The following is a 48,088-nucleotide window of genomic DNA, read 5'->3' on the forward strand; positions in this document are numbered from 1 at the left end:
TCGCCGGTGTTTTCGGACCGCTCCTCCTCGGCTGACCGAGTCGGGTGCCGGGTAGGCCGAGGTTCCTCAGGTCCGGGTCAGGGACAGCAGTTCGCGGGCCGGGCCGGTCGGGCGGTGGCCGGTCGGCCAGACCGCTCTCAGATCGCGCCGTAGTGCGATGCCCTCCACCGGGATGCTCACCAGGCGCCGCGTGGCCAGTTCCTCGCCCACGGCCAGTTCGCTCAGGACCGCCGGACCCGCGCCGCTGACCGCCGACGCCTTCACCGCCGTCGTCGACGACAGCTCGATCAGCGGGCGGGCCAGGCCGCCCAGCGCCGCGTCGAGGACCTGGCGGGTGCCGGAGCCGCGTTCACGGAGGATCAGGGGGGTCGCCGCCAGTTCCTCGGCCGCCAGCGGGCGCCGGCGGCGGGCCCACGGGTGCGCGGGGGCCGTCACCACGATCAGGCGGTCGTGGGCTATCACCGTCGAGTCCAGGCCCTGCGGAACCGTCAGCCCCTCCACGAAGCCCAGGTCCGCCTCGTCCGCGAGCAGCCGTTCGGCCACCGCCGCCGAGTTGCCCGCGAGCAGGGACACCGCGGTGGCGGGGCGCTGTGCGCGCAGCGCGAGCAGCCAGCCGGGCAGGAGGTACTCGGCGATGGTCATGCTCGCCGCGACCCGCAGGCGCGAGTCCCGTCGGTCCCGCAGTGCCTGCGCCCCCGCGTCGAAGGCCGCCGCCGCCTCCACCACCCGCCGCGCCCAGTCCGTCACCAGCGCCCCCGCGTCGGTGAGCCGCGAGCCGCGAGGTGAGCGGTCGACGAGGGCCACCCCCAGCTGGCGTTCCATCGACCGGATCCGGCTGCTGGCGGCCGGCTGGGTGATGCCGACCTCCCGGGCCGCGGCCCCGAGGCTGCCCAGCCGTGCCACCGCCAGGAGCAGCTCCAGCGCGCCGAGATCCGGCACACGGTGCGCCAGCGTGCCGCCGGCCGCCCGATCCCCCGTCTCGCCCATCGCGCTCATAAGACCAGCTTATGCCCCCATAGACACGGACTCCCTGGTCGCGGCCCCGGGTCGGAGGGACGGTGGGTTCATGGTTACCGCAGTCCGGCATCTCGGCCCCAACTGGTACGCCTCCGTCATGGGCACCGCAGCCCTCGCCCTCGGCGGCGCCGCGCTCGACGTCGACGGCCCGCGCGAGCTGTTCGTCGGCGTCTGGGCACTGTCCGTGCTGCAACTCGTGGTCCTGCTGGCCGCTCGGGCCCTGCACTGGGCCCACCATCCCGACCAGGCCCGTGCGCACCTCCGCGACCCCGCCGTGGCCCCCTTCTACGGCTGCCTCTCCATGGCGCTGCTCGCGGTCGGCGGTGGTGCCCTCGCCCTCGGGCGGGACTGGATCGGCGAGCCCGCGGCCGTGGCCCTCGACGCAGTGCTGTTCGTCGCCGGTACGGCCGTGGGGCTCGCGGCCGCCGTCACCGTGCCGTACCTGCTGGCCGTACGGCATCGGGTCGAGCCCGGTCAGGCCACCCCGGTGTGGCTGCTGCCGCTGGTCGCGCCCATGGTGTCGGCCGCGCTCGGGCCGCGGCTGGTCCCGTATCTGCCACCCGGGCAGCCGCGCGAGACCCTGCTCTACGGCTGCTTCGCGCTCTTCGGGCTGAGCCTGCTGGCCACGCTGCTGATGCTGACGCTCGTCTTCGCCCGGCTGGTCACCCGTGGTCCGCTGCCCCTCGCGCTCACCCCCACGATCTTCCTGCTGCTGGGCCCGCTCGGGCAGTCCACCACCGCGGTGGGTGCCTTCGCGGACGTCGCCTCTGGGGTCGTACCGGCCCCGTACGCCACCGGTTTCGGCCTCCTCGCCGTGCTCTACGGCGTGCCGGTCATGGGGTTCGCGTTGCTGTGGCTGGCGCTGGCGGTCGCGCATGTGGTGCGGGCGCGGCGGCACGGCATGCGGTTCGCCATGACGTGGTGGGCCTTCACCTTCCCGGTGGGGACATGCGTCACGGGCGCCGCCGCGCTGGGCCGGCACACCGGGCTCGCGGTGTGCGACTGGCTGGCGGTGGGGCTGTACGCCCTGCTCGTCGCCGGCTGGCTCGCGGCCGCCGCCGGCACCGTACGCGGACTGCTCAGCGGCGAGCTGCTCGCAGGGCCCCCTCCAGCAGCCGTGCCGCCTCGGCCAGTGAGGGGCCGTACCACGTCAGGTGCCGTCCGCTGACCAGTGCGCACGGCAGGCCGGGGAAGGCCTCCGGACCGTCGCCTGCGCTGAAGCGGTAGGGCTCGTCCGGGAGGACGACCAGGTCCGGCCGGGCGTCGTTCAGTTCCTCGACCGGGATGCGGGGGTACCGCTCGGGGTGGACGGCGTACAGATTCCCGACCCCGAGCCGCTTGAGCACATCCCCCGCGAAGGTGTCCCTGCCGAGGACCATCCACGGCCGCCGCCAGATCGGGACGACCGCGGTGGTACGAGGCTTGGGCACCGGCGTCGACCAGGCCTCCTCGGCCTCGTCCAGCCAGCGCGGGCGGCTGCGCGCGCCGCACGCGGTCAGCACCCGGGCCAGCTCCCGGAAGGCCTGCGGTACCTCCCGTACCTCCGTGACCAGCACCTCCACGCCGGCCGTCCGCAGGGCGTCGAGGTCGGGAGCGCGGTTCTCCTCCTCGTTGGCGATCACCAGGTCGGGGGCGAGGGTGAGGATCCGGTCCAGCTTGGGGTTCTTGGTGCCGCCGACACGGGTGACGTCGAGGCCGGCCGGATGGGTGCACCAGTCGGTGGCACCGACGAGGGCTTCGGGGAGCGTTTCCGCGACCGCCTCGGTGAGCGAGGGGACCAGGGAGACCACGCGCATCAGCGGGGGCGGTCCTGGACCGCCTCGATGTGTTCCGCCACCGCCACCACGATCACCCGGGTGTCCGGGACCGTCGCCCGCCAGCGGTGCCGCACCCCGCCGGTGAGGTAGAGGGTGTCGCCGCGGCCGAGGCGGTAGGCGCGGCCCTCGGCCTCGATCTCCACCGAGCCGTCGGCGACGTACATCAACTCGTCGTTGCGGTGCTGGAATTCACGGCCGGCGTCGTGGTCTCCGGTGAACTCCGACGCGTGCAGTTGATGATGGCCGCGCACCAGGGAGCGCACCTTGCGCGCGAAGTCCGGCTCGGTGGCGTCGGCGCGTACGACGTCCACGCTGCACGCCGGGTCGGCGGCGGCGAGGAGTTCGACGGCCGTGGTGCGCAGGGCGTCGGCGAGCTTCTCCAGGGAGGTGCGGCTGGGCCGGGCCCTGTCGTTCTCGATCTGGCTCAGGAAGGGCACCGACAGGCCACTGCGCTCGGCCACGACGGCGAGGGTGAGCTCCAGCGCACGGCGGCGCCGCCGGACTGCCGCGCCCACCCGCACGGGCTGCTGGTCTTTGTGGTCGCCCATCGCTCCGGCTCCCTCCTTCGCTCGTCGTTCACTCTTCCGGGTGCCCCGCTTCGGCCGGGCCCCTCTGTTCGGTCCTCTGCACCCTACGCATGTTCGGCAAACCGTTTCAGGCGGCCGTCACATCCCCGTCACGTCGGGTGAGCGCGACCCTCACAGTTCGCGCCAGTAGACGAGTTTGCCGGACTCGCCGGGAGCGGACTCCTCCTTCGGGATGAAGACGCTGACCAGGAGGGCCGGACGGCCGTCGGGGTCGGTGAGCCGCGTGGCCGACGATTGGCTAAGGCGCCGCTGCCGCCGGGGGTGCGCAGGTGGAGCCGGTCGGCCCGGCCGGAGGCGGGATCGTAGACGTAGGCCGACCAGCTGCCGAAATCGCGCAGGCGCTGGCCCTTGATCAGGACGAGGGGGTGCCCCATCAGTTCAATGCGTGAGCGGTCCCCGATGTTCCCGGCCGTGCCCCAGGCCGGCAGGGCCAGGTCGGGGCGCTGATCTGCGTGGGCCCGCCAGACGGTGAAGTCCAGCAGGGTGGCGCGGGGTTGGCGGTCGGTGGCGCAGTCGGCGCGGTAGTGGCCGGTGAGTTCCTCGGTGTCGCCGTGGACCGCGGTGATGTCCGGGGTGCCTTCGGCGCAGCGGGACCGGGTACGGGGTGCGTCGAACGCGCGGTCGGCCGCTCCGGTCAGCAGGGCGGTCAGGCTTGGGTGGTGCCGTAGCGCTATGTGGTTGGCCGGATCCTTTTCGTAGGCGATGGCGACCGAGGCCGGGTCCGGACTCGCCTTGGAGAGCTGCGGCACGGCCACCGCGGCCGTCAGCAACAGCAGGAGGGGCAGAAGCCTGCGGATCACGGGCTGCTCACAGGAACGGGCGGAACCGGGGCGTCAGAGAGTACGGTCCCCGGCCCCGCCCGTAGCGGGCCGAAGGAGGTGGGCTTCGGCACACGGACGGTGCGGCGTGGAGCGGCCCCCTCCCCCTCGCTCACTTCCGGATCGGCGCCCACTTGTCGACGAGTTCCGGGTGGCGCTTCAGCCAGGCCCGGACCGCGTCCTGTTCCTTGCCCTGGCCGGCCTTCTGGATCCCGGCCTCCAGGCCGGTGAGTTGTTGCTCCGTCATCGAGAAGTCCTCGAGCCATGTGCCGATCTCGGGGTTGTCCTCGGCGAAGCCCTTGCGGGACAGGGTGTGCACGCCGTCACCGGAACCCCAGGCGCCCTCGGGGTCCTTCAGCTTCTTGAGGTGGTAGTCGCTGTAGGCCCAGTGCGGGGACCACAGGGTGACCAGGATCGGCTGCCGCTTGGCGTAGGCCCGCTTGAGCTCGGCGAGCATGGCGGGCGTGGAGCCGTCGACGACCTGGTAGCCGCCGTCGAGGCCGTACGCCTTCAGAACCTTGGACTTGAGCAGGCCCATCATGCCGGCGCTGGGCTCGATGCCGACGATCTTCCCGCCGAACTCCGAGGCGTGGTTCTTCAGGTCGGCCAGGGAGTTCACGTCCTTCACGTACGACGGGACGGTCAGCTCCAGGGAGGTGGGGCCGTACCAGGAGCCGAGGTCGTCGAGCTGCTTGCCGTACTTCTTCCAGTACTCGGCGTGCGTGGTGGGCAGCCAGGAGTCGGTCTCGAAGTCCAGCTGGCCGGTGGCGAGGCCGGTGTAGAGCGGGCCGGCCGCGTACTGGCTGGTGGTGACCTGGTAGCCGCGTTCCTCCAGGAGTTCCTTCCAGAGGAAGGTGGAGGCGATGCCCTCGTCCCAGGGGATGTATCCGATCTTGATCTCCTTGCCCTGGCCGATGTTCGCGGCGGAGGCCGGGGTGCTGTCGGACGAGGAGCCGAAGATGCCCAGACCGCTCGCGACCAGGGCGAGGACGACCACACCGACGACGGCGACGGCCGGGCGGGGGCGGTAGGTCCAGGGGGTGGGACGGACGTTGGCGGCGGCGCGGCGGCCCAGCGGGGACAGCTGGGTGCCGAGCGCGCTGGTCATGCGGTCGAGGTAGATGGCGAGGACGACGATGCCGACGCCCGCCTCGAAGCCGAAGCCGATGTCGAGCTGGCCGATGGCCTCGTTGACGGCGCCGCCCAGGCCGCCGGTGCCGACCATCCCGGCGATGACGACCATCGACAGGCCCAGCATGATGACCTGGTTGACGCCGGCCATGATGGTCGGCAGCGCGAGCGGCAGCTGGACGCGCAGCAGGGTGTCGCGGGGTGTGGTGCCGAACGCCTCGGCGGCCTCGACCAGTTCGGCGTCCACCTGGCGGATGCCCAGCTCGGTCATGCGGACGCCGGGGGCGAGCGCGAAGATCAGGGTGGCGATCACGCCGGCGGCGGTGCCCAGGCCGAAGAAGAGGATCGCCGGGATGAGCAGCACCATCGACGGCATGGTCTGCAGCAGGTCCAGGACCGGTCGTACGGCCGCGCTGACCGCCCGGGAGCGGGCCGCCCAGATACCCAGCGGCACCGAGATGACCAGCGCGATCACCGTGGCGACCAGGACCAGCGCCAGGGTGGACATCGCGCGGTCCCACAGGTCGAGGGAGTCCACGAGCGCGAAGCCGGCGAAGGCCAGGACGCCCGCGGTCAGTCCGCGCAGCCACCAGGCCAGGACCGCGAGGATGCCTGCCAGCAGCAGGGGTGCGGGGGCGGTGAGGACGCCGTCGATGCCGTCGTACATGCCCTCGACGACCGCGCGGATCGCGTCGAAGAGCCAGGACATGTGCGCGACCAGCCAGTTCACACCGGAGTCGACCCAGTCGCCGAGATGCAGCCTAGGCACGGGCGGTCACCTTCTCTCCGCCGTCGCAGACCACGGGTTCGCCCATGTCCTCCGCGAGGAAACCGACCAGACGCTCCTGCGGTACGACGCCCACGACAGCGTCGTCCCGGTCCAGGACGGCGACCGGGTGGGGCAACCGGGCGCTGAGCGCGCACAGTTCGGTGAACGGGGTGTCGGCGGTCGCGGTGGCGCAGCCGCAGTTCGCCTCGTCGCCGGCCACGCCGGTGTCCATGACGGCGGCGGCGGTCAGCACCCGGGAGCGGTCTACGTCCTGGGTGAAGGAGGCGACGTAGTCGTCGGCGGGGCGCAGCAGGATGTCCTCGGCGGTGCCGGTCTGGACGATGCGCCCGTCGCGCATCACGGCGATGCGGTCGCCCAGGCGCATGGCCTCGTTGAGGTCGTGGGTGATGAAGACGATCGTCTTCTTCAGCGATTTCTGCAGTTCCAGCAGCTGGTCCTGCATGTCGCGGCGGATCAGCGGGTCCAGGGCGCTGAACGACTCGTCCATGAGGAGCAGATCGGCGTCGGTGGCCAGGGCCCGGGCCAGGCCGACACGCTGCTGCATGCCGCCGGACAGCTCGTCGGGCCAGGAGTCCTCCCAGCCGGCCAGTCCGCACAGGGCGAGCGCCTCGTCGGCGCGGTGGACGCGCTCGGCGCGGGGCACGCCCTGCACGGCCAGGCCGTAGGCGGCGTTGTCGCGGACGCTGCGGTGCGGGAAGAGCGCGAAGTGCTGGAAGACCATGCTGATCTTCTTCGAGCGCAGCTCGCGCAGTTCGCGGTCGGTGAGCGCGGTGAGGTCCTGGCCGTCGAAGCGGACCTGTCCCGCGGTCGGTTCCAGCAGGCCGTTGAGCATGCGCAGCAGGGTGGACTTGCCGGAGCCGGACAGGCCCATCACGACGAATATCTCGCCGGGATCGACCCGGAAGGAGGCGTCGATCACGGCGGCGGTGGTGCCGTCGGCGCGCAGCTCCTCCCGGTCGGCTCCCTGACGGAGCCGCTCCACGGCGGTGTCGGGTCGTCTGCCGAAGACTTTGTACAGGTGCTCGGTCTCTAGCCTGGGTGACACGCGAACCTCTCTCGGGGGCGCCAAGCCCCGGAAACGCAGGGCCCGGCACCTCGGGGGCATGAAACAGAAGCCGCCCCTGCCCTGGTCCGCGCAGGTCAAACGCAGAAGTGGGCCAGGTCACGAGCTCTCCACAAGCCCCACTCCGGCACGGGGCCCCGTGACCGTCCGTGCCGTACGGCTGCGGAGCGCCCCGTCGCCGTCAGTGCCGTACGGCATGATGCGAGGCGTGACCGCACGACTGATGCTTCTCGACACCGCCTCGCTGTACTTCCGCGCCTACTTCGGCGTCCCCGACTCGGTGAGGGCGCCGGACGGCACGCCGGTGAACGCCGTGCGCGGGCTGCTGGACTTCATCGACCGGCTGGTCAAGGACCACCGTCCGGACCGGCTGGTGGCCTGTATGGACGCCGACTGGCGGCCGCAGTGGCGGGTCGATCTCATCCCTTCCTACAAGGCCCACCGGGTCGCCGAGGAGCACGCGACGGGACCGGACGAGGAGGAGGTGCCGGACACCCTCTCCCCGCAGGTGCCGGTCATCGAGGAGGTGCTGGACGCGCTCGGCATCGCCCGGGTCGGCGTCGCGGGCTACGAGGCGGACGACGTGATCGGCACGTTCACCGCACGCGCCGACGGCCCGGTCGACATCGTCACCGGCGACCGTGACCTCTACCAGCTGGTGGACGACGAGCGCGGGGTGCGGGTGCTCTACCCGCTCAAGGGTGTCGGCACGCTGCAGATGACGGACGAGGCGTGGCTGCGCGAGAAGTACGGGGTGGACGGAAGCGGGTACGCGGATCTGGCGCTGCTGCGCGGCGACCCGAGCGACGGCCTGCCGGGGGTACCGGGTATCGGTGAGAAGACGGCGGCCAAGCTGCTCGCCGAGTTCGGCGACCTGGCCGGGATCATGGCCGCCGTCGACGACCCGAAGGCCAGGCTCACACCGTCGCAGCGCAAACGGCTGGACGAGGCCCGGCCGTATGTCGCCGTAGCCCCGACGGTGGTCCGGGTCGCCGGGGACGTCCCGCTGCCGGACGTCGACACCGCCCTGCCGAAGGCTCCGCGCGACCCGGCTCAGTTGGACATCCTGGCCGGCCGCTGGGGTCTGGGTGGCTCGCTGAACCGCCTGCTGGTGACACTGGAAGCCTGACCCGGAAGGAATTTTTCCAGCAAAACTCGCTCATGAAGTGTTCATGGAGGAGGTGTTAACGGGGAAGGAGATGCTAACTTAGGCATACCTAACCAATGGAGCAGGGAGGTCGGTCATGGCAGAGCGCCCGGGACGCAAGCCGCGCAAGCCCCATTCCGCCCAGGTGGTGCGCACCGAACGGCTGACCCCGCATATGCAGCGCGTCGTTCTCGGCGGTGACGGACTGGCCGCCTTCGCCGCGGACACCTGCACCGATCATTACGTGAAACTCCTCTTCGGGCCTGAAGGCGTCACCTATCCGGAGCCCTTCGACATGGAGCGGATCCGCGCCGAGTTCCCCCGGGAGCACTGGCCGGTGACCCGGACCTACACGGTGCGTTCCTGGGACGCCGAACACCGCGAGCTGAGCCTGGACTTCGTGGTGCACGGTGACGAGGGCCTGGCCGGCCCCTGGGCGTGCCGCGTCCAGCCCGGCGAGACCGTGCGTTTCATGGGCCCCGGTGGCGCCTACGCCCCGGCCGTGGACGCCGACTGGCATCTGCTCGCCGGCGACGAGAGCGCGCTGCCCGCGATCGCCCGCTCCTTGGAGTCCCTGCCCGCCGGGGCGCAGACCTTCGCCTTCATCGAGGTCTCCGGCCCCGAGGAGGAGCAGAAGATCGACTCCGATGTGGAGGTGGTCTGGCTGCACCGGGGCGCGCGGCCCGTCGGCGAGGCCCTGGTCACGGCCGTACGGGGGTTGGAGTTCCCGAAGGGCCGGGTGCACGCCTTCGTCCACGGCGAGGCGAGCTTCGTGAAGGACCTGCGGGCCCTGCTGCGCGTCGAGCGCCAGATCCCGCGCGAGGACCTGTCGATCTCCGGCTACTGGCGCCTCGGCCACAACGAGGACGGCTGGCAGGCCTCCAAGCGCGACTGGAACGCCCGTATCGAGGCGGAGCAGGAGGGCGGCGGGGCGGCCGCCGCCTGAGACCGCGGGGCCTCGAGACCGCAGAGCCGGTCGAGCCGCGCACCGCTGAGACCGGCGGCACCCGCAGGTGCCGCCGTTCCCGTGTCGGTCACACCGACCGCTGGTACGACCGGAACGTCCTGATCGACAGCCACACGGCCGCGACCGCCAGCGCCAGCAGCGCGCCGCCGCGGCCCAGTACCGCACCCGGGTCGGGATCCGCCGACATCGCCGAACGCCCGGCCACCATCGCCCAGTCGAGCGGATTGAAGTCGGATATGTGCCGCATCCAGCCGGGCATCTGGGACGGCGCCATGAAAGCGCTGGACAGGAAGGTCAGCGGCAGCAGCAGGAAGGTGTTGATCCCGATGATCGACTCCCGCTCCCGCACCAGCATGCCGAGCGCGTTGGACAGTGCCCCGAAGACGGTGCCGAGCAGTACCGCGGCCACCACCAGGACCGCGATGCCCCCGATCCCGCCCGGGTAGTCGGCGCCGCCCAGCAGGCCGAGCAGCACGATGATCAGCGACTGGCCGGCGGTGACCAGGCCGTTGTTCACGACGTTGCCGTTCATCAGCGCGGCCCGGCTGACCGGTGTGGTCAGGAAGCGGTTCAGGGTGCCGCGCTGGATCTCCTCCAGGGTGCCCATGCCCGCCCACATGTTGGAGCTGAGGGCACTCATCACGACCACGCCCGGCACCAGGTAGTCGAGGTAGCTGGTGGTGCCGAAGCCGCCCAGCTCGACGACCTTCTTGAAGAGGTTGCCGAACAGGAACAGCCAGATAACCGGCTGGATCAGGGTGATGACGGCGTACGCGGGCTGGCGGGCGAAGACCAGCAGCTGGCGCTGGGTCATGTACCAGGTCTGGGACAGGGCGTTGCTCATCCGGCACCTCCGGCCAGGGCGAGCGCGTCGGTGGTGTCGGCCTCCGCGTACCGGCGGCCCGCGTAGCGCAGATAGACGTCGTCGAGGGAGGGGCGGGCGACGGTCGCGGCCAGCACGGTCACCCCGGCCCGCTCCAGCGCGGCGAGCAGCGCGGGCATGGCGGCGGCCCCGTCGTCGGCGCGGGCGCTGATCCGGCGGCCGTCGAACAGCGCCTCGTGCACGCCCGTCAGCCCGGCCAGGGCGCCCGTGAGCAGGGTGCGGCCGGCCTCGCCGGGCGCCTCGCGCAGCTCCAGATGCACGGCGTCCCCGCGCAGTTCGCCCTTGAGCGAGTCGGGGGTGCCCTCGACGACGACCCGGCCGCGGTCGACGATCGCGATCCGCTCGGCGAGCCGGTCGGCCTCCTCCAGGTAATGGGTGGTGAGCAGGATGGTCAGGCCCTCCTGGCCGGCCAGCCGGCCGATCTCGTCCCACATCGCGGTGCGGGCCTCGGGGTCGAGGCCGGTGGTGGGCTCGTCGAGGAAGAGCACCTCGGGGCGGTGGACCAGCCCGAGGGCCACGTCGAGGCGGCGCCGCATTCCGCCGGAGTAGCCCTTGACCGGGCGGGCGGCGGCGTCAGTGAGGGTGAAGCGGGCCAGCAGTTCGTCGACCCGGCGGTTCAGGGCCGCTCCGCGCAGGCCGTAGAGCCTGCCCTGGAGCTGGAGGTTCTCCCGGCCGGTGGCGACCGGGTCGGCGCCGGAGTTCTGGGCGACCACGCCGATAGCCCGGCGCACCCGGTCCGGATGGCGCAGCACGTCGTGGCCGGCCACGGTGGCGGTGCCCGAGTCGGGGCGGGCCAGAGTGATGAGGATCTTGACGGTGGTGGACTTGCCGGCGCCGTTGGGTCCGAGGAGCCCGAAGACGGTGCCGGGTTCGACGGTGACGTCCATGCCGTTCAGCGCGGTGACGTCACCGGGGTAGGTCTTGGTCAGCTGGCGCGCCTGCACTGCGGGCGCACGGGTGCTCATGTCGGCTGCTCTCCTGAGGAAATCGCGAATGATCGCGGGTGATCGCGAATGATCCGCGCGATGAGCGCCGGGCTATCCTGGGTGTGCCGCACCTCGATGGCCCGGAGCCGCCGCACGGCGGGTTCGGTTCGGGGTTCGAGACCCCGGCCGGGCTGCTGCAACAGCTCTGCCGGGGTCTGTTCGTCACTGCTTCTGCTCGAACTCGGCCTCCAGCTTCAGGTACTCCTCGGGGATCTCCCCCGTCTCATGGAAGTGCCGCCAGTCCACGACACCCGGGAAGTCGCCCTCCGTCAGCTCCCCCAGGAAGCCGCGCACCCACTCGGCCTGCGCCTCGACCATGTGCAACTGGTACTCGGCCTCGATCACGAAGAGCCGGGGCAGCGTCTCGCGCAGCTTGTCCAGGCCTCCGCGCAGACTCGCGGCCTGTACGTCGAGGACATTGAGCCGCTCTTCCAGCAGCCGGGCGACCTCGTCGGGGTGGAGCGCCCCCATCAGCGACAGCGCCGCCTCGAAGATGGGGTACTCCTTCGCGGGCACGGCGATCAGGTCCGAGAGCCACTCGGCCGCCTCCTCGCGTCCGGCATCGGTGATGCCGTACAGCGTGCGCTCGGGGCGGTTGCCCTGCCGTTCCACGTCGGTGACCTCGACGAAGCCGTGCTTCTCCAGGTTCTGCACGACGGTGTAGAGCGAACCGTAGTTGATCTTCAGACTGGTGTCCTTGCCGCGTCTGCGCAGGGTCTGGGCGATCTCGTACGGGTGCATCGGCCGCTCGACGAGCAGCACCATCACGGCGAGCGCCAAGGGGTTGCCCAGCTTGCGGCGCCTGGTCGCCATCGACACCCACCCCACCCTCTCCGCCCGTCTGCTCGCTCCCGAATATCCGTGACAGAACATATCGCGAGTCGAGCGCGAGTGTCAATGCACACGATGTATCGCGTTTAGCGGTGCGCCGCAAGAGCGTGAGGACTTGGGCCCGCCCCGGACATGCCGGTGTGACGCCGTCGAAACAGCGCGTCCCTAATTTCTGTCGCCCGACAGGAAATCCGCCCGACAGGCAGGTATCGCCGTGACGACCACCGACGACCGCTCCCTGAAGGAGTCCGACGACCACTCCCTGGAGGAGTTCGGCTACCGCCAGGAGCTGCACCGCAGCCTCGGCCGGTACGCCTCGTTCGCCGCCGGGTTCTCCTTCATCTCCGTACTGACGACCGTCTTCCAGTTCTTCGCCTTCGGGTACGCGTTCGGCGGCCCGGTCTTCTTCTGGGCCTGGCCGGCCGTGCTGATCGGCCAGTTGCTGGTGGCCGCCTGCTTCGCCGAGCTCGCCGGGCGCTATCCGATCTCCGGCGCGATCTACCAGTGGTCCTCACGCCTGTCGAACCCGTCGTTCGGCTGGTTCGCGGGCTGGATCATGGTGATCGGGCAGATCGTGGTGGTCGCGGCGGCGGCGCTGGCCCTGCAGATGGTGCTGCCCGCGCTCTGGTCCGGCTTCCAGCTCATCGGCACGGACGCGGCGCCGACCTCGGCCGACGGGGCCGCCAACGCGGCCGTCCTGGGTGTCGTCCTGCTGGTCCTGACCACCCTCGTGAACATCATGGACAACCGCGTGATGTCCGTCGTCAACCGGGTCGGGGTGACCGCCGAGATCATCGGCGCGGTCCTGATCATCGTGCTGCTGCTCACCCACTCCGAGCGCTCCCCCGGCATCACGTTCCACACCGGGACGGCCGCCGAGGGTGGCCTGCTGGGCGCCCTGCTGGTCGGTTCGTTCACGGCCGCGTACGTGATGATCGGCTTCGACAGCGCGGGCGAGATGAGCGAGGAGACGCACCAGCCGCGGCGGACGGCACCGCGCACGATCCTCACGGCGTTGGGGGCGGCGGGGCTGCTGGGCGGGCTGGTCGTCCTCGCCGGCCTGCTGGCCGCGCCGAGCCTGACCGACGGGCGGCTGGGAGTGGACGGGCTGAGTTACGTCCTGACCAGCAGTCTCGGCGACGGCGTGGGGCGGGTGCTGCTGGCCGACGTGGTGGTGGCCATCGCGGTGGCGACGCTGGCGATCCAGACCGCGGCCTCGCGCATGCTGTTCTCCATGGCGCGTGACGGGCAACTGCCGTTCGCCGGCCGGCTGGCGCGGGTGAACCCCCGTACGGGCATGCCGGGGGCACCGGCCGTGGTGGTGGGGGTGCTGGCCGGTGCGCTGCTGCTGCTCAACTTCGCGTCGCCGGACGCGTTCCTGGCGATCGGGACGACGTGCATCGTGATGCTGTATCTGGCGTACGCGATGGTCACCGGGCCGCTGCTGGTGCGGCGGCTGCGGGGGGAGTTCCGTGTCGAGGGGACGGACGAGACCGGGGCGCCGTTGTTCTCGCTGGGACGGTGGGGTGTACCGGTCAACGCGGTCGCGCTGCTGTACGGACTGGTGATGGGCGTGAATCTGGCGTGGCCTCGGGGTGCGGTGTACGACCCCAGTGGGGGGCACTGGTACTTCCGGTGGTTCACCGTGTTGTTCCTGACGGTGACGGTTGCGGTGGGTGCGGTCTGGCGGCTCACCCGGGCGGAGTCCCGAACGGCGGTCGCTGTACCGGAGGCTGTGGCCTAGTCGTTCGACTGCGGGCCGCTCTTGGCTGGTCGCGCAGTTCCGCGCGTCCCTTTCGGGGCGCCCCACTCAGGGTGGCCCTGGAGTGCCCCTTCTCGCCGCACCTCCGCATACGCTGACTGCAATGAGACGTAAGCCCCGCATCCCGCCCTCTCCCCTCCCCCAGCGCCAGGGGGTGGACCCCGTTCGGGTGCGGTTGCCCGTCTCCGAGGACTGGGCCACCGTCGGGGACTACCTCGTGGCGCGGCTCTCCGGAGCCGCGCCCGGAGTCGTGGCGGACATGCTGGCGTCAGGGCTCGTCGTGGGCGTCGACGGACACCCCGTCGCCGCCCGCACGCCCTACACCCCCGGCCTCTGGCTCTGGTTCCACCGCGATCTGCCCCTCGAGGTCCCTGTCCCCTTCGCCCTCGAAGTCGTCCACCGCGACGCCCACCTCGTCGTCGCCGACAAGCCGCACTTCCTCGCCACCACCCCCCGCGGCGGTCACGTCACCGAGACCGCGCTCGCCCGGCTGCGGCGGGAGCTGGGGATTCCCACGCTGGGGGCCGCGCACCGGCTGGACCGCCTCACCGCCGGGCTCGTGCTGTTCACGGTACGGCCCGAGGAACGGGGTGCCTACCAGACGCTGTTCAGCACGCGGCAGGTGCGCAAGGAGTACGAGGCGATCGCGCCGTACGACCCCTCGCTCACCGTCCCCCGGACCGTGCGCAGCCGGATCCTGAAGGAGCGCGGGGTACCGGCGGCGCGGGAGGTCGAGGGGGCACCCAACGCGGAGACGCTCGTCGAACTCATCGAACGCAAAGGCGCGTTGGGCCGGTATCGACTCACCCCGCGCACCGGTCAGACCCATCAACTGCGCGTCCACATGAGCGGGCTGGGCGTGCCGATCCTCGGCGATCCGCTGTATCCCGAGGTGACCGGCCCCGTGCCGGCCGGTGACTTCCGGCGTCCGCTGCAACTGCTGGCGCGGCGGCTGGAGTTCACCGATCCGGTCACGGGGGTGGAGCATCGGCTGCGCAGCGGGCGGACGCTGCGGGCCTGGGAGTCGTACCAGGACTGGGCCGGTCGGCGGGACGGTTAGTGCTGCGACCGGAAAGGTTCACCGGCTCGCGACGCCCGGCACGGCACCTCGCCGCGTTGTCGCCCCGGCCCTCGCACCACCCGAGTACATCTCAGTACGCGGCTGATGCTCCGCCTTGCGACGCACCGCACCGGACGCCGCGAGCTTCCCGGCAAACCTTTCCGGTCACCGCACTAGCGGCCGAGCCACCAGCGGCGCAGCCTCGGCCAGATGCCCCGGGGCCTGGCAGGTTCCGGCGCCACGGCCGCGGCCGGCGGGGGTGCCACGGGCAGGGGCTGCGGCTCGGGGGCCGGTGCGGGTGCCGGTGCCGGGGCCGGTACTGCCGGGCGGGGGATGCCGACCTGCCAGTCGGTGCGCTGCGGCGGGACCAGCGCGGGGCTCGGCATGAGGGTCACGTCCTGCTTGGGCTTCGGGTCGAAGCGCACCGGCAGTTCCACCAGGTGCCGGGACGCGATCGACGCATGCCAGCGCAGCTCCTCCTCCTCGCAGTCGAGCTGGATGTCGGACAGCCGGGTCAGCAGCTGGTCGACCCCGACGTCCGCGATGGCACGGCCGATGTCCTGGCCGGGGCACTCGTGCGGGCCGCCGCCGAAGGCGAGGTGGGAGCGGTTGCCCTGCATGTTGGCGTTCAGGTCGGGGCGGACGCGTGGGTCGACGTTGCCCGGGGCGGGCGCGTAGAGCAGTCCGTCGCCCTTGCGGATGCGCTGGCCGCCGAGCTCGGTGTCCTGCTTGGCGAAGTAGGCGAAGACCGTGCTGAACGGCGGTTCGTCCCACAGGGACTGCTCGATCGCCTCCGGCACCGTCATCTGGCCGCCGTTGAGCTGGGCGCGGAAGCCGGGCTCGGTGAGGACCATGCGCAGCGCGTTGGCGAGGAGGTTGGCGGTGGTCTCGTAGGCGGCGTAGAGGACGACCCGCAGGTGCTGGGCGACCTCGTCGTCGTTGAGTCCGGCGGGGTGGGTGATGAGGTGGCTGGTGAAGTCGTCCTCCGGGCGGGCCCGGCGGCGGGCGGTGAGCCGGGTCAGGCAGCCCATCACGTACTCGTTGCTGGCGATCGCGGTCTCGGTGCCCTTGAGCGCGTCCCGGGTGGCCTCCACGATCCGCTCGTTGTACTCCTCGGGCATGCCGAGCAGCTCGCACATGACGGCCATCGGCAGGTGCTCGGAGTACTGGGAGACCAGTTCGGCGCGGCCTCTCTCGCAGAACTCGTTGACCAGCAGCTGGGTGTAGCGGCCGATGAGGCGGCGGATGCTGCGGTGGTCGATGGTGGTCATGGCGCCCTGGACCGCCGCGCGCAGCCGCAGGTGCTCGTCACCCTCGGCGTGCGAGCAGATGGGCTGCCAGGCGATGTGCGGCATGAGCGGGTGGTCGGGTTTGACCATGCCCTCCCGCAGCGGGGTCCAGATGCGGCTGTCGCGGGTGTAGACGGCGGGGGTGCGGACCATCTGGAGGTTCTCGGTGAGTCCGAGGACCGCCCAGATCGGTACGTCGTCGTGGAGCAGGACGGGGGCCACCGCGCCGTGTTCCTCGCGCAGTTTCTCGTACAGCTCGCCCAGGTGGTCGGCGTCGGCGCCGTAGAGCCGTTGCAGTCCGCCGGGTCCGCGGTCGTGCGCCGGGCAGCCGGGCGGCGGGGCCGGGTCCGTGCTGGCGCCGGCCGGGGAGGGGGTTTCAGGCGTCACAGTGATCGCTCCGGTGGGGGTGTCAGGTGAGCGCGCCGGACATGGCGAGCGAGTGCAGGAAGCGCACCAGGGTCATCAGGACGTCCCGGCTGGAGGCCCGGCGGCGGGCGTCGCACTCCACGATGGGGATCTCGGGGGACAGGTCCAGCGCGGTGCGCAGTTCCTCGACGGGGTAACGGGGCGCGTCCGGGAAGGAGTTGACGGCGACGACGAACGGCACCCCGCGTTCCTCCAGGCGTCCCATCACGTCGAAGCTGACTTCCAGGCGCCGGGTGTCGATGAGCACGACCGCACCGAGGGCGCCTTCGAACAGGCCGTTCCACAGGAACCAGAACCGCTCCTGGCCGGGGGTGCCGAAGAGGTAGAGGACCAGCTGGTCGGTGATGCTGATGCGGCCGAAGTCCATGGCCACGGTGGTGGCGGTCTTCGAGTCGGAGCCGTAATTGTCGTCGACCCCGATGCCGGCCTGGGTCATGGTCTCCTCGGTGGTCAGCGGTCTGATCTCGCTGACGGACCCGACCATGGTGGTCTTGCCGACTCCGAAACCGCCCACGATCACGATCTTCACCGCGGCCTGGGCGGTGTGCGGCAGCTGATCCTCGGTGCGGGGGCCGGGGATCGTTTCAGAGCTTTTGAAGTCCATGCATCACCGCTTCGAGAAGTGAACGGTCGGGGAGCGCCTGGCGGACGATCGGCGCTCGCGCCTGCACCAGTTCGGCCGTGATCAGCTCGGTGATCAGTGCCGTCATCGCGCTGAACGGCAGGTTGAGGTAGGCCGAGAGCTCGGCCACGGACAGCGGGGCGAGACAGAGCCGGAGCAGCGCCGCCTGCTCCGGGGCGACCGAGGGCGGTGGGTCGGCGCGCGCCACGATTAAGGTGACGAGGTCGAGTTCGGCCCGTGCGCCGTCGGCACCGCTGATGACGTAGAGCCGCTCGGGGTTCTTGTTGTCGCCGTCCTCGCCGCCGCTCTCGGGGGTCGGCGGCGTGGGCGGGAGTGGCGGCTGGTGTTCCGGCCTGGGCTGACGCCGCTTGCGTTGCGGAGGAGTCATACGGTCTGCCCGTTCCGCCGGGGCGGACTGGTGAGATGGGCGCCGATGCGGACGACGAGGTCGCGCATCATCTCGCTCATCCGGCCGGGTTCGCAGGTCACGTCGGCGAGCACCGCGAGGTAGGCGTTGGCGCCGGCGGACATGAGGTAGAAGTAGCCCCTGTCGATCTCGATGAGGACCAGGTTCATGTCGCCGTTGCTGATCGGGAGTTCCTGGGCGACGGCGGTGGCCAGGCTCTGCACTCCGGCGCACGCGGCGGCGAGCCGGTCGGCGGCGTCGGGGTCACCGCCGTGCCGGGCGATGCGCAGTCCGTCGGCGGAGAGCACGACGATCATCTCGACGCCCGGTACCCCGTCGGCGAGTTGCTTGAGCATCCAGTCGAAGTTGCCTCGCTGCTGGATCACTTGAGGTCCCCCTCGTCGTCGGCTTCGGGGCCGGCCTGGTCGTTGATCAGGTGCAGGTACTTGGTCGGGTTCCGGGTGAAGTCGGTGGGGTGGACACCCGGGTTGTTCTTCTTGAGCCCCTCCCAGAAGGCCTCGACCCAGAGGCCGGGTTCGCGGCGCTCCGGCTCCGGCTGCTCGGGCTCGGCTTCCTTGTGCTGCGACCAGATGGTCGGGGTGCCCTCGCGCTCGGCGCGCTCGATGGCGGCCTGTTCGGCGAACCGCTGGCTGAGCGGGGTCTTCATCCGGCTGCGCCGCTGCGGCAGTCCGCCCGCGGTCCACTCGGTGACCTCGGGGACGTCGTCCTCCATGGAGATCCCGGCGGGGATGCGGGGGCTGGTGGGCCGGCGCTTCTTGGGGGGCCGCTTGGGGCCTTCGAGGGCGCCGAGTTCGGGCTTCGGGATGCCGGTGGCGCCGATGCCGTGGGCGATGCCGGGGGCCGGGTCGGTGGTCATCATGTCGCTGGGCACGATGAGGACGGCCCGGACACCGCCGTACGCCGAGGCGCGCAGCGAGACGTCCATGTCGTACGTGGTGCACAGACGGCCCACGACGGAGAGGCCCAGGCGCGGGTTCTCGCCGAGGACCTGGATGTCCTTGCCCTGCTTGGCCTTCTCCAGCATGCCCTCGATCCGGCCGCGGGCCTCCTCGTTGAGGCTGACGCCGGCGTCCTCGATCTCGATGCACACGCCGGACTGCACCTCGACGGCGGTGACGTGCACCTTGGTGGAGGGCGGCGAGTAGCGGGTGGCGTTGTCGAGGAGTTCGGCGGCCGCGTGGATGAGCGGTTCGACCGAGGTGCCCTTGATGTTGACCTGGCAGATGGAGTGCAGCTCGATGCGCCGGTACTCCAGGATCCGGGACATGGCGCCGCGCAGCACGCTGTAGAGGGCGACGGGGTTGGGCCACTGACGGCCGGGGCGGCCGCCGCCGAGGACGGAGACCGAGTCGGCGAGGCGTCCGATCAGCGCGGTGCCGTGGTCGATGCGCAGCAGGTCGTCGAAGACCTCGGGGTTGCGGCCGTGGTCCTCCTCCATCTCCCGCAGTTCGTGTGCCTGCTGGTGGACGATGGCCTGCACGCGACGGGCGACGCTGACGAACGAGCGCTCCAGGGAGTCGCGCTGGAGGTCTTCCTCGTCGACGATGTCGAGCATGGTGCGGATCAGCCGGCGCTGCGACTCGGGGGCGTGGCGCAGCCGGGGGTCGAGATCGAAGACCTGGCGAATCACCTCTTTGGGGGACTCGCCGGCCTTCAGCCGGTAGAGCGCGGTCGGGAACACCTCTTTGCCAAGGCGCTCGATCTCCTGGTCGCTCGTGGTGAGGCGCTGTTCCAGATACGCGCTGTGACGGGCGTGCTCGGCCTTGGCGTCCTGGAGCCTGCGGCCGCGGCGCAGCGCTTCCGCCGCCGTCACGAGCACCAGCAGCATGCCGACGGCCCCGCACACGCCGACGGCGGTCCGGGCGGGCTCCGCCACCAGGAGGACAGCTGCGGCGGTCGTCGCGGCCATCAGTATGGCGGGCAGCAACAGCACCCGCGCCAGGGAAAGTTCACGGCCATTGGGAGGCGATTGCACACTCACCATGTATGCCTTCTGAGACGAATCGGCTGGGTGTCGGGGGAGTTCGTGGGGGGAAGGTTCATGGAGCAGTCAGGATCTTCCGTATGATTGGGAACAGGCGCACGAATTCACCTCAACTCGGTGCGCCGCGGGCGAGCTTAGTCCGACCGGATCAACGCCGTGTCATATTCGGCAAGCACCTGAAAACGCCCAAACGACTGGAGTACTCTCAGTCGTTTTGTACGCACGGCATGTGTTCGCACACGTTGCGTTACGACGTACAGACGTACGAAGGTGACTCACCGTGACGGGTGAAACAGCCCTCCGAGCCGAAACCTCCGCAGGGTGCGGACGCCCCGATCCGCGGCGCGGCCGCCCGGTTCAGACCCCCGCGATCCGCAGTGCGGCGTCGGCCGTGGCGCGAGCGAACTCGTCGACGGGGCGTTCCGGTTCGGAGCGGTGGATCAGGATGACGCCCTCGATCAGCCCGAAGACGAGGTCGGTCCGCAGCTCCAGCTCCCCCTTGGCGAGCCCCCCGCCTGCGGCCGTCGCGGCGATCAACTGCCGGTAGGCGTCCTTGAGTTCGGCCCGCACGGCATGGAAACCGGCGAACCGCTCGGTGTGCACCTCGGGCAGCAGGTAGAGCGCGCCGAGGTTGTACGGACCGGTGCACAGCAGCTCCACGTCGGCCCGGCACAGCGCCCGCAGCCGCTCCTCGGTCGGGGTCACGTCGTCGGCGAGCAGCTCACGCGCGCAGTCCAGCGACGGCGTGACGGTGGACTCAAGCAGCTCGGCGAGGAGTTCCTCCTTGCCGGAGACGTAGTGGTACATCGACGCCTGCCGCATCCCCGCCCGCTCGGCGACGGCCCGGGTGGTGGTGGCCGCGTAACCGTGGGTGGTGAACAACTCGGCTGCGGCCACGAGCAGTTCGGCCCGCGGATCCAGGCCGCTGTCCGGCCGCTGCGCCGCCCGCGGGCGGCCGACCCGGCGGCCACTGCTCGTCCCCATGCGTTCGATCCTCGCACATGGCACCGTACGGCGATCACCACCAGGCCCGACGGCCGGGCCGCGCACCCCCGGTGAGCCCTCGGTAACCGGGCCGGAACGCGGCGGCAACGCCTCCGACCCGGGCCGCCCCTAATTTCTGTCGGGCGACAGAAACACCGCCGAGCCCACGGAACCGGAGGTCAGCGATGGCGACAGCGACCACGTACGGAGCCCGGGCGCATGCCCGCGCGCAGGAGGGCACCCGCGCCGAGGCCATGCCCGTCGTACCGGCCGCCGACTGGCCTGACCCGCCCTGCGAGGCGGGCCACCTGGTGTGGGCGGAGACGGTCGCGGGCGGCAACTACACGCACCGCGTCCTGGCCCGCGGCACCGAACTGCGCCTGACCGACCCGCACGGCGACGCCTGCGCGCACCTCCTGCTGTATGTCGCCGACCGCCCCTGGGAACGGCTCAACGTCGCCGACACGGTCAAGGTCCAGTGGAACGCCTACCTCGGCGAGGGGGTGCTGCTCCTCTCCGACCAGGGCCGGGTCCTCGCCTCGGTCGTCGCCGACACCGCCGGCCGGCACGACGCCCTGTGCGGCACCTCCACCCTGGTCCGCAACACCGCCCGCTACGGCGACGGCACCCCGCAGTCGCCCTCCCCCGCCGGCCGCGAGCTGTTCAAGCTGGCGGCGGCGAAGAACGGCCTGGAACCGCGCGACCTGCCGCCGTCCCTGTCGTTCTTCCAGGGCGTGGAGGTGCGCGACGACGGCACGCTGGACTTCACCGGCTCGGCCGGTCCCGGCGGCAGCGTCACGCTCCGCGCCGAGCAGGACCTGACCGTACTGATCGCGAACGTCCCGCACCCGGCCGACCCCCGCCCCGACTACGTCAGCACCCCGCTGGAGGTCCTGGCCTGGCGCGCCGCCCCGACCCCGCCCGGCGACCCGCTCTGGGACGCCACCCCCGAGGGCCGCCGCGCCTTCCTGAACACCGCCGAATTCCTCACCGCGAGGGGGCTCGCATGACCACGGGGACCGTCGTCCCGGCCCGCGCCGCCTGGTCCGCCGTGATCCGCGCGGGCGAGACGCTCACCATCACCGACCTGCACGGCAACCAGGCCGTCGACTTCCTCGTCTACGACGCCCACGACACGGCGGTCCGCTACAGCGCCCCCGACACCGTCCACGCCCAGGGCTCCCTCTTCCTCACCACCGGCAGCGTGCTGCTCTCCAACGAACACACGCCGCTGATGACCGTGGTCGCCGACGAGGTCGGCCGGCACGACACGGTCGGCGGCGCCTGCTCCAAGGAGTCCAACACCCTGCGCTACGGCCACCACACCTGGTCGCAGCACGCCTGCGTGGACAACTTTTTGGCGGAGGGCGCGAAGCACGGCCTCGGCAAGCGCGACCTGGTCTCCAACATCAACTGGTACATGAACGTGCCGGTCGAGCAGGACGGCACCCTCGGCATCGTCGACGGCCTCTCCGCCCCGGGCCTGAAACTGACCCTGCGGGCCGAACGGGACGTCCTCGTCCTGGTCTCCAACTGCCCGCAGATCAACAACCCGTGCAACGGCTTCGAACCGACAGCGGTGGAGATGACGATCGGGGCCGCCGGATGAGCTTCGACACCCTGCTGATCGCCAACCGGGGCGAGATAGCCGTCCGTGTCATCCGCACCGCCCGCGAACTGGGCCTGCGCACGGTCGCCGTCTACTCCGACCCCGACCGCTCGGCACCCCATGTCCGCCTCGCCGACGAGGCGGTACGGCTCGGCCCGGCCCCGGCGAAGGAGTCGTACCTCGACGCCGACCTGGTCCTGAAGGCCGCCAAGGACACCGGCGCGGGGGCCATCCACCCCGGGTACGGCTTCCTGTCCGAGGACGCCGCCTTCGCACGCCGCTGCGAGGAGGCCGGGATCGTCTTCGTGGGGCCGACGCCCGAGCAGCTGGAGCTGTTCGGCGCCAAGCACACGGCACGGGCGGCGGCCGAGGCGGCCGGAGTGCCCCTCGCACCGGGCACCGGGCTCCTCGCCGACCTGCCCGAGGCGCTCCGTGCGGCGTCCGCCATCGGCTATCCCGTGATGCTCAAGGCCACTGGCGGCGGTGGCGGCATCGGTATGTCGGCATGTCGATCCGCCGCCGAACTGACCGACGCCTGGGACCGCGTCCAGCGCGTGGCCGCCGCCTCCTTCTCCTCCGCCGGGGTCTTCCAGGAACGCCTGGTCGAGCACGCCCGCCATGTCGAGGTCCAGGTCTTCGGCGACGGCACGGGCCGGGTCGTCACCCTCGGCGACCGGGACTGCTCCCTCCAGCGCCGCAACCAGAAGGTGGTCGAGGAGGCCCCGGCCCCCGGCCTGCCGCCGCACGTGCGCGCACAACTCGCCTCCTCCGCACGCGACCTGTGCGCTGCGGTGGGCTACCGCTCCGCGGGCACGGTCGAGTTCGTGTACGACGCGGCCCGCGAGGAGGCCTACTTCCTGGAGGTCAACACCCGGCTCCAGGTGGAACATCCGGTCACCGAGGAGATCTACGGCGTCGACCTGGTCGCCTGGATGCTGCGCCTGGCCAGGGGCGAGTCCGACGTCGTCCGGGATCCGGGCGAACCGCGCGGCCACGCCGTCGAGGCCCGCGTCTACGCCGAGGACCCCTCCCGCGACCACCGGCCCAGCGCCGGCCTGCTGACCCGGGTGGAGTTCCCGGAGGGGGTACGCGTCGACGGCTGGGTGGAGACCGGCACCGAGGTGACGACGTCGTACGACCCGATGCTCGCGAAAGTGATCGCCCACGGCCCCGACCGCGACCGGGCGCTGCGCGCCCTCGACGAGGCGCTGGCCCGCACCCGTGCCGACGGCATCGAGACCAACCTGGGCCTGGTGCGCGCCGCGCTCACCGAACCCGCCTTCCGGGCCGCCGCCCACTCGACGGCTACCCTCGCCACGGTCACCGACCCGACCCCCCGGATCGAGGTCGTCGCCGCCGGCACGCTCACCACGGTCCAGGACTGGCCGGGCCGCACCGGCTACTGGCAGGTGGGGGTGCCTCCGTGCGGACCGATGGACGACCGCTCCTTCCGGCTCGGCAACCGCGCGCTGGGCAACCCGGAGGGCGCTCCCGGCCTCGAATGCACCCTCCAGGGCCCGTCCCTGCGCTTCACCCACCCCACCACCGTCTGCGTGACCGGCGCCCCGGCGCCGGTGACGGTCGACGGCGCCCCGGTCGCGCAGTGGGAGCCGGTGACGGTACCGGCGGGCGGACTGCTGGAGATCGGCGCCCCCTCCACACACGGCCTGCGCACCTACGTCCTCTTCGCCGGCGGCGGCCTGGACGTGCCCGCCTTCCTCGGCAGCGCGAGCACCTTCACGCTGGGCCGGTTCGGCGGTCACGGCGGCCGGGCGCTGCGCACGGGTGACGTCCTGCACGGCGGCGCCGTGACGGACGGCGTCCCCGTCGCCGAGCGCCCGCCCTTCATCGCCGTCTGGCACATCGGGGCCGTCGAAGGCCCCCATGCCGCCCCGGAGTTCTTCACCGAGGACGACATCCGGGACTTCTACGCGGCCGAGTGGAAGGTGCACTTCAACTCGGCGCGCACCGGGGTCCGGCTGGTCGGCCCCAAGCCGCGCTGGGCCCGCGCCGACGGCGGCGAAGCGGGCCTGCACCCGTCCAACATCCACGACACCCCGTACTCGGTCGGCGCCGTCGACTACACCGGCGACATGCCGGTCCTGCTCGGCCCCGACGGCCCCTCCCTCGGCGGGTTCGTGTGCCCGGCGACCGTCCTGAGCGGTGAGCGCTGGAAGCTGGGCCAGCTCCGCCCCGGCGACACGGTCCGCTTCGCCCCGGTCGACGTGACGGGCGCGCCCCGCCCGGAGATCGTCGACGGCGGTGTCCTGGCCCGCGACGGAGACGTGACCTACCGGCGCAGCGGCGACGACAACCTGCTGGTCGAGTTCGGCCCGATGCAACTGGACCTGGCCCTGCGGATGCGCGTCCACGCGCTGATGGAGGCGGTGACGGCGGCGGACCTGCACGGGGTCACGGACCTCACCCCGGGGATCCGCTCGCTCCAGATCCAGACCGACCCCGGTCTGCTCACCCAGGCCGAACTCCTGTCCGCGGTACGGGAGATCGTCCCGGGGCTGCCGCCCACGGACGAACTGGTGGTGCCGTCCCGCACCGTCCACCTCCCCCTCTCCTGGGACGACCCGGCGACCCGCGAGGCGATCGCCCGCTACATGGCGGGCGTCCGCGACGACGCCCCCTGGTGCCCGTGGAACATCGAGTTCATCCGCCGGATCAACGGCCTGGACTCGGTCGAGGACGTCTATCGCACCGTCTTCGACGCCGAGTACCTGGTCCTGGGCCTGGGCGACGTGTATCTGGGCGCCCCGGTCGCCACCCCGCTGGACCCACGCCACCGCCTGGTCACCACGAAGTACAACCCGGCCCGCACCTGGACCGCCGAGAACTCCGTCGGCATCGGCGGCGCCTACCTGTGCGTCTACGGCATGGAGGGCCCGGGCGGCTACCAGTTCGTGGGCCGTACGACCCAGGTGTGGTCGGGCTGGCAGCAGCGCGGGGCGTTCCGGCCGGGCTCGCCGTGGCTGCTGCGGTTCTTCGACCGGATCAGGTGGTATCCGGTGTCCGCGGACGAACTCCTCGACCTGCGGGCCGACATCACCTCCGGCAGGTTCGTGCCGCGCATCGAGGAGGGGACGTTCTCCCTGACGTCGTACCAGGAGTTCCTCTCCGAACACGCCGATGCCATCGGGGACTTCAGGGGGCGCCAGCAACACGCTTTCGCCGCGGAGCGCGACGCCTGGGAGGCGGCCGGCGAGTTCGCGAGGGCGCAGGCGGCGACGGCACCCGCGTCCACCGCACCGGCCGAGGTGTCCGTCCCGCCGGGCGGCCGCCTGATAGAGGCCGAATTCGCCGCCTCCGTATGGCAGCTGAACGTGGCCCCCGGCGACGAGGTGACCAGCGGCCAAGCCCTCCTCGCCCTGGAGGCGATGAAGATGGAGTCCAGGGTGCACGCGCCGATGGCCGGCGTGGTGACGGAGATCCTGGCGAGGCCCGGCGACCAGGTGGAGGCGGGGACGGCACTGCTGGTCCTGGCGCCGACCGCGAACTGACCGACAGGAGCAACCGACCATGTCCAGCACCGTCTCCCGTGTCCGTGCCGCCTACGCGCGCAACGAAGCGGTCGACCGCCCCGAGATCTGGATCGACCTGCGCCCGTGGGAGGAGGCCGAGGCGGAGGCCCGGGCGATCGACGCGCGGGTCGCGGCGGGCGAGCACCTCCCCCTCGCCGGGCGCCTGTTCGCGGCCAAGGGCAACATCGACGTACAGGGACTGCCCACGACGGCGGGCTGCCCGGCGTACGCCTACGAGCCGGAGTCCGACGCCCCGGTGGTGGCCCGCCTGCGCGCGGCGGGCGCGCTGGTCCTCGGCACGACCAACCTGGACCAGTTCGCGACGGGCCTGGTCGGCACCCGCTCCCCGTACGGCGCGGTCCGCAACGCGATCGACCCGGCCCGGATCAGCGGCGGCTCCAGCTCGGGTTCGGCGGTGGCGGTGGCCCTCGGGATCGTCGACTTCGCCCTCGGTACGGACACGGCGGGCTCGGGCCGGATCCCGGCGGCCTTCAACGGCATCGTCGGCCTGAAGCCCACCCGGGGCCTGGTACCCACCACCGGGGTGGTCCCGGCCTGCGCTTCGATCGACTGTGTGACGGTGTTCGCGCGCACGCTCCCGGAGGCCGAGCAGGCACTGTCGTACCTGGCGGCCCCGCCGGACCGCCCGCTCCGGCCCCTCCCTCAGCGGGCCCCGGGCCCCTGGCGGATCGCCGTCCCGCCGCTTTCCCAGCTCGGCGAACTGGACGAGGGCTGGGCGGAGGCCTACGAGGAAGCGGTCGCGCGTCTGGCCGCTTCGGGCGCCTCGATCCGCCCGCTCGACCTGGCCCCCTTCACCGAGGCGGCGGCGATGCTCTACGAGGGCGCGTTCGTGGCGGAGCGCTACACGGCGGTGGGCCCCTTCATCGACAAGCTGCTCGCTTCCGGCGGCGCAGGCCTCGACCCCACGGTGAGCGGCATCATCACCCGGGCCCGCGACATCCCGGCGCACCGGCTCTTCACCGACCAGGACCGCCTGTCCGCCCTGCGTGCCCGTGCCCTGGCCGAGCTGTCCGACGCGGACGCCCTGCTGCTCCCCACGGCTCCCGGCCACCCCACCCTGGCCGACGTCGCGGCCGACCCACTGGGCGCCAACGCCCGCCTGGGCCGCTTCACCAACTCCACGAACCTCTTCGACCTGGCGGCGGTGGCGGTACCGGCGGGAGAGGTGAACGGCCTGCCGTTCGGCGTGATGCTGATCGGCCCCGCCTTCACGGACGATCGCCTGGCCACCATCGCCCGCGCCCTGGAGCCGAGGGTGAGCCTCGCGGTGGTGGGCGCGCACCTGGCCGGCCAGCCCCTGAATCCGCAGCTCCTGGCGCTGGGAGCGGTACTGGACCGCACGACGACGACGGCACCGACGTACCGCCTCCACGCGCTCCGGACGACCCCACCGAAGCCGGGCCTGGTGCGGGTGGACGAGGACGGCACGGCGATCGAGACGGAGGTGTGGAGCCTTCCGGCCGAGGGCTTGGGCCGCCTGTTGTCGGCACTCCCCCGCCCGATGGCCCTGGGCAGCGTGGAGTTGACGGACGGCAGCCGGGTCCCCGGCTTCCTCTGCGAACCGAGCGCACTGGCGAACGCCGAGGACATCACGGCGTACGGCAGCTGGCGGAAGTACGTGGAGCGCCGGGAAGCGTGACTCACCTGAAGGGGTGCGGGGAACGGCGCGATCAGCCACAACGCACCCGCACCCGTGCCCCCGACGGGTCACCCCACCGACGAGTAGGCCACAACCCCCCGCAGCACCAGATCAACCGCCTTCCGGGCATTCTTCCCCACGGTCGAGCCCTCCGCAGGAGAAGCCGCCGCGATCTGTCCGAGCACGTCGATCACCTGCTTGCACCACCGCACGAAGTCCCCGGCCGGCATCTCCGCCTCCCGCAGCACCTCGTCCAGCCCCGTCCCCGACGCCCACATGTACGCGGCCCAGGCGAAGCCGAGGTCGGGTTCCCGCTGCCCGACGCCCTCGGTCTGGGTGATCCGGAACTCCTCCTCCAGCGCGTCCAGCCGCCCCCAGATCCGCACCATCTCACCGAGCGCGGCCTTGGCCTTCCCGGAGGGCAGCTTCGGGGCCATCGCGTCGTCTCCGACCCGCGCCTCGTAGACCAGCGCCGAGACACACGCGGCCAGTTCGGCGGGGCCGAGCCCTTCCCAGACCCCGGCTCGCAGGCATTCGCTGGCGAGCAGGTCGAGTTCGCCGTACAGCCGGGCCAGCCGCTTCCCGTGTTCGGTGACCTCGTCGCCGCGCAGGTAGTCCAGCTCGGTGAGCAGTGCCACGATCCGGTCGAAGGTGCGGGCGATGGTGTTGGTCCGGCCCTCGATCCGCCGCTCCAGCTGCGAGGTGTCCCGCATCAGCCGGTGGTACCGCTCGGCCCAACGGGCGTGGTCCTCCCGGTCGTTGCAGCCATGGCAGGGGTGCGCCCGGAGCGCGGTCCGCAGCCGTGCGATCTCGCGGTCGTCGGCGGCCTGCGACCGCTTCTTGCGGGCCCGCTCCGGCGGAATGTGCCCGGCCTTGGTGCGCAGCGCGGACGCGAGGTCGCGACGGGACTGCGGAGAACGGGGGTTGAAGGACTTGGGGATCCGCATCCGCTCCAGCGCCTCGACAGGCACCGGGAAGTCCATCGACGCGAGCCGCTTGACCTGCCGTTCGGCGGTCAGCACCAGCGGTCGCGGCCCGTCGTGCTGCTCGAAGCCACGATGGCCGTTGGACCGCCCGGCGGGCAGCCCGGGGTCAAGGACCAGTGCGAGCCCCGCGTACTTCCCCGTCGGCACGTGGATGACATCGCCCGGCTTGAGCTTCTCCAGCGCCACCGCCGCTTCGGCGCGCCGCTCGGCGGCGCCCTGCCGGACGAGTTCGGTCTCCCGGTCCTTCAGCTCGCGCCGCAGTCGCGCGTACTCCTCGAAGTCGCCGAGGTGGCAGGTCATGGACTCCTTGTAGCCTTCGAGTCCCTCCTCGTTGCGCTGCACCTGACGGGAGATCCCGACGACCGACTTGTCGGCCTGGAACTGCGCGAACGAGGTCTCGAGAAGTTCCCGCGACCGGTGCCGGCCGAACTGCTCGACCAGGTTGACCGCCATGTTGTACGACGGCTTGAAGCTGGAGCGCAGCGGATAGGTGCGGGTGCCGGCGAGCCCCGCGAGGTGGTCGGGGCTGAACCCCCGCTGCCACAGCACCACGGCATGACCCTCGATGTCGATGCCGCGCCGGCCCGCCCGGCCGGTCAGCTGGGTGTACTCGCCGGGGGTGATGTCGGCGTGCTGCTCGCCGTTCCACTTGACGAGCTTCTCCAACACCACCGAGCGTGCGGGCATGTTGATGCCGAGCGCCAGGGTCTCGGTGGCGAACACGGCCTTCACCAGGCCGCGTACGAAGAGTTCCTCGACGACTTCCTTGAAGGTCGGGAGCATGCCGGCGTGGTGGGCGGCGATACCGCGCTCCAGGCCCTCCAGCCATTCGTAGTAGCCGAGGACGTGCAGGTCCTCGTGCGGGATCGACGCGGTGCGCTCCTCGACGAGGGCGCGCACCTGTTCGCGTGCTTCCTCGTCGTTGAGCCGGAGGCCGGCGTGCAGGCACTGCTGGACGGCGGCTTCGCAGGCGGCGCGGCTGAAGATGAAGGTGATGGCGGGCAGCAGGCCCTCGGAGTCGAGGCGTTCGATGACCTCGGGGCGTCCCGGTGTCCACACCCGGGACCGCTGCCGGCGCTCCCGCTCCCGGTCGGCCTCGCGCATGGCCCGCCCGCGCCTGCGGTCCTGGTAGGACGGTCTGCTCGCCTCCATCCGGGCCAGCCGGGTGAGATCGGGGTTGACGGCCTTCTTCTGGCCCTCGCCCTCCTCGAACAGGTCGTACATCCGGCGCCCGGCCAGCACGTGCTGGAACAGCGGGACGGGACGGTGTTCGGAGACGATGACCTCGGTGTCGCCGCGCACGGTGTCCAGCCAGTCGCCGAACTCCTCGGCGTTGGACACGGTCGCCGACAAGGACACCAGGGTCACGGACTCCGGCAGGTGGATGATCACCTCTTCCCAGACGGCACCGCGGAAGCGGTCGGAGAGGTAGTGCACCTCGTCCATGACCACATAGCCGAGGCCGAGCAGGGTCTGGGAGCCCGCGTACAGCATGTTCCGCAGCACCTCTGTGGTCATCACGACCACGGGGGCGTCGGAGTTGACGCTGTTGTCGCCGGTGAGCAGGCCGACCTTGTCCGCGCCGTAGCGGCGGCACAGGTCGGCGTACTTCTGGTTCGACAGTGCCTTGATGGGTGTCGTGTAGAAGCACTTCTTGCCCTGCTCCAGGGCGAGGTGGACGGCGAACTCGCCGACGATCGTCTTGCCCGAGCCGGTGGGGGCGGCCACCAGTACGCCCTTCCCGGCTTCGAGCGCCTGGCAGGCCTCGATCTGGAAGGGGTCGAGGCCGAATTCGTACATCTCGCGGAAAGACGCGAGCGCGGTGGCCTGCTCGGCGGCCCGCCTGCGGGCCGCCGCATACCGCTCGGCCGGTGAGAGGTCCTCTGTCATCGTGCTTTCGAGCGTACCGGTCCCCACTGACAACAGGACGATCATTATCCGGAACAGGGGACGACGGACGACGAAGAGGTGCCCGCGCCGTGGAGCGCGGGCACCTCTCGATGGCTGGAACTGACCCGGTCAGGTCACGTCGTCGTAGCCGTTGACCCGCTCCGGGGTCTCGGGCAGCGCGCGGCTGGCGGAGACGGTCTCGATCTCGCCGATGTCGTCGGGCGTGAGGTCGAGGTCGGAGGCCTCGTCGTCGCCGGGGCCCTCGGCCTCGCGGCGGCGCCTGCGCCGGTCGTTGAGCAGCGAGAAGAGGACCGCGCCGAAGTACAGCACCCAGATCGGCCCGGCGAGCGCCAGCATGGAGAGCGGGTCGGTGCTCGGGGTGGCGACGGCCGCGAAGACCGTGATCCCGAGGATCATCGCCCGCCACCAGCCGAGCATCCGCCGGCCGGTGACGATGCCGGTGAGATTGAGCATGACCAGCAGCAGCGGCAGCTCGAAGGAGAGCCCGAAGACGATCACCATGCGGGTGACCAGCTGGAGCAGGTCGTCCAGCGGCAGCAGGTTGCTCACGCTGTGCGGGGTGAACTGGAGGAGCACCTTCGCGGTGGTCGGCAGGACCTTGTACGCGAAGAACGCGCCGCCGAAGAAGAGCGGGACGCCGGTGGCGACGAACGCGTAGGCGTACTTCTTCTCGTGCCGGTGCAGACCGGGCGCGACAAAGGCCCACAGCTGGTACAGCCAGACCGGCGAGGCGAAGACCACACCGGCCATCAGCGACACCTGGAGGGCCAGCGTGAAGGGCGCGAGCAGGCCGTTGATCGTGATCTGCGCGCAGGGATGGGAGTCGGACTTCGCCCTGGCCAGCTCTCCGAAGGCCTGCTCACAGCCGACCGAGTCGAGGACCGGCTTGGTGAGGAAGTTGATGATGTCGTTGTAGAAGAAGGCGGCGACCACCGTCACGATGACGATGGCCAGCATGGCCTTCGCGAGCCGGTTGCGAAGCTCACGAAGGTGATCCCCGAGAGGCATCCGCCCCTCGGGATCCCTCTCCTGTTTGCGGGCAGACTTGGGCAACCCACGTCCTCATCTCGTGCGGCAGGCCGGGGGTCACCGGCCTTGCGTCAGCGCTGGGTGGTGTCCGACGGCTCGTTGACCGGGCGGGAGCTGGTCACGTCGCCGGGGGCCGCCTGGATGGTGCGCTGGGCCTGGGCCTGCTCGCCGGAGGCCGGCGCCTGGGCGGAGGAGGTGGTGTTGCCGCCGTCTTCCTTCATCGCCTTGGCCTCGCTCTTGAGGATGCGCGCGGACTTGCCGAGCGAGCGAGCCATGTCCGGAAGCTTCTTCGCGCCGAACAGCAGGATGACGACGACAAGGATGAGAATGATCTCGGGAGCTCCGAGCCTTCCGAACATAAGTCTTTACCTTCTCACCGAGGCGGCTGGGTGGGGTGCTGTCCGATCAGCCGGACATGTGTCCGAGTAATCGTGCTGACAGCGATCGTAACGCTCGGGGGTAAACGTGAGGCAATCCCCGTGCGTACGCCCGGTCCACGGTACGGGCCTCGTTCTCCGCGCCGCGAGCAGCAGCGTACCCGCCGCGGTGGGCGCCTTGACAGGGCGAAGTGACGCAAAGCGCTTATGGCGCAGTACTCACATCGGTTCCACAGCAGGTCTCAGAGGGAGTCCACAGTCCGCGCGGCGCTCGCCGCCGCCCGCTCCAGGTCCTCGGCGGCCCGGTTGATGCGCCGCGCCGAGTCCGCGACCTGCGCTCCCAGCAGGCGCGCGGCCAGGAAGACCCGGACGGCGAGCACGCCGAGCACGGCGAGACCAACGAAACCCACAGCTACCGCGAACATCGGCCAGAACATGCGGGTGAGCCTAGACGGTGGGGTGCAGCCGCAGGGTCCTGACCCCGCCGCCGGTCAGCAGCTCGATGATCCGCTCGCCCGCGGGCTTGCGGACCAGGACGTCGCAGTCGGGGCAGGTGAAGGAGTAGAACGTGGTCTTGCTGGTGGCTCCGATGGCCAGCCGCAGGGCACTCGCGGTGAGCTCGAAACTGCCCCGGCAGTCCGGGCAGCCGGCCTTGAACACCACGGGGACCACTCTTCTCATCCCGGCGAACGCGGCCGCGACCGTCACGTCCCTCGCGCCTGCGACACCGGAACCCGAAGACTCGTTCAAATCCCTTGCCCCTCCTTCTTGATCGTTCGCCTCCGGAGCACCTCAGCCGGTGCCGAGGGGGTGACCGTGCCCAGCATGGTCGTACGCCGCCAGGGCCTCGCGGGCCGCCCGGCGGGCGCTGTCGGCCAGCTCGGGCGGCGAGACGATCCGGCCGTCGCCGCCGAGTCTGAGTGCCAGCCGGCGCAGGGAGGCCGGATCGGGGGTGCGCAGAGTAATACGCAGTCCGCCGTCGGGAAGCTCATCCGCGCTGTCGTGCGGGTAGTACTCGGCGACCCAGCGGCCGGCCGGGCCGACCTCGACGACCACCTCGGGGTCCTCGGCGGCCGGCTGCACCAGGGCCTCGGACAGGTCCCGAAGCTCGATCTCGGGGGGCGCGGACGGCTCGTCGAGGATCTTGATCTCGGCGACGCGGTCGAGACGGAAGGTGCGCCGGGCCTCGGAGCGGCGGCACCAGGCCTCCACATAGGTGTGTCCGACGCTGACCAGGCGGATGGGGTCGATCTCGCGCTCGGTGACCTCGTCGCGGGCCGGCGAGTAGTAGCGGATCCACAGCCGGCGGCGCTCGGAGATCGCCCGGTCGACGTCGGCGAAGACTCCGCCCTCGGACTCGAAGGTCACCGACAGCCGGGCGCTGGCCCCGGCCGCCTCGCCGGCCGCGGTCTCCACCTTGGCGGTGGCCCGCAGCAGCGCCTGGCGGTCGCTCTCCCGCAGACCGGGCAGCGTGGACACGGCACGGGCGGCCACCAGCAGCGCGGTCGCCTCGTCGGCGGCCAGCCGCAGCGGCTCGGCGGCCTCCTCACCGAGAGCGGCCGCGTTGTGCCACCAGATGCGCTCGCCGTCGGTGTCGATGTCCAGCAGATCGCCGCCCCGGAAGCTGGTACCGCACATGGGCAGCACATCCAGGTCGGAGACCAGCTCGTCCTCGGTGATGCCGAAGGCCCGGGCCACGTCCGCGATCCGGGCGCCGGGGCGCTCGCGCAGATAGGTCACCAGGGAGAGCATCCGCCGGGTCTGGTCGATGGCGTTCACGGGCCTGACCGGTTTGCCTGCCACTGTCTTGCTCCGCTCCCCCTCAGCCCTTGGCCACGGCACGCAGCCGGTCCACCACGTCCGCGCGCAGCTCGGCCGGCTCCAGGACCACCACGTCCGGCCCGAACTCCACCAGCCAGGCGTCCAGACCGTGCCCGTACGGAATCTCCAACTCGTCCCAGCCGTCGCCGAGTTCCCGTACCGTCGTGGCCTTCGCCCGAAGGGGGTAGCCGGAGCCCGAGCGCAGCCGGATCCGCGCCGAGCGGTCGGCGATCTCACCGGCCCAGCTCGCGACGGTCTCCCGGACGGTGACCACGTCCGGGACGGGCACGGTGAACCGGGTGCCCCGGGAGCGCACCCGGCCGGTGATCCGGGACAGCCGGAACACCCGCTCGGCGCCCCGGTCCCGGTCCCAGCCCGCCAGGTACCAGTGGCCGCGCCAGCACTCCAGGGCCCACGGCTCCACGTGCCGGGGCTCGGGACGGGCGGCGGTGGCCTTGCGGTAGTCGAAGACGACCGGGCGGCGGTCGCGGCAGGCCAGCATCAGCGGTTCGAAGGCCGCCTCGTGCACCGGGATGCGCGGTTCCAGGGCGCTGTGCGCCTCGTACGGGTCGACGTCCTCGGGCAGCCCGGCGGCCCGCAGCTTCTGCAGGGCACCGCTGGCCGCGCCGGCCAGCCGGGCCTGCTGCCAGACCTTGGCGGCCAGCCCCAGGGCGGCGGCCTCCTCGGCGTCCAGCGTGATCGGAGGCAGGCTGTTGCTGTCGCGGCGGGCCAGATAGCCGACCTCGCCGTCCAGGTTCTCGACGGTCTCGATCACCAGTCCGAGCTCGCGCAGATCGTCCTTGTCCCGCTCGAACATCCGGTTGAAGGAGTCGTCACTGCCCGCCGCGGATGCCTCGACATATGCCTCGATGGAGTCGCGCAGCTCGCGCTTGCTGAGCGGCCGCCGCGTTCCCAGCAGACACAGCGCCAGGTTCATCAGCCGCTCGGCCTTGGCAATGGCCATCGACGCCCTTCGCCTTCCCTATGGTGCTTCTGACGGATGACCGTACCGCTCCAGAGTGGCACGGCAAAAGCCGGTACAAACAATGAGGACCGAAACGGACAGGACACGACAAACAACGAGGGCCCGCGCACACGGCACGGGCCCTCGTCCAGCCGGCTCCGACCAGGGGCGGCCGGCGCCGGAACGGCGCCGACCAGGCACGGGGCTCAGACCCCGAGCAGGTCCACGACGAAGATCAGCGTCTCACCGGGCTGGATCAGCGGGGTCGGGCTCTGGTTGCCGTAGGCGAGGTGGGCCGGGATGGTCAGCTGGCGACGGCCGCCGACCTTCATGCCTTCCACGCCCTGGTCCCAGCCCTTGATGACACGGCCGCCGCCGAGCGGGAAGCGGAACGGCGTGCCCCGGTTCCAGCTGGCGTCGAACTCCTCGCCCGTGCTGAACGCGACACCCACGTAGTGCACGGTGACGGTCTGGCCGGCCTTGGCCACCTCGCCGTCGCCCTCCCAGATGTCCTTGATCTCCAGGTCGGCCGGGGGCTCGCCGCCCGGGAAGTCGATCTCGGGCTTGTCGATGCTCACGTCTCTCGCTCCTGCTTGTGTACGACACGGAACCCGGACAGTCTTTCATCCCCGCCCGGCTCCCGCCCGCGCGACTACATCGCCGCCAGGATGTCCACCGAGAACACCAGCGTCGACCCCTTCTTCACCACACCGCCGTTCGGCGGGTTGTCCCCATAGGCCAGCTCCGGCGGTACGACGATCAGCAGCCGGCTGCCCACCTTCTTCCCGGTGATGCCCTGCGCCAGCCCCTTGAGGACCTCCTGCATCTGCGCGACCGCGAACTGGGCCAGCCGTCCGCTGTCGTAGGTCTGCTCGAAGGCCTTGCCGCTGTCCCAGACCTCGCCCTTGAACTGGCACAGGACCGTCTGCGAGGACTTCACCTCCGCGCCGTCGCCCTCCAGGACGTAGGTCGACACCAGCGTCTTCGGCGGGTCGGTCTTGGGAATGTCGATCGAGGGAGCCTTGCCGTCGGTGTTGGTGCCGACCTTGGGCAGCGCGGCGTCGCTCTGCGCGACCGCCTTGCCGGTGCTGGAGCTCTTGGAGTTGAAGGAGTTCAGCACATCCACCACGAACACCAGCGTGTCCGTGCCCTTGATACCCGCCTGCGAGTTGCCCGAGGTGCCGTAACCCCAGGTCGGCGGCACGGCCATCAGAACCCGGCTGCCAACCTTCTTCCCGGCCAGCCCGTACCGCCAGCCGTCGATGATGCTGCCCTGGGCCAGCTGCATGAGCAGCGGCGTGCGGTCGTAGGACTGGTCGAAGACCTTCCCCGTGGACCAGATCTGCCCCAGGTAGTTGGCCTGGATGAAGTCGTTCTCCGCGACCGCCTTGCCGCCGCCCGCGATCACCGTCTTGACCGCCAGATCCTTCGACGGGTCCCCGGAACCCTTGGCCACCGTCGGCTTCTCGTCGAACTTCGTCCCCGCCGTGATCGCCGGCAACGGCCCGTCCACGATCTTCGGCGGCGGCACCGACGAGGCGGAACCGGACGGCGCCGCACTGGCCTTGCTGGAAGCGGACTTGTCGTCGCCGCAGGCGGCAAGCGTGACCAGTCCGGCGGGTACGGCGGCAAGGAGAAGAGAGCGTCGGCGCACGGGAACAGCCTCATAATCGATCGATCTTGCGGATGCGTGCGCGCAACTCTACGACGTGACACGGGCGCCGTACGGTAAACGTACGGCGCCCGTGTGGCGTTCGCTCACATACCGGCGATGAGCTTCTCCACCCGATCGTCGACCGAACGGAACGGGTCCTTGCACAACACCGTCCGCTGCGCCTGGTCATTGAGCTTCAGATGCACCCAGTCGACCGTGAAGTCGCGCCGCTGCTCCTGAGCCCGCCGGATGAAGTCACCGCGCAGGCGCGCCCGAGTCGTCTGCGGCGGTACCGACTTGCCCTCGAAGATCTTCAAGTCATTGCAGATCCGAGCGGCTTGACCCTTCCTCTCCAGCAGGTAATACAGACCCCGCCGACGGTGAATGTCGTGATAAGCGAGGTCTATCTGCGCCACCCGCGGATGAGACATGGTCATGTTGTGCTTGGCCCGGTACCGCTCGATGAGCTTGTACTTCATCACCCAGTCGATCTCGGTGCCGATCCGGTCCAGGTCCTCGGCCTCGATCGCGTCCAGGGTCCGGCCCCACAGCTCCAGCACCTGCTCGACCGTGCCGGTGCGGATACCGCGCCGCTCGCAGAAGTCCACGGCCTTCTCGTAGTACTCCCGCTGCACCTCCAGGGCGGAGGCCTCACGGCCACTGGCCAGGCGCACCTTGCGCCGGCCCGTGATGTCATGGCTGACCTCGCGGATCGCCCGGATCGGGTTCTCCAGGGTCAGGTCCCGCATCACCGTGCCCGCCTCGATCATGCGCAGCACCAGGTCGGTGGCCCCGACCTTGAGCAACATGGTCGTCTCGGACATGTTCGAGTCGCCGACGATGACATGGAGCCGGCGGTAGCGCTCGGCGTCCGCGTGCGGCTCGTCGCGCGTGTTGATGATCGGCCGGGAGCGGGTCGTCGCCGAGGAGACGCCCTCCCAGATGTGCTCCGCGCGCTGGCTGACGCAGTACACCGCACCGCGCGGCGTCTGCAGCACCTTGCCGGCGCCGCACAGCAGCTGCCGGGTCACCAGGAACGGAATGAGGATGTCCGCGAGCCGGGAGAACTCCCCGTGCCGCGCCACCAGATAGTTCTCGTGGCAACCGTAGGAGTTGCCCGCCGAGTCCGTGTTGTTCTTGAAAAGGTAGACGTCGCCCGCGATTCCTTCCTCGTGCAGGCGTCGTTCGGCGTCCACCAACAGTCCTTCGAGAATGCGCTCGCCGGCCTTGTCGTGGGTGACCAGTTCGGTCACGTTGTCACATTCGGGTGTCGCGTATTCCGGATGTGAGCCCACGTCGAGATAGAGCCGGGCGCCGTTGCGAAGAAAGACATTGCTGCTACGGCCCCATGACACGACACGGCGGAAGAGGTACCGCGCCACCTCGTCAGGCGACAGGCGGCGCTGTCCCCTGAACGTGCACGTGACGCCGTACTCGTTCTCCAGCCCGAAAATGCGGCGGTCCATGACTGAACATTACGCCCGATCCCCTGAGCTGAAACGGGGTTCGGCAGCACGATTTGGATCATTTTCCAATGAAGCCGCAACCACCGCGCCCCCACCGGGAGCTGCGAGGACCCGTCGCGTGACCACCAGGACCAGCAACGACACACCCCCCGCCGCACCCGGCACGGCGAAGCCCCACAGCGCCCCGCCCGCCTCGACGACCGGACCCGCCAGGCCCGTTCCCACCGACGCCCCCACTGTGAACGTCGTCACAAGCCAGGAGAAAGCCTCGGTGACCGTCCCCCTCGGCGCATGCCGGTCCACCAGCACGAACGCACATGCGATCGCCGGCGCCAGGAACACCCCCGCCAGCACGGTGAGCAACACCATGGCCACCGCATCCGGCATCACCATCAGCGGCAGATAACACACCGCCAGAAGCGCCACCAGCACCCGCAGTCGCACCGCCGGCTCCCCCCGCCAGAGCCGCGCCCCGTACACCGAGCCGCCGAACAGCGCGCCCAGCCCCAGCGCCGCCATCATCCAGCCGTACACCCCGTCACCACCGTGCTCGTCCGCGTACGGCACCGACGCCACCGTGATGGAACCCAGCGCGATCCCGACGAACAGGAACGCGCCCAGCAGCGCCAGCAGCCCGGACGACCGCAACGCACCCAGCCAGTGCGCCTCGCGCGGCGCCGAACGCCACGCGCGCGAGGGCGGCGAGACGACCACGGAGAGGGCCCCGAGCACGCCCACCGCGTTCACCACCAGCAGCGCCGCCTGCGCCGACCACAGCGACACGCACAACGTCACCAGCAACGGTCCCACCGTGAACATGACTTCCTGCGCCACGGCGTCCATCGCGTACGCCGTGTGCACCTGGTCCTCCTTGCCGAGCACACTCGGCCACAGCGCACGCAGACCGCCCTCCAGGGGCGGCGTGAACAACCCCGCCGCGGCCACGCACGCGTAGGCGAGCGGCAGCGGACCGGTGCCGGCGAAGGCGAAACCGGCCATGGCGAGAGCCGACGCGACGGCCGCGGGCAGCTGGACCCGCGGCTGCCCGTGCACGTCCACCAGTCGGCCCAGCACCGGCTGGCCCACCGCGTTGGCGACGCCGTACACGGCCGCGAGCGCTCCCGCCAGGCTGTACGTACCGCCCTCCGCGCGCACGAACAGCACGATCGCGATCGCGGCCGTGGCGTTCGGCAGCCGGCCCACCAGGGTGCCCGTCAGCAGGCGGACCGCGTGCCTCGCCCTGAGGATCTCCAGGTATCCCGCGGCCATGGCCCGCCTCCAAGTTTTACGTATAACGTCTGCTCCCATACGTACCATGTGCGCAGTTCACACGTCCAGACGAAGGAGCCCACCCCCGGTGGCACGCAGCAGCACGCGCCCGACGAGCCGCGACGTCGCCCAGGCCGCCGGCGTCTCCCAGGCAGCCGTGTCCCTCGTACTCGGCGACAAATGGCGCGGCCGGGTCTCCGAGGCCACCGCCGAACGCGTCCGGGAAGCCGCCCGCGACCTCGGCTACCGCCCCAACCTCGCCGCCCGCAACCTCCGCCTCGGCCACACCCGCACCGTCCTCCTCGTCGTCCCCGCCCTCACCACCGAGTTCTTCGCCGGCGTCTACACCGGCGCCGCCCGCGTGGCCGCCGACCACGGCTTCGGCGTCGTCCTCTACCCCTCCCCCGAAGGCATCGGCCCCGCCCGCCCGTCGCCCACCACCCTCAAAGGAAGGCCCTTGCGGGCCGCCCCCATTCGCGATCCCTTCGCCTCCGCCCAGGCCGCCCTCGACGGCGTCATCGCCTCCTCGATGGCCGCCGACGCCCTCACCGCCATCCGCGGCGACCAGCTCCCCCTGGTGATGCTCGACAGCGACCCCGACGGCAGCCTCGGCGCCGCCACGGTGAACCTGGACATCGCCGACGGCGTACGCCAGGTCGCCGACCACCTGCTGGGCCTCGGCCACCGCCGCTTCCTCCACCTGGCCGCCGACGTCGCCTCCTGGACCTTCGAGGTACGCGCCCGCGAACTGGCCGCACGCACCGCCGAGGTACCCGGCACCTCGGTACGCACCGTCCACGCCCCGATCTCCATCGAAGGCGCCCACACGGCCACCGAAGCCGCCCTCGCCGCACCCGGCCCCCACCCCACCGCCCTGGTCTGCGACGACGACAAACTCGCCGCCGGCGCCTACAAGGCGCTCCGCCGCCACGGCCTGCGCATCCCCGACGACATCTCCGTCACCGGCCTCGACGACCTCGCCCTCGCCACCGCCATCGACCCCGAACTCACGACCGTACGACTGGACGCCGAACTCTTCGGCGAACGCGGCATGCACGCCCTCCTCGCCGTCCTGGAAGGCCGCGCGCCAGAAGGCCGGGACATCCCCGTCGAACTGGTCGTACGAGGCTCCACAGCGCCCCCACCGCAACCCTAGCCGCACCCGGCCGCACACACACCCGCGCCCCGCCCGGACGACTCGCCGGACGGGGCGCACAGAGCGGGTGGCAGCGGGGCTACTCGACGTCCCCGCCGGACTCCTCCGCCTCGTCGGTCGCCGCAGCCGTCGCCGCACCTTCCGACTCCAGCAACCGGGACAGCTGCGGGCTCCCGATACGCCTGAACTTGCGCTTCTGCGGACGCGTACGGTCCAGCAGCGCGACCTCCAGACGCTCCGCCGGAATCTCCCGCTGCGTGCCGTTCGACTCCCGCGACAGAGCCGTCACAGCCAGCTTCAGAGCCTCCGCGAGCGTCATACCGTCCCGGTGCTCCCGGTCCAGATAGCTGCTGATCTGCTCCGCATTGCCACCGACCGCGACCGAACCGTGCTCATCCACGATCGAACCGTCGTGCGGCAGCCGATAGATCTGGTCACCCTCCGGGGTCTCCCCGACCTCCGCGACCACCAACTCCACCTCGTACGGCTTCTCGGCCGCACTGGAGAAGATCGTGCCCAGCGTCTGCGCATAGACGTTGGCAAGACCCCGCGCCGTCACATCGTCACGGTCATAGGTGTAACCCCGCAGGTCGGCGTAGCGCACACCGCCGATCCGCAGATTCTCGTACTCGTTGTACTTACCGGCGGCCGCGAAACCGATCCGGTCATAGATCTCGCTGAACTTGTGCAGCGCACGGGACGGGTTCTCACCGACGAACACGATGCCGTCGGCGTACTGGAGCACCACCAGACTCCGACCGCGCGCGATGCCCTTCCGGGCGTACTCCGCACGGTCCGCCATGGCCTGCTGAGGTGAGACATAAAACGGCGTCGACACCGGTATCCGTCCCCTTCCTTAGGGTTCCGTCGAAGTCACTGGGATCACCTTCACCACAAGCGCCGGACGCCTCAGAGCAGCGCCGCGCGCGGGCCGTCCGGCTCCTCCAGACGGCGCGCCAGCACCGCACGGGCGAGCTCGGAGGACTCGTCGTCGGTGAGCCGGCGGAACCCGTCCTCGGTGATCACGGTGATGATCGGGTAGATCCGGCGCGCGACATCGGGACCACCGGTCGCCGAATCGTCGTCGGCCGCGTCGTACAGAGCCTGCACCACCAGTGTGGTCGCCTGCTCCTCACTCAGGTCCTCACGGAACAGCTTCTTCATGGCCCCGCGCGCGAAGACCGAGCCGGAACCCGTCGCGGAGAAGTTGTGCTCCTCGGAACGGCCGCCCGTGACGTCGTACGAGAAGATCCGCCCCTTGCCCCGGTCCACGTCGAACCCGGCGAACAACGGCACGACCGCCAGGCCCTGCATCGCCATGCCGAGGTTGGAACGGATCATCGTCGACAGCCGGTTCGCCTTGCCCTCCAGCGACAGCTGCGCACCCTCGACCTTCTCGAAGTGCTCCAGCTCCAGCTGGAAGAGCTTGACCATCTCCACGGCGAGGCCGGCGGTACCCGCGATGCCGACCGCCGAGTACTCGTCGGCCGGGAACACCTTCTCGATGTCGCGCTGGGCGATCACGTTCCCCATCGTGGCCCGACGGTCACCGGCGAGCACCACGCCCCCGGGGAAGGTCACCGCGACGATCGTCGTCCCGTGCGGCGCCTCGATCACCCCCTGCGTGGGCGGCAACTGCCGCTTGCCGGGCAGCAACTCCGGCTGGTGCTCACCGAGAAAGTCCATGAACGAAGAGGACCCAGGCGTCAGGAAGGCAGCTGGTAGACGCCCGGTGCTACGAGTGTTGGCTTCCACGCGTTTCCTTCCACGTATGCTGCAGCCCGTCTTATGACGTCGGGCTGATCCTTGAACTGCCCCAGCGCGGCGTTGCAGCTGAAGCACAGTACGCCACGGACCCTACCCGTCTCATGGCAGTGATCCACATGCGCAGCGGGGGCGGATGGACAGATACAGCAGACACCATGTTGCGAGGCGATCAGCGCGTCACGCTCGACTTCGGTGAGACCGTACTTGCGCTTGAAAAAGCTGACCCGGTTTCGCTCCGCGCGGCACGCACGGCAGTAACTCGCCCAGCCGTCCGACGAAGTCTTGTTGCGCTCCCACTCGGAGTGCGGCTTCACGACTTCGCACTGCGGGCACCGCTTGTGCCCGGCCGGGACGTCCACCTTCTCTCGGACGGTCTTCCCAGTAGCCTCTCGGCGACGCCGGTAGTGCGCGGCACTGTACTCCGCCACGCACTCCCGGCAGTACACCTGGAGGCCATCGCACCGGTTCCTGTCTCGCGCGAACGCCGCAGGAGGCAGGTCCCGCTCGCATTTCCTGCAGTGCTTCGCGTTCGGCTCCGCAGCCACCCGCTCCCCCCGACCCCTCTAATTCGAAGGCGACGTGGCCAATTCGCCTTTACTCTCCACCTTTTTGCACGAATGACCTCACGAAGTCCTCTGCGTTCTCCTCGAGTACATCGTCAATCTCGTCAAGAACCGAGTCGACGTCGTCGCTCAGCTTCTCGTGCCGCTCCTTGAGGTCCTCGGAGCCCTGCGACTCCGCCGCCTGCTCCTCGACCTCCTCGGTGGAGTGCGTCGCCTTCTGCTGTCCGCCGCCGGTGTCCTTGGTTGCCATGACACTCACCCCGCTCAGTTCGCCCGACATGGGTCGACAGGTCGGCTTTCCTGCCGATCGGTGATGATCAGACCCTACAAGCCGGGTCCGACATCGGCCCCGCAGTTTCTCCAACGTACGGGGGCCACCTCGATGATTCCCGGGCGGCGGGATTTTGACCCCGGCCGCCCGGTGTGCTCCGGGTACCCGTTCAGCCGCCGGAGAGGACCCTGACCAGGTCTTCTGCGGTGCGGCAGCGGTCCAGGAGCTCCTTGACGTGATTTCGCGTTCCGCGTAGCGGTTCCAGGGTTGGGACGCGCTGGAGGCTGTCCCTGCCCGGGAGGTCGAAGATGACCGAGTCCCAGCTGGCGGCGGCGACGTCGTCGGCGTACTGCTCCAGACAGCGGCCGCGGAAGTACGCGCGGGTGTCCTCCGGCGGGCTCGTACGGGCCCTGTCGACGTCGGCCTCGGCGAGCAGCCGCTTGATGCGTCCGCGGGCCGCGAGGCGGTTGTAGAGGCCCTTCTCGGCCCGTACGTCGGCGTACTGAAGGTCGAGGAGGTGCAGCTTGGCGGCGTCCCAATCGAGGTCGTCGCGGCGTCGGTAGCCCTCCATGAGTTCCTTCTTGGCCACCCAGTCGAGTTCGCCGGCGAGACTCATGGGGTCGTTCTCCAGGCGGTTGAGGGTGTCCTCCCAGCGCTGCAGGACGTCCCGGGTCTGTTCGTCGGCGTCGGCGCCGTAGCGCTCCTCGACGTACTTGCGGGAGAGCTCGTAGTACTCCATCTGGAGCTGGACCGCGGTGAGTGTGCGGCCGCTGCGGAGCGTGACGAGGCGCTTGAGGCTGGGGTCGTGGGAGACCTGGTGAAGGGTCCGTACGGGCTGGTCGACGGCGAGGTCGACCGCGATGAAGCCGTCCTCGATCATCGAGAGGACCAGGGCCGTGGTGCCGAGCTTGAGGTAGGTCGAGATCTCCGAGAGGTTCGCGTCGCCGATGATCACGTGCAGACGGCGGTACTTCTCGGCGTCCGAGTGCGGCTCGTCGCGGGTGTTGATGATGGGGCGCTTGAGGGTCGTCTCCAGGCCGACCTCGACCTCGAAGTAGTCGGCGCGCTGGCTGAGCTGGAAGCCGTGCTCGTGGCCGTCCTGGCCGATGCCGACGCGGCCGGCGCCGGTGACGACCTGGCGGGAGACGAAGAAGGGGGTGAGGTGGCGCACGATGTCGGAGAAGGGGGTTTCCCGCTTCATCAGGTAGTTCTCGTGCGTGCCGTAGGAGGCGCCCTTGTTGTCGGTGTTGTTCTTGTAGAGGTGGATGGGCTGGGCACCGGGGAGCTGGGCGGCTCGTTCGGCGGCCTCGGCCATGATGCGCTCGCCGGCCTTGTCCCAGAGGACGGCGTCGCGGGGGTTGGTGACCTCGGGGGAGCTGTACTCGGGGTGGGCGTGGTCCACGTAGAGGCGGGCGCCGTTGGTGAGGATGACGTTGGCGAGGCCGATGTCCTCGTCGGTGAGCTGGCTGGCGTCGGCGGCCTCGCGGGCGAGGTCGAATCCCCGGGCGTCCCGCAGCGGGTTCTCCTCCTCGAAGTCCCAGCGGGCGCGGCGGGCCCGGTGCATCGCCGCCGCGTAGGCGTTGACGATCTGGGATGAGGTGAGCATGGCATTGGCATTGGGGTGGCCGGGGACGGAGATCCCGTACTCCGTCTCGATGCCCATTACTCGCCGTACGGTCATGCGGCCCTCCTTGCCCGGCGGAGCCCTCGGTCGTGGGCTCCGCTCGCGTACCGCTGGCGCTCCGGTGCGTGTGCGGTGCCCGTCCCCGCACTGCGCGACTCGGCGGTAGGAAAGAGCCTAGAACGCCTTTGCGCTGGTGGGGAGATCATTTGCGTCATTGCCTTGCTCGCCTCGGTTCCGGTTTTGGCCGGAAAAACAGTCGGCTGCGGGTACCCGGTGGGGGCACCCGCAGCCGCCCTGTGTTTTACAGGTACTGCCCGGTGTTCGCCACCGTGTCGATGGAGCGCCCCGTGTCGGCGCCCTGCTTTCCGGTGATGAGGGTACGGATGTAGACGATCCGTTCGCCCTTCTTTCCAGAGATTCGGGCCCAGTCGTCGGGGTTGGTGGTGTTGGGCAGGTCCTCGTTCTCCTTGAACTCGTCCACGCAGGCCTGGAGGAGGTGGGAGACGCGGAGGCCCTTCTGGCTGTGCTCCAGGAAGTCCTTGATCGCCATCTTCTTGGCGCGTCCGACGATGTTTTCGATCATTGCGCCGGAGTTGAAGTCCTTGAAGTAGAGGACTTCCTTGTCGCCGTTGGCGTAGGTGACTTCCAGGAAGCGGTTCTCCTCGGATTCGGCGTACATGTGTTCCACGGCCGTCTGGATCATGCTGGCGACGGTGGTGGCCTTGCTGCCGCCGTGCTCGCCGACGTCGTCGGAGTGCAGCGGGAGGCGTTCGGTGAGGTACTTGCCGAAGATGTCCTTCGCCGCCTCGGCGTCCGGACGCTCGATCTTGATCTTCACATCGAGGCGGCCGGGGCGGAGGATGGCGGGGTCGATCATGTCCTCGCGGTTGGAGGCGCCGATGACGACCACGTTCTGCAGGCCTTCGACACCGTCGATCTCGGCGAGCAGCTGGGGGACGATGGTGTTCTCCACGTCCGAGCTGACGCCGGAGCCTCGGGTGCGGAAGAGGGACTCCATCTCGTCGAAGAAGACGATGACGGGGGTGCCCTCGCTGGCCTTCTCCCGGGCACGCTGGAAGACGAGGCGGATCTGCCGCTCGGTCTCGCCGACGTACTTGTTCAGGAGCTCGGGGCCCTTGATGTTGAGGAAGAAGCTCTTGCCGGCGGCCTGGCCGGTGACCTCGGCGACCTTCTTGGCCAGCGAGTTGGCGACGGCTTTGGCGATGAGCGTCTTGCCGCATCCGGGCGGCCCGTAGAGCAGGACGCCCTTGGGCGGGCGCAGTTCGTGCTCCTTGAACAGGTCCGGGTAGAGGTAGGGGAGCTCGACGGCGTCGCGGATGGCCTCGATCTGGCCGCCGAGACCACCGATCTGCTCGTAGCCGATGTCGGGGACCTCTTCGAGGACGAGTTCCTCGACCTCGCTCTTGGGAACGATCTCGTAGACGTAGCCGGAGCGGGGTTCGAGCAGCAGGGCGTCGCCGGGGCGGATGTTCACGTCCAGCAGCGGCTCGGCGAGCCGCACCACCCGTTCCTCGTCGGTGTGCCCCAGTACCAGGGCGCGTTCGCCGTCCTCGAGGATCTCCTTGAGGGTGACGATGTCGCCGACGCGCTCGTACTTCATGGCCTCGACCACGTTGAGCGCTTCGTTGAGCATGACTTCCTGGCCGCGCCTGAGGTCGTCCAGGTCAACGCTTGGGCTGACGTTCACCCGCAGTTTGCGGCCGCCGGTGAAGATGTCGGCGGTGCCGTCCTCGTTGGCTTGCAGGAAGACACCGAAGCCGGCCGGCGGCTGTGCGAGCCGGTCGACTTCCTCCTTGAGGGCCACGATCTGGTCGCGGGCCTCGCGGAGTGTGTTCGCGAGTCGTTCGTTCTGGGCGGACACGCCGGCCAGGTTCGTCTGCAGCTCGACGATCCGCTCTTCGAGAATCCTCGTGTGTCGCGGAGAGTCGGCGAGCTTGCGTCGCAGGACGGCGATCTCCTGCTCAAGGTAGGCAATCTGCCCGGCGGGGTCGTCGGACCCTCGTCCCGGGCGGATGCCGCGGTTCATGTCGTCGTCGTGGGCTGCCACGGTCCTCACCTCCTCCAAGGGGAGCTGGACGCTTCCAGACCCTACCTGGGTGGGTGTCGATTGAAACCCCTAGATCACAAAGACTGTCAAGGTGTGTCGTCGGTCACCCATCGCTTCTCCCTCGTGCCCGGTGGATACCCACTCAACGCGATTCAGAAGCTGCGTGTTCCAGGCCGGGAGCGGTCAAAACCCTCCGTGACTGGCCGGAGTTGTCCGCTCCGATGCCGGTTCAGGGGTTGTGCCCCGGTGAGGGCTTCCTTACACAGAGCAACGGGGCGGGTGGCGCGGGTGATCGCGGGCGCGGGTCGCGGGTTGGCTCAAGTCGATCGATCCGGTGGCCGAGCGCCGTCGTCCCGCGCGGCCGGGTGCGCCGTGCGCGCGGGCCGGAGGGGCCTCCGGGCGCGGGTGGGTGCCCGGCGGAGGGCACGGCCGGGGGCGGTTCGGGCGGGGGTAGGGTCGAAGGAGTTCAACACCCGCCGGGGCGGGACCGGGTGACCGCCGGGTCCGGCCGTCCGGCGCTTTCGAGGGCAGGAGAGATGACCGTGCAGCAGGAGGCCCTGGCCGGCGCGGAGGCGCTTGAGGTCTGGATCGACCAGGATCTTTGTACGGGTGACGGGATCTGTGCCCAGTACGCCCCGGAGGTGTTCGAGCTGGACATCGACGGCCTGGCTTATGTGAAGGGCGTGGACGACGAGCTGCTGCAGGCGAAGGGGGCGACGGTGCCGGTGCCGTTGCCGCTGCTGACGGACGTGGTGGACTCGGCGCGGGAGTGTCCGGGCGAGTGCATTCATGTGCGCCGGGTCACGGACCGGGTCGAGGTGTACGGGCCGGACGCGGAGTGACTTTCCGGCCACTCCGCGTGGCCTGTGGGTCAGCCGCGTGGGTCAGACGCTGTGGGCGGCCGCGGGGGTGGAGCGGACGAACGTGTGGCCGTCCCAGCGCCAGGTGGCGCGGGTCTTCACGTCCGGGCAGCAACTGGGCACATCGTCCGAGGAATAGCCGAGCAGGGTCGCTGTGACCGTTTTGGCGGCAACGGTGAAGTCGGTGACCGTGAGCCGGTCCTTGGGGTCGACGAGGGTGGCGACGACGCGGGGGCGGGTGGCGTCGGCGGCCTGGGTGAGGACGTAGACGCCGTCGGGCGGGGTGCCCATGGCGGAGTCGCAGTGGACCACCGCCACGGTTTCCGGTCTGCCGTCGCCGTCGAGGTCGCCGGTGGCCTTCTTGACGACCACCTCCTTCACGGGGCCGCAGTCGAGGGGGAAGTCCACGCCGGTGACGTTGGGCGGCGCGGTGGCCGCGGGGGTGGGCTTCGTCTCGGTGCCGGCCGTGGGCTGGGCGGCCTTGGCCGCGCCCGGCTGGAAGAGGGATGACAGCGCGATGACGCCGGTCACAGCAGTGGCGGTGGCGAGCCAGTGCATGGGGCGGGGGTCGGTGTGAGCGAGCTCCGGGACCACGGATTGCTGCACTAGGAGTGTCTCCTGCGAGGCCTGTGCCGGTGGGGATGGCCTGCATAGTGCCACACGTCACAGTGGGTGGGGAACGCCGGGGTGCGCTTCCGACGGCGGCCGCCTCCTGCGACGGCCGACGAGGCTTCGGTGACGGCCGAGGCTTCCGCCACAGCCGACGAGGTTTCGGTGACGGCCGGGGAGGCTTCCGCCACAGCCGACGAGGCTTGGGTGACGGCCGGGGAGGCTTCCGCCACAGCCGACGAGGCTTGGGTGACGGCCGGGGAGGCTTCCGCCACAGCCGACGAGGCTTGGGTGACGGCCGGG

44 protein-coding genes are annotated in these 48,088 nt (G+C 70.6%); 11 read left to right on the forward strand and 33 right to left on the reverse strand.

Annotation, left to right across the window (positions count from 1 at the left end; translation table 11 throughout):
* Positions 1–66: 66 nt before the first annotated feature.
* On the reverse strand, positions 67–987 hold the full coding sequence (locus AB0N16_RS15200; protein WP_365797127.1) for a LysR family transcriptional regulator: 921 nt from the start codon (positions 985–987) through the stop codon (positions 67–69).
* A 79-nt stretch (positions 988–1,066) separates the two neighbouring features.
* Here AB0N16_RS15200 and AB0N16_RS15205 point away from each other — a divergent pair, with 79 nt between their 5' ends.
* The gene (locus AB0N16_RS15205) at positions 1,067–2,185 is read left to right on the forward strand and encodes a TDT family transporter (protein ID WP_365796741.1); all 1,119 of its coding nucleotides are present in this window, start codon (positions 1,067–1,069) and stop codon (positions 2,183–2,185) included.
* Here the strand turns inward: AB0N16_RS15205 and AB0N16_RS15210 are convergent.
* The 5 genes from AB0N16_RS15210 to AB0N16_RS15230 all read right to left on the reverse strand — a co-directional run bounded on the left by AB0N16_RS15210 (position 2,097) and on the right by AB0N16_RS15230 (position 7,205).
* Positions 2,097–2,813: a helical backbone metal receptor gene (locus tag AB0N16_RS15210; protein ID WP_365796743.1), complete on the reverse strand. Its 717-nt coding sequence runs from the start codon at positions 2,811–2,813 to the stop codon at positions 2,097–2,099. The genes AB0N16_RS15205 and AB0N16_RS15210 overlap by 89 nt on opposite strands.
* A complete protein-coding gene (locus AB0N16_RS15215) occupies positions 2,813–3,382 on the reverse strand; it encodes an XRE family transcriptional regulator (RefSeq protein ID WP_365796745.1) in 570 nt (189 codons plus the stop codon). Before AB0N16_RS15215 ends, AB0N16_RS15210 begins: the two co-directional genes overlap by 1 nt.
* Positions 3,383–3,510: 128 nt before the next feature.
* Entirely contained in the window at positions 3,511–4,221 is a 711-nt protein-coding gene (locus tag AB0N16_RS15220) for a hypothetical protein (protein WP_365796747.1), read from the reverse strand.
* A gap of 130 nt (positions 4,222–4,351) precedes the next feature.
* Entirely contained in the window at positions 4,352–6,139 is a 1,788-nt protein-coding gene (locus AB0N16_RS15225) for an ABC transporter permease/substrate binding protein (RefSeq protein WP_365796749.1), read from the reverse strand.
* Positions 6,132–7,205, reverse strand: a complete 1,074-nt coding sequence (locus AB0N16_RS15230) for a glycine betaine/L-proline ABC transporter ATP-binding protein (RefSeq protein ID WP_365796751.1) — start codon at positions 7,203–7,205, stop codon at positions 6,132–6,134. Before AB0N16_RS15230 ends, AB0N16_RS15225 begins: the two co-directional genes overlap by 8 nt.
* A 217-nt stretch (positions 7,206–7,422) precedes the next feature.
* Between AB0N16_RS15230 and AB0N16_RS15235 the strand changes: the two genes are divergently transcribed.
* Positions 7,423–8,352, forward strand: coding sequence for a 5'-3' exonuclease (locus tag AB0N16_RS15235; RefSeq protein WP_365797129.1), 930 nt, complete (start codon positions 7,423–7,425; stop codon positions 8,350–8,352).
* A gap of 115 nt (positions 8,353–8,467) precedes the next feature.
* A complete protein-coding gene (locus AB0N16_RS15240) occupies positions 8,468–9,316 on the forward strand; it encodes a siderophore-interacting protein (RefSeq protein WP_365796753.1) in 849 nt (282 codons plus the stop codon).
* Between the two features lie 88 nt (positions 9,317–9,404).
* Here AB0N16_RS15240 and AB0N16_RS15245 read toward each other — a convergent pair whose 3' ends face one another.
* From AB0N16_RS15245 to AB0N16_RS15255, 3 genes are all read right to left on the reverse strand, one after another.
* On the reverse strand, positions 9,405–10,181 hold the full coding sequence (locus AB0N16_RS15245) for an ABC transporter permease (RefSeq protein WP_365796755.1): 777 nt from the start codon (positions 10,179–10,181) through the stop codon (positions 9,405–9,407).
* Positions 10,178–11,185, reverse strand: a complete 1,008-nt coding sequence (locus AB0N16_RS15250; RefSeq protein WP_365796757.1) for an ATP-binding cassette domain-containing protein — start codon at positions 11,183–11,185, stop codon at positions 10,178–10,180. The genes AB0N16_RS15245 and AB0N16_RS15250 overlap by 4 nt, the downstream gene beginning before the upstream one ends.
* A gap of 183 nt (positions 11,186–11,368) precedes the next feature.
* The gene (locus AB0N16_RS15255) at positions 11,369–12,019 is read right to left on the reverse strand and encodes a PadR family transcriptional regulator (protein WP_365796759.1); all 651 of its coding nucleotides are present in this window, start codon (positions 12,017–12,019) and stop codon (positions 11,369–11,371) included.
* Between the two features lie 232 nt (positions 12,020–12,251).
* Here AB0N16_RS15255 and AB0N16_RS15260 point away from each other — a divergent pair, with 232 nt between their 5' ends.
* Both AB0N16_RS15260 and AB0N16_RS15265 read left to right on the forward strand, forming a co-directional pair.
* The gene (locus AB0N16_RS15260; protein ID WP_365796761.1) at positions 12,252–13,781 is read left to right on the forward strand and encodes an amino acid permease; all 1,530 of its coding nucleotides are present in this window, start codon (positions 12,252–12,254) and stop codon (positions 13,779–13,781) included.
* Between the two features lie 121 nt (positions 13,782–13,902).
* A complete protein-coding gene (locus tag AB0N16_RS15265; protein ID WP_365796763.1) occupies positions 13,903–14,859 on the forward strand; it encodes an RluA family pseudouridine synthase in 957 nt (318 codons plus the stop codon).
* A 173-nt stretch (positions 14,860–15,032) separates the two neighbouring features.
* On the opposite strand, the gene AB0N16_RS15270 is transcribed toward AB0N16_RS15265, so the two are convergent.
* The 6 genes from AB0N16_RS15270 to AB0N16_RS15295 form a co-directional block, all read right to left on the reverse strand.
* Positions 15,033–16,535: a cytochrome P450 gene (locus tag AB0N16_RS15270; RefSeq protein WP_365796764.1), complete on the reverse strand. Its 1,503-nt coding sequence runs from the start codon at positions 16,533–16,535 to the stop codon at positions 15,033–15,035.
* Positions 16,536–16,557: 22 nt separating this feature from the next.
* Positions 16,558–17,178, reverse strand: a complete 621-nt coding sequence (locus AB0N16_RS15275) for an ATP/GTP-binding protein (RefSeq protein WP_365796766.1) — start codon at positions 17,176–17,178, stop codon at positions 16,558–16,560.
* The gene (locus tag AB0N16_RS15280; protein ID WP_365796768.1) at positions 17,159–17,584 is read right to left on the reverse strand and encodes a DUF742 domain-containing protein; all 426 of its coding nucleotides are present in this window, start codon (positions 17,582–17,584) and stop codon (positions 17,159–17,161) included. The genes AB0N16_RS15275 and AB0N16_RS15280 overlap by 20 nt, the downstream gene beginning before the upstream one ends.
* On the reverse strand, positions 17,581–17,988 hold the full coding sequence (locus tag AB0N16_RS15285; RefSeq protein WP_351700336.1) for a roadblock/LC7 domain-containing protein: 408 nt from the start codon (positions 17,986–17,988) through the stop codon (positions 17,581–17,583). The genes AB0N16_RS15280 and AB0N16_RS15285 overlap by 4 nt, the downstream gene beginning before the upstream one ends.
* Complete coding sequence (locus AB0N16_RS15290) at positions 17,985–19,607, reverse strand: ATP-binding protein (RefSeq protein ID WP_365796770.1); 1,623 nt, start codon at positions 19,605–19,607, stop codon at positions 17,985–17,987. Before AB0N16_RS15290 ends, AB0N16_RS15285 begins: the two co-directional genes overlap by 4 nt.
* Before the next feature lie 357 nt (positions 19,608–19,964).
* Positions 19,965–20,591, reverse strand: a complete 627-nt coding sequence (locus tag AB0N16_RS15295; RefSeq protein ID WP_365796772.1) for a helix-turn-helix domain-containing protein — start codon at positions 20,589–20,591, stop codon at positions 19,965–19,967.
* Between the two features lie 185 nt (positions 20,592–20,776).
* Here AB0N16_RS15295 and AB0N16_RS15300 point away from each other — a divergent pair, with 185 nt between their 5' ends.
* Genes AB0N16_RS15300 through atzF form a run of 4 tightly spaced genes read left to right on the forward strand, consistent with a single transcriptional unit; the run spans position 20,777 to position 27,390 of the window.
* Positions 20,777–21,601, forward strand: coding sequence for an urea amidolyase associated protein UAAP1 (locus tag AB0N16_RS15300; RefSeq protein ID WP_365796774.1), 825 nt, complete (start codon positions 20,777–20,779; stop codon positions 21,599–21,601).
* Positions 21,598–22,200 (forward strand): urea amidolyase associated protein UAAP2, encoded by a 603-nt coding sequence (locus AB0N16_RS15305; protein WP_365796776.1) that lies wholly within the window; start codon positions 21,598–21,600, stop codon positions 22,198–22,200. The genes AB0N16_RS15300 and AB0N16_RS15305 overlap by 4 nt, the downstream gene beginning before the upstream one ends.
* Positions 22,197–25,709, forward strand: coding sequence for a 5-oxoprolinase/urea amidolyase family protein (locus AB0N16_RS15310; RefSeq protein ID WP_365796778.1), 3,513 nt, complete (start codon positions 22,197–22,199; stop codon positions 25,707–25,709). Before AB0N16_RS15305 ends, AB0N16_RS15310 begins: the two co-directional genes overlap by 4 nt.
* 19 nt (positions 25,710–25,728) lie before the next feature.
* A complete protein-coding gene (atzF, locus tag AB0N16_RS15315) occupies positions 25,729–27,390 on the forward strand; it encodes an allophanate hydrolase (protein ID WP_365796780.1) in 1,662 nt (553 codons plus the stop codon).
* A gap of 68 nt (positions 27,391–27,458) precedes the next feature.
* Here the strand turns inward: atzF and AB0N16_RS15320 are convergent, their stop codons facing one another.
* The 11 genes from AB0N16_RS15320 to AB0N16_RS15370 form a co-directional block, all read right to left on the reverse strand.
* Positions 27,459–30,311: a DEAD/DEAH box helicase gene (locus tag AB0N16_RS15320; protein WP_365796782.1), complete on the reverse strand. Its 2,853-nt coding sequence runs from the start codon at positions 30,309–30,311 to the stop codon at positions 27,459–27,461.
* 84 nt (positions 30,312–30,395) lie between these two features.
* Positions 30,396–31,340 carry a twin-arginine translocase subunit TatC gene (tatC, locus tag AB0N16_RS15325; RefSeq protein WP_365796784.1) on the reverse strand — a complete coding sequence of 315 codons (945 nt, stop codon included), beginning with the start codon at positions 31,338–31,340 and terminating at the stop codon, positions 30,396–30,398.
* A gap of 47 nt (positions 31,341–31,387) precedes the next feature.
* The gene (gene tatA, locus AB0N16_RS15330; RefSeq protein ID WP_362570955.1) at positions 31,388–31,675 is read right to left on the reverse strand and encodes a Sec-independent protein translocase subunit TatA; all 288 of its coding nucleotides are present in this window, start codon (positions 31,673–31,675) and stop codon (positions 31,388–31,390) included.
* A 260-nt stretch (positions 31,676–31,935) separates the two neighbouring features.
* Entirely contained in the window at positions 31,936–32,130 is a 195-nt protein-coding gene (locus AB0N16_RS15335) for a hypothetical protein (protein WP_365796786.1), read from the reverse strand.
* A gap of 10 nt (positions 32,131–32,140) precedes the next feature.
* A complete protein-coding gene (locus tag AB0N16_RS15340) occupies positions 32,141–32,443 on the reverse strand; it encodes a hypothetical protein (RefSeq protein ID WP_365796788.1) in 303 nt (100 codons plus the stop codon).
* A 42-nt stretch (positions 32,444–32,485) separates the two neighbouring features.
* Positions 32,486–33,496 carry a WYL domain-containing protein gene (locus tag AB0N16_RS15345; RefSeq protein WP_365796789.1) on the reverse strand — a complete coding sequence of 337 codons (1,011 nt, stop codon included), beginning with the start codon at positions 33,494–33,496 and terminating at the stop codon, positions 32,486–32,488.
* 19 nt (positions 33,497–33,515) lie between these two features.
* Positions 33,516–34,478, reverse strand: coding sequence for a WYL domain-containing protein (locus AB0N16_RS15350; protein WP_365796791.1), 963 nt, complete (start codon positions 34,476–34,478; stop codon positions 33,516–33,518).
* Positions 34,479–34,684: 206 nt separating this feature from the next.
* Positions 34,685–35,056, reverse strand: a complete 372-nt coding sequence (locus AB0N16_RS15355) for an FKBP-type peptidyl-prolyl cis-trans isomerase (protein WP_360489573.1) — start codon at positions 35,054–35,056, stop codon at positions 34,685–34,687.
* A gap of 74 nt (positions 35,057–35,130) precedes the next feature.
* On the reverse strand, positions 35,131–36,132 hold the full coding sequence (locus AB0N16_RS15360) for an FKBP-type peptidyl-prolyl cis-trans isomerase (protein ID WP_365796793.1): 1,002 nt from the start codon (positions 36,130–36,132) through the stop codon (positions 35,131–35,133).
* A 104-nt stretch (positions 36,133–36,236) separates the two neighbouring features.
* Complete coding sequence (gene pafA, locus AB0N16_RS15365; protein ID WP_059196529.1) at positions 36,237–37,598, reverse strand: Pup--protein ligase; 1,362 nt, start codon at positions 37,596–37,598, stop codon at positions 36,237–36,239.
* 9 nt (positions 37,599–37,607) lie between these two features.
* Positions 37,608–38,867 (reverse strand): MFS transporter, encoded by a 1,260-nt coding sequence (locus AB0N16_RS15370; RefSeq protein WP_365796795.1) that lies wholly within the window; start codon positions 38,865–38,867, stop codon positions 37,608–37,610.
* Between the two features lie 88 nt (positions 38,868–38,955).
* Between AB0N16_RS15370 and AB0N16_RS15375 the strand changes: the two genes are divergently transcribed.
* Complete coding sequence (locus tag AB0N16_RS15375) at positions 38,956–40,023, forward strand: LacI family DNA-binding transcriptional regulator (RefSeq protein ID WP_365796797.1); 1,068 nt, start codon at positions 38,956–38,958, stop codon at positions 40,021–40,023.
* A gap of 79 nt (positions 40,024–40,102) precedes the next feature.
* Here the strand turns inward: AB0N16_RS15375 and prcA are convergent, their stop codons facing one another.
* The 6 genes from prcA to arc all read right to left on the reverse strand — a co-directional run bounded on the left by prcA (position 40,103) and on the right by arc (position 46,316).
* A complete protein-coding gene (gene prcA, locus AB0N16_RS15380) occupies positions 40,103–40,861 on the reverse strand; it encodes a proteasome subunit alpha (protein ID WP_365796799.1) in 759 nt (252 codons plus the stop codon).
* A 71-nt stretch (positions 40,862–40,932) separates the two neighbouring features.
* Positions 40,933–41,778: a proteasome subunit beta gene (gene prcB, locus AB0N16_RS15385; RefSeq protein ID WP_365796801.1), complete on the reverse strand. Its 846-nt coding sequence runs from the start codon at positions 41,776–41,778 to the stop codon at positions 40,933–40,935.
* Entirely contained in the window at positions 41,730–42,335 is a 606-nt protein-coding gene (locus tag AB0N16_RS15390; RefSeq protein WP_365796803.1) for an endonuclease VII domain-containing protein, read from the reverse strand. The genes prcB and AB0N16_RS15390 overlap by 49 nt, the downstream gene beginning before the upstream one ends.
* A 49-nt stretch (positions 42,336–42,384) precedes the next feature.
* Entirely contained in the window at positions 42,385–42,603 is a 219-nt protein-coding gene (locus AB0N16_RS15395) for a ubiquitin-like protein Pup (RefSeq protein ID WP_234531430.1), read from the reverse strand.
* 190 nt (positions 42,604–42,793) lie between these two features.
* A complete protein-coding gene (dop, locus tag AB0N16_RS15400; protein ID WP_365796805.1) occupies positions 42,794–44,305 on the reverse strand; it encodes a depupylase/deamidase Dop in 1,512 nt (503 codons plus the stop codon).
* Positions 44,306–44,549: 244 nt separating this feature from the next.
* The gene (gene arc, locus AB0N16_RS15405) at positions 44,550–46,316 is read right to left on the reverse strand and encodes a proteasome ATPase (protein ID WP_365796807.1); all 1,767 of its coding nucleotides are present in this window, start codon (positions 46,314–46,316) and stop codon (positions 44,550–44,552) included.
* Between the two features lie 536 nt (positions 46,317–46,852).
* Here arc and AB0N16_RS15410 point away from each other — a divergent pair.
* A complete protein-coding gene (locus AB0N16_RS15410) occupies positions 46,853–47,158 on the forward strand; it encodes a ferredoxin (protein WP_365796809.1) in 306 nt (101 codons plus the stop codon).
* Between the two features lie 42 nt (positions 47,159–47,200).
* Here AB0N16_RS15410 and AB0N16_RS15415 read toward each other — a convergent pair whose 3' ends face one another.
* Positions 47,201–47,782 (reverse strand): hypothetical protein, encoded by a 582-nt coding sequence (locus tag AB0N16_RS15415; RefSeq protein WP_365796811.1) that lies wholly within the window; start codon positions 47,780–47,782, stop codon positions 47,201–47,203.
* Positions 47,783–48,088: the final 306 nt, after the last annotated feature.

Source organism: Streptomyces sp. NPDC051105, assembly GCF_040682795.1.
Lineage (GTDB): Bacteria > Actinomycetota > Actinomycetes > Streptomycetales > Streptomycetaceae > Streptomyces.

Coding starts and splice junctions, on each gene's coding strand:
- AB0N16_RS15200 (WP_365797127.1), bottom strand. CDS start 987: ATGGGCGAGACGGGGGATCGGGCGGCCGGCGGCACGCTGGCGCACCGT.
- AB0N16_RS15205 (WP_365796741.1), top strand. CDS start 1,067: ATGGTTACCGCAGTCCGGCATCTCGGCCCCAACTGGTACGCCTCCGTC.
- AB0N16_RS15210 (WP_365796743.1), bottom strand. CDS start 2,813: ATGCGCGTGGTCTCCCTGGTCCCCTCGCTCACCGAGGCGGTCGCGGAA.
- AB0N16_RS15215 (WP_365796745.1), bottom strand. CDS start 3,382: ATGGGCGACCACAAAGACCAGCAGCCCGTGCGGGTGGGCGCGGCAGTC.
- AB0N16_RS15235 (WP_365797129.1), top strand. CDS start 7,423: ATGCGAGGCGTGACCGCACGACTGATGCTTCTCGACACCGCCTCGCTG.
- AB0N16_RS15240 (WP_365796753.1), top strand. CDS start 8,468: ATGGCAGAGCGCCCGGGACGCAAGCCGCGCAAGCCCCATTCCGCCCAG.
- AB0N16_RS15245 (WP_365796755.1), bottom strand. CDS start 10,181: ATGAGCAACGCCCTGTCCCAGACCTGGTACATGACCCAGCGCCAGCTG.
- AB0N16_RS15250 (WP_365796757.1), bottom strand. CDS start 11,185: ATGAGCACCCGTGCGCCCGCAGTGCAGGCGCGCCAGCTGACCAAGACC.
- AB0N16_RS15255 (WP_365796759.1), bottom strand. CDS start 12,019: ATGGCGACCAGGCGCCGCAAGCTGGGCAACCCCTTGGCGCTCGCCGTG.
- AB0N16_RS15265 (WP_365796763.1), top strand. CDS start 13,903: ATGAGACGTAAGCCCCGCATCCCGCCCTCTCCCCTCCCCCAGCGCCAG.
- AB0N16_RS15275 (WP_365796766.1), bottom strand. CDS start 17,178: ATGGACTTCAAAAGCTCTGAAACGATCCCCGGCCCCCGCACCGAGGAT.
- AB0N16_RS15280 (WP_365796768.1), bottom strand. CDS start 17,584: ATGACTCCTCCGCAACGCAAGCGGCGTCAGCCCAGGCCGGAACACCAG.
- AB0N16_RS15290 (WP_365796770.1), bottom strand. CDS start 19,607: ATGGTGAGTGTGCAATCGCCTCCCAATGGCCGTGAACTTTCCCTGGCG.
- AB0N16_RS15295 (WP_365796772.1), bottom strand. CDS start 20,591: ATGGGGACGAGCAGTGGCCGCCGGGTCGGCCGCCCGCGGGCGGCGCAG.
- AB0N16_RS15300 (WP_365796774.1), top strand. CDS start 20,777: ATGGCGACAGCGACCACGTACGGAGCCCGGGCGCATGCCCGCGCGCAG.
- AB0N16_RS15305 (WP_365796776.1), top strand. CDS start 21,598: ATGACCACGGGGACCGTCGTCCCGGCCCGCGCCGCCTGGTCCGCCGTG.
- AB0N16_RS15310 (WP_365796778.1), top strand. CDS start 22,197: ATGAGCTTCGACACCCTGCTGATCGCCAACCGGGGCGAGATAGCCGTC.
- atzF (WP_365796780.1), top strand. CDS start 25,729: ATGTCCAGCACCGTCTCCCGTGTCCGTGCCGCCTACGCGCGCAACGAA.
- AB0N16_RS15320 (WP_365796782.1), bottom strand. CDS start 30,311: ATGATCGTCCTGTTGTCAGTGGGGACCGGTACGCTCGAAAGCACGATG.
- tatA (WP_362570955.1), bottom strand. CDS start 31,675: ATGTTCGGAAGGCTCGGAGCTCCCGAGATCATTCTCATCCTTGTCGTC.
- AB0N16_RS15335 (WP_365796786.1), bottom strand. CDS start 32,130: ATGTTCTGGCCGATGTTCGCGGTAGCTGTGGGTTTCGTTGGTCTCGCC.
- AB0N16_RS15350 (WP_365796791.1), bottom strand. CDS start 34,478: ATGGCCATTGCCAAGGCCGAGCGGCTGATGAACCTGGCGCTGTGTCTG.
- pafA (WP_059196529.1), bottom strand. CDS start 37,598: ATGGACCGCCGCATTTTCGGGCTGGAGAACGAGTACGGCGTCACGTGC.
- AB0N16_RS15370 (WP_365796795.1), bottom strand. CDS start 38,867: ATGGCCGCGGGATACCTGGAGATCCTCAGGGCGAGGCACGCGGTCCGC.
- AB0N16_RS15395 (WP_234531430.1), bottom strand. CDS start 42,603: ATGGCAACCAAGGACACCGGCGGCGGACAGCAGAAGGCGACGCACTCC.
- dop (WP_365796805.1), bottom strand. CDS start 44,305: ATGACCGTACGGCGAGTAATGGGCATCGAGACGGAGTACGGGATCTCC.
- AB0N16_RS15410 (WP_365796809.1), top strand. CDS start 46,853: ATGACCGTGCAGCAGGAGGCCCTGGCCGGCGCGGAGGCGCTTGAGGTC.